Source organism: Nitrospira sp. (assembly GCA_016788885.1).
Taxonomy (GTDB): Bacteria; Nitrospirota; Nitrospiria; order Nitrospirales; family Nitrospiraceae; genus Nitrospira_A.
Window position 1 is genome coordinate 1 of the sequence record JAEURX010000067.1, and the last position, 48,867, is coordinate 48,867.

Annotated in this window: 47 protein-coding genes and 2 tRNA genes; 14 read left to right on the forward strand and 35 right to left on the reverse strand. The window is 59.3% G+C overall.

Annotated elements, in window-relative coordinates:
* Positions 1–718 (reverse strand): hypothetical protein (locus JNL86_16830; GenBank protein ID MBL8044576.1); only part of this gene is annotated, 718 nt, incomplete at its 3' end.
* 155 nt (positions 719–873) lie between these two features.
* Between JNL86_16830 and JNL86_16835 the strand changes: the two genes are divergently transcribed.
* Positions 874–2,736 carry a hypothetical protein gene (locus JNL86_16835; protein ID MBL8044577.1) on the forward strand — a complete coding sequence of 621 codons (1,863 nt, stop codon included), beginning with the start codon at positions 874–876 and terminating at the stop codon, positions 2,734–2,736.
* 194 nt (positions 2,737–2,930) lie between these two features.
* On the opposite strand, the gene JNL86_16840 is transcribed toward JNL86_16835, so the two are convergent.
* The 17 genes from JNL86_16840 to xerD all read right to left on the reverse strand — a co-directional run bounded on the left by JNL86_16840 (position 2,931) and on the right by xerD (position 18,800).
* Complete coding sequence (locus JNL86_16840; GenBank protein ID MBL8044578.1) at positions 2,931–3,383, reverse strand: cytochrome c; 453 nt, start codon at positions 3,381–3,383, stop codon at positions 2,931–2,933.
* Positions 3,384–3,831: 448 nt separating this feature from the next.
* A complete protein-coding gene (locus JNL86_16845; protein ID MBL8044579.1) occupies positions 3,832–4,782 on the reverse strand; it encodes a helix-turn-helix domain-containing protein in 951 nt (316 codons plus the stop codon).
* Between the two features lie 9 nt (positions 4,783–4,791).
* Positions 4,792–5,490 carry a tetratricopeptide repeat protein gene (locus JNL86_16850; GenBank protein MBL8044580.1) on the reverse strand — a complete coding sequence of 233 codons (699 nt, stop codon included), beginning with the start codon at positions 5,488–5,490 and terminating at the stop codon, positions 4,792–4,794.
* The gene (locus JNL86_16855) at positions 5,487–6,404 is read right to left on the reverse strand and encodes a sugar kinase (protein MBL8044581.1); all 918 of its coding nucleotides are present in this window, start codon (positions 6,402–6,404) and stop codon (positions 5,487–5,489) included. Before JNL86_16855 ends, JNL86_16850 begins: the two co-directional genes overlap by 4 nt.
* Positions 6,405–6,407: 3 nt before the next feature.
* Positions 6,408–7,307, reverse strand: a complete 900-nt coding sequence (gene mtnP / locus JNL86_16860; GenBank protein MBL8044582.1) for an S-methyl-5'-thioadenosine phosphorylase — start codon at positions 7,305–7,307, stop codon at positions 6,408–6,410.
* A complete protein-coding gene (gene miaA / locus JNL86_16865) occupies positions 7,304–8,329 on the reverse strand; it encodes a tRNA (adenosine(37)-N6)-dimethylallyltransferase MiaA (protein MBL8044583.1) in 1,026 nt (341 codons plus the stop codon). The genes mtnP and miaA overlap by 4 nt, the downstream gene beginning before the upstream one ends.
* A 17-nt stretch (positions 8,330–8,346) precedes the next feature.
* Positions 8,347–10,143 carry a DNA mismatch repair endonuclease MutL gene (gene mutL / locus JNL86_16870; protein ID MBL8044584.1) on the reverse strand — a complete coding sequence of 599 codons (1,797 nt, stop codon included), beginning with the start codon at positions 10,141–10,143 and terminating at the stop codon, positions 8,347–8,349.
* Between the two features lie 72 nt (positions 10,144–10,215).
* Positions 10,216–10,995 (reverse strand): tol-pal system protein YbgF, encoded by a 780-nt coding sequence (gene ybgF, locus JNL86_16875; protein ID MBL8044585.1) that lies wholly within the window; start codon positions 10,993–10,995, stop codon positions 10,216–10,218.
* Positions 10,996–10,997: 2 nt separating this feature from the next.
* Positions 10,998–12,638 carry a tol-pal system protein YbgF gene (gene ybgF, locus JNL86_16880; GenBank protein MBL8044586.1) on the reverse strand — a complete coding sequence of 547 codons (1,641 nt, stop codon included), beginning with the start codon at positions 12,636–12,638 and terminating at the stop codon, positions 10,998–11,000.
* A gap of 95 nt (positions 12,639–12,733) precedes the next feature.
* Complete coding sequence (gene pal / locus JNL86_16885; protein ID MBL8044587.1) at positions 12,734–13,483, reverse strand: peptidoglycan-associated lipoprotein Pal; 750 nt, start codon at positions 13,481–13,483, stop codon at positions 12,734–12,736.
* Between the two features lie 70 nt (positions 13,484–13,553).
* Positions 13,554–14,885, reverse strand: coding sequence for a Tol-Pal system beta propeller repeat protein TolB (tolB, locus tag JNL86_16890; GenBank protein MBL8044588.1), 1,332 nt, complete (start codon positions 14,883–14,885; stop codon positions 13,554–13,556).
* Positions 14,882–16,120 (reverse strand): TonB family protein, encoded by a 1,239-nt coding sequence (locus JNL86_16895; GenBank protein ID MBL8044589.1) that lies wholly within the window; start codon positions 16,118–16,120, stop codon positions 14,882–14,884. Before JNL86_16895 ends, tolB begins: the two co-directional genes overlap by 4 nt.
* A gap of 40 nt (positions 16,121–16,160) precedes the next feature.
* Positions 16,161–16,613, reverse strand: a complete 453-nt coding sequence (locus JNL86_16900) for a biopolymer transporter ExbD (protein ID MBL8044590.1) — start codon at positions 16,611–16,613, stop codon at positions 16,161–16,163.
* On the reverse strand, positions 16,613–17,080 hold the full coding sequence (locus JNL86_16905) for a MotA/TolQ/ExbB proton channel family protein (GenBank protein ID MBL8044591.1): 468 nt from the start codon (positions 17,078–17,080) through the stop codon (positions 16,613–16,615). The genes JNL86_16900 and JNL86_16905 overlap by 1 nt, the downstream gene beginning before the upstream one ends.
* 324 nt (positions 17,081–17,404) lie before the next feature.
* Positions 17,405–17,482, reverse strand: a tRNA-Asp gene (locus tag JNL86_16910).
* 134 nt (positions 17,483–17,616) lie between these two features.
* Positions 17,617–17,692: transfer RNA gene (locus tag JNL86_16915), tRNA-Val, on the reverse strand.
* Positions 17,693–17,795: 103 nt separating this feature from the next.
* The gene (xerD, locus tag JNL86_16920) at positions 17,796–18,800 is read right to left on the reverse strand and encodes a site-specific tyrosine recombinase XerD (protein MBL8044592.1); all 1,005 of its coding nucleotides are present in this window, start codon (positions 18,798–18,800) and stop codon (positions 17,796–17,798) included.
* Between the two features lie 163 nt (positions 18,801–18,963).
* Here xerD and JNL86_16925 point away from each other — a divergent pair, with 163 nt between their 5' ends.
* Positions 18,964–20,958: a penicillin-binding protein activator gene (locus JNL86_16925; GenBank protein MBL8044593.1), complete on the forward strand. Its 1,995-nt coding sequence runs from the start codon at positions 18,964–18,966 to the stop codon at positions 20,956–20,958.
* A gap of 79 nt (positions 20,959–21,037) precedes the next feature.
* Positions 21,038–22,027: a tryptophan--tRNA ligase gene (gene trpS / locus JNL86_16930; protein ID MBL8044594.1), complete on the forward strand. Its 990-nt coding sequence runs from the start codon at positions 21,038–21,040 to the stop codon at positions 22,025–22,027.
* 144 nt (positions 22,028–22,171) lie between these two features.
* Here the strand turns inward: trpS and JNL86_16935 are convergent, their stop codons facing one another.
* The 4 genes from JNL86_16935 to JNL86_16950 form a co-directional block, all read right to left on the reverse strand.
* On the reverse strand, positions 22,172–22,495 hold the full coding sequence (locus tag JNL86_16935) for a PilZ domain-containing protein (GenBank protein MBL8044595.1): 324 nt from the start codon (positions 22,493–22,495) through the stop codon (positions 22,172–22,174).
* A gap of 157 nt (positions 22,496–22,652) precedes the next feature.
* Positions 22,653–23,168 (reverse strand): bifunctional nuclease family protein, encoded by a 516-nt coding sequence (locus JNL86_16940; protein ID MBL8044596.1) that lies wholly within the window; start codon positions 23,166–23,168, stop codon positions 22,653–22,655.
* A 115-nt stretch (positions 23,169–23,283) separates the two neighbouring features.
* Positions 23,284–23,913, reverse strand: coding sequence for an MBL fold metallo-hydrolase (locus tag JNL86_16945; GenBank protein MBL8044597.1), 630 nt, complete (start codon positions 23,911–23,913; stop codon positions 23,284–23,286).
* 45 nt (positions 23,914–23,958) lie between these two features.
* Positions 23,959–24,615: a hypothetical protein gene (locus JNL86_16950; protein MBL8044598.1), complete on the reverse strand. Its 657-nt coding sequence runs from the start codon at positions 24,613–24,615 to the stop codon at positions 23,959–23,961.
* 109 nt (positions 24,616–24,724) lie between these two features.
* On the opposite strand from JNL86_16950, the gene JNL86_16955 reads away from it, so the two are divergent.
* Both JNL86_16955 and JNL86_16960 read left to right on the forward strand, forming a co-directional pair.
* Positions 24,725–25,483 carry a hypothetical protein gene (locus JNL86_16955; protein MBL8044599.1) on the forward strand — a complete coding sequence of 253 codons (759 nt, stop codon included), beginning with the start codon at positions 24,725–24,727 and terminating at the stop codon, positions 25,481–25,483.
* Positions 25,483–26,427, forward strand: a complete 945-nt coding sequence (locus JNL86_16960) for an SUMF1/EgtB/PvdO family nonheme iron enzyme (GenBank protein ID MBL8044600.1) — start codon at positions 25,483–25,485, stop codon at positions 26,425–26,427. Before JNL86_16955 ends, JNL86_16960 begins: the two co-directional genes overlap by 1 nt.
* Here the strand turns inward: JNL86_16960 and JNL86_16965 are convergent.
* Positions 26,364–27,527: a hypothetical protein gene (locus tag JNL86_16965; GenBank protein MBL8044601.1), complete on the reverse strand. Its 1,164-nt coding sequence runs from the start codon at positions 27,525–27,527 to the stop codon at positions 26,364–26,366. The genes JNL86_16960 and JNL86_16965 overlap by 64 nt on opposite strands.
* A gap of 163 nt (positions 27,528–27,690) precedes the next feature.
* Between JNL86_16965 and JNL86_16970 the strand changes: the two genes are divergently transcribed.
* The gene (locus JNL86_16970; protein MBL8044602.1) at positions 27,691–28,332 is read left to right on the forward strand and encodes a hypothetical protein; all 642 of its coding nucleotides are present in this window, start codon (positions 27,691–27,693) and stop codon (positions 28,330–28,332) included.
* Between the two features lie 27 nt (positions 28,333–28,359).
* On the opposite strand, the gene JNL86_16975 is transcribed toward JNL86_16970, so the two are convergent.
* The 6 genes from JNL86_16975 to JNL86_17000 form a co-directional block, all read right to left on the reverse strand.
* Entirely contained in the window at positions 28,360–28,791 is a 432-nt protein-coding gene (locus JNL86_16975) for a DUF5069 domain-containing protein (protein MBL8044603.1), read from the reverse strand.
* 153 nt (positions 28,792–28,944) lie between these two features.
* Positions 28,945–29,475: a peptidylprolyl isomerase gene (locus JNL86_16980; GenBank protein MBL8044604.1), complete on the reverse strand. Its 531-nt coding sequence runs from the start codon at positions 29,473–29,475 to the stop codon at positions 28,945–28,947.
* A gap of 56 nt (positions 29,476–29,531) precedes the next feature.
* On the reverse strand, positions 29,532–30,881 hold the full coding sequence (locus JNL86_16985; GenBank protein ID MBL8044605.1) for a DEAD/DEAH box helicase: 1,350 nt from the start codon (positions 30,879–30,881) through the stop codon (positions 29,532–29,534).
* 149 nt (positions 30,882–31,030) lie between these two features.
* Positions 31,031–31,327 (reverse strand): RNA-binding protein, encoded by a 297-nt coding sequence (locus JNL86_16990; protein MBL8044606.1) that lies wholly within the window; start codon positions 31,325–31,327, stop codon positions 31,031–31,033.
* 291 nt (positions 31,328–31,618) lie between these two features.
* Positions 31,619–32,386, reverse strand: a complete 768-nt coding sequence (locus JNL86_16995; protein MBL8044607.1) for a hypothetical protein — start codon at positions 32,384–32,386, stop codon at positions 31,619–31,621.
* 91 nt (positions 32,387–32,477) lie between these two features.
* A complete protein-coding gene (locus JNL86_17000) occupies positions 32,478–32,723 on the reverse strand; it encodes a hypothetical protein (protein MBL8044608.1) in 246 nt (81 codons plus the stop codon).
* A 190-nt stretch (positions 32,724–32,913) separates the two neighbouring features.
* Here JNL86_17000 and JNL86_17005 point away from each other — a divergent pair, with 190 nt between their 5' ends.
* Together JNL86_17005 and JNL86_17010 are read left to right on the forward strand one after the other, a co-directional pair.
* Positions 32,914–33,351, forward strand: coding sequence for a DUF5069 domain-containing protein (locus tag JNL86_17005; GenBank protein MBL8044609.1), 438 nt, complete (start codon positions 32,914–32,916; stop codon positions 33,349–33,351).
* Between the two features lie 191 nt (positions 33,352–33,542).
* A complete protein-coding gene (locus JNL86_17010; GenBank protein MBL8044610.1) occupies positions 33,543–34,934 on the forward strand; it encodes a M28 family peptidase in 1,392 nt (463 codons plus the stop codon).
* Between the two features lie 31 nt (positions 34,935–34,965).
* Here the strand turns inward: JNL86_17010 and JNL86_17015 are convergent, their stop codons facing one another.
* The 6 genes from JNL86_17015 to JNL86_17040 all read right to left on the reverse strand — a co-directional run bounded on the left by JNL86_17015 (position 34,966) and on the right by JNL86_17040 (position 43,175).
* The gene (locus JNL86_17015) at positions 34,966–37,131 is read right to left on the reverse strand and encodes an amylo-alpha-1,6-glucosidase (GenBank protein MBL8044611.1); all 2,166 of its coding nucleotides are present in this window, start codon (positions 37,129–37,131) and stop codon (positions 34,966–34,968) included.
* Between the two features lie 151 nt (positions 37,132–37,282).
* The gene (locus JNL86_17020; protein ID MBL8044612.1) at positions 37,283–38,623 is read right to left on the reverse strand and encodes an MFS transporter; all 1,341 of its coding nucleotides are present in this window, start codon (positions 38,621–38,623) and stop codon (positions 37,283–37,285) included.
* Positions 38,624–38,679: 56 nt separating this feature from the next.
* Positions 38,680–39,672, reverse strand: a complete 993-nt coding sequence (locus tag JNL86_17025; protein ID MBL8044613.1) for a BON domain-containing protein — start codon at positions 39,670–39,672, stop codon at positions 38,680–38,682.
* A gap of 228 nt (positions 39,673–39,900) precedes the next feature.
* Positions 39,901–41,181 carry an MFS transporter gene (locus tag JNL86_17030; GenBank protein ID MBL8044614.1) on the reverse strand — a complete coding sequence of 427 codons (1,281 nt, stop codon included), beginning with the start codon at positions 41,179–41,181 and terminating at the stop codon, positions 39,901–39,903.
* Positions 41,182–41,214: 33 nt separating this feature from the next.
* Complete coding sequence (locus JNL86_17035) at positions 41,215–42,288, reverse strand: glycosyltransferase family 4 protein (protein ID MBL8044615.1); 1,074 nt, start codon at positions 42,286–42,288, stop codon at positions 41,215–41,217.
* 527 nt (positions 42,289–42,815) lie between these two features.
* Positions 42,816–43,175 (reverse strand): hypothetical protein, encoded by a 360-nt coding sequence (locus JNL86_17040; protein ID MBL8044616.1) that lies wholly within the window; start codon positions 43,173–43,175, stop codon positions 42,816–42,818.
* 145 nt (positions 43,176–43,320) lie between these two features.
* Here JNL86_17040 and JNL86_17045 point away from each other — a divergent pair, with 145 nt between their 5' ends.
* The 6 genes from JNL86_17045 to JNL86_17070 form a co-directional block, all read left to right on the forward strand.
* Complete coding sequence (locus JNL86_17045; protein ID MBL8044617.1) at positions 43,321–44,871, forward strand: TolC family protein; 1,551 nt, start codon at positions 43,321–43,323, stop codon at positions 44,869–44,871.
* A 7-nt stretch (positions 44,872–44,878) separates the two neighbouring features.
* Positions 44,879–45,562, forward strand: a complete 684-nt coding sequence (locus tag JNL86_17050; GenBank protein ID MBL8044618.1) for a hypothetical protein — start codon at positions 44,879–44,881, stop codon at positions 45,560–45,562.
* A 19-nt stretch (positions 45,563–45,581) separates the two neighbouring features.
* Positions 45,582–46,601 (forward strand): hypothetical protein, encoded by a 1,020-nt coding sequence (locus tag JNL86_17055; GenBank protein MBL8044619.1) that lies wholly within the window; start codon positions 45,582–45,584, stop codon positions 46,599–46,601.
* Between the two features lie 12 nt (positions 46,602–46,613).
* A complete protein-coding gene (locus tag JNL86_17060; GenBank protein ID MBL8044620.1) occupies positions 46,614–46,952 on the forward strand; it encodes a DUF3147 domain-containing protein in 339 nt (112 codons plus the stop codon).
* A 56-nt stretch (positions 46,953–47,008) separates the two neighbouring features.
* Positions 47,009–47,266: a hypothetical protein gene (locus JNL86_17065; GenBank protein MBL8044621.1), complete on the forward strand. Its 258-nt coding sequence runs from the start codon at positions 47,009–47,011 to the stop codon at positions 47,264–47,266.
* Positions 47,267–47,999: 733 nt separating this feature from the next.
* Positions 48,000–48,867, forward strand: an 868-nt coding sequence (locus tag JNL86_17070; protein MBL8044622.1) for a tyrosinase family protein, incomplete at its 3' end; no start/stop codon positions are given.

Sequence of the window (48,867 nt, forward strand, 5' to 3'; positions counted from 1 at the left end):
GCAGGCGGGTATTCAATTCAAATCGTCCCTCGGGTAACACTCGCAAGATTTCACGACTGAGCACGGGGACGAATGTCGGCTCACCGGACGAGGCCAGGCCCATCACGATATACTCGTCCTGATCCGGGCGAAACCCCAAGAACGCCGTCATCGCCGCATAAAACTGTCCGAGCGAGTGCGGCAGTGGAGTGCGCTCCAGTAGGGTGATCTGAGTGCCTTCGCCGGTGGCCAGCAAGGCTGTGTCCGACTCTGATGCTCCGTCAACCACGAGGATTGCCGCCCGTTCAAACGGTGAGACGAGAAATGAACTGGCTGCATGACAGAGATGATGGTCGAGAAACACCGGCCGAGCGGCTCCCGGCGCAACCCTCCTGGTCAGCTCCTGGCGAAGGCGGAACAGTTCCTTCCACTCCTGACCGGCGCGCTCGAGCGACCGTGTTCCTTTCACACGGAACAGTTGCGTAGAGCGCATCATGGCCGTCAGCGCAAGCCGTAGACGCCGGCCGACTTGCCAATACTTCCACGGCACGACAATGGCCTCGACATCGCGCAGAGCCATTCCGGCTTCGCGCAAACAATACTGAATCGCATGGACCGGCAGAGCCGTCACGTGCTTCTGGCGAACGAATCGTTCCTCCTCCGCTGCGGCCACAATGCGGCCGTCAGCGACCAGCGCGGCCGCAGCATCGCGCATATTGGACAAACCCAACACCACCACGATAATTCAACGTCCCTTCGATCCACCGACGGGGGATGCGCGGTAGGATAAACGAGGCTGGTGAGGGTCGCAAGCCGGCACGGGAGTTGGTTGCAATGCCCCCTTCATTCCTGTACCGTTTCCCCTCCGAAATCTGCCCTAGAGGAGGCCTCGGCTTGAAGACGAACCGCGCGTTTATTGTTGGAATGATTCTCATCCCCCTGTTGGCCTCCGTCGGCTGCGAGACCATTAAATCACGATTCTCCCGACAGGCTCTGCCGGACCTCGGGCCACCGGTTCCGCTCACGGTTCAAATGGACATCGACCCGTCGCTCTCGAAAGCCAAGACGGAGTATATCGATAACTGCAGCCGCATCCATGTCTTCTCGATCGGCCCGACGGTTGAAGACACGTTGATACAGGCCGCGCATCAAACGTTTCGTTCCGTCAACATGCCGGGAAGTCATGCGGCCGGGGGAAAACCCGACGTGACGATACGCGTGCGGATGCTGGACCCGCGCTTCAAGCTGCAAACCGATGCGCTCTACGATCGCGCCCCCGCAGAACTCAGCCTGGATGCTCTGGCGGAATTTTTCGATGCCTCCGGCGCACCGCTTGGCGAGCGGCCGCTACAAGCCGCTCGCAAAGAACGCTTGCAACTCGAACTGACTCAGCAGCGCTGCGATTACGTCGTCGATCCTCTGCTGCAGGATACGTCCACCATGCTGGCCACGCAATTCATGCAAGAAGCCCGGGTGCTCCTCGCCCCCGCGACACAAACGGCGGCAACTGCCGCGACCGTCGCGCCGTCCGAGGCCGCCTCGAAACCCCCTGCCATGCCAGCTGCGCCTGCTGCAGCGCCGGTTCAGCCCCTTCCGTTCAAAGCCACACTGTTGGATGAAAACGGCAACCTGGTCCTTGAAAGTGGCGAACGAATCCGCGTCCGAGTCGACATCGTCAATACCGGGCAACAGGCAACCCCTGACATGGCCGTGCGGCTGACTGGTCCGCCGGTGCTGATCGCTCAGTTCCCCGCCACAACATTGCCCACGGGAGCCATCGCACCAGGCGGCTCCAAATCTCTTGAATTCGTCGCGACTCTGCCGCAATCGCCGTCCGCCCAGCAGGCCGAATTTCAGGTGGCGATCCTGAATGGAATGGGCCAGCAGGTGTCACCCGTCCAGACCTTAGTCGCGTCCATACAATCGTCCGCGGCCAACAGCGACGACGTGGATCACGTTCCTCCTGCGGCAATCGGACTTCAGAGGCCTGGAGACTATCTCCTCTCAATCGGGCTGAGCAGCTACCGCGAACAGGAGATTGGCGCGCGGAAGTATGCCACCCTCGACGCGGAAATGGTGGCGACCTACCTTCAGACGCTGGGAGGAGTGCCACGCAATAATGTCCGCCTCTTGAAGGACTGGAGCGCACTTCGCCCGGACATTGAAGAGGCCTTACTCGATTGGCTCCCTTCCAAAGTTACCAAAGACTCGGTAGTCACGGTGTATTTCGCCGGCCAGGCCTTCGTCACCCCATCGGGAGAGACATTCTTGATCCCTTACGACGGCTCGCTGGGATCACCCACTCGCCTCTATCCGCTCAAAGATCTGGAAACCGCCTTGGGAAGGTTAAAAGCGAAACAAGTCTTGTTCGTGTTTGACGGAACTGTGCTCAAGAATGGGGCGGAGGGCCGCACAAAAGTCGCGCCACCCAAATGGGCGGCAACGGCGGGATCGGTCGTTCACATCATTTCAACCACCGGATTCGGCAAAAGCCTGGAATCCGATACGTGGCATCACGGATTACTGACCTACTATCTTCTCCGAGGCCTGCGTGGGGAAGCCGATATGAATCGCAACGGCGAGGTCACGATCGGGGAGGTCACGGCCTATGTCGCTCGCAAAGTGCCAGCCGCCGCACGCAGTACCTTTAAGCAGGACCAGCAACCGCAGATCCTGCCGACGCCGCGTGTGCCGGAGAAGAGCCTCGACACCGTGCTCACAAAACCAGCGATGCCCCCTTCCGCTGACCAACCCTAAACAAACAGCCGACCTCTCCTTCAGCCATCACGGTAGTGGGCCGCGATGGTTCGGGATGGGCCTTCCTTTCTCAGGTTGCTCCTGTATCACGATATGAGCCTGTCGAGACCAGGGACCTGACCACAAAAGAAAAGGGGCGGCGAGGATATCCTCGCCGCCCCTTTCCGATTCAGCCTATCGGCCGATACTCGCGACTATTCTTCGCCACCCTTGCAGAAGCTGCGCTCATAATTGATGATCGTCCACGCTTCTTCTTCGGTGATTGCCGCAGGGACCAACGAAACCATGCCGGTGCCCGGGCTGCCGTTCTTGATCACCCAGAACAGCTCGCCATCTTTCCGCTTCTTGTGGAACTTGCAGTTGGTGAAGTTGCGCGGGCTCGGATTGAGGATCGCGCCGGCAGGGCCATCGCCCTTCCCCTCTTTCCCGTGACAATTGAAGCAGGTGCCCTTGCCCTCATACAATGCCTTGCCCTTGGCAATGCTTTCCGGGGTCGAAGCAACCGGGTTCTTCATTGCCTTCGCGTCCGCCATCTGATCCGGCGCAACACGGGGCTTCAGCGGATCCTTTTCTTCAGCGCCCACCACCGCCACCGACAACAGGGTGACGGCCGCACACACTCCAACGAACTTAGAAAAATACCCCATCAGAACTCCTCCTTTGTGTTGAACCCACCGCGTGAACAACGACTCTCTAATTCCGAAGCAGCATGGACAAAAACGCATGACAAGGCCGATAAAGCAGGCGAACTATAGCAACGGGTTTTCTGTCTTGTCAAGACGAAGACTGCCTCCCCCAGCCGTTTTGCCCATGCCCACACCGGTGGGACTCAAACAGCGTGCCAGTGTGCGTCGAGCATAGCGATGCATGAATTCCTGCAGTTTCCACAACTCTACGCGCAAACACGTGTCGGGCCTCATCGGGCCGTGACACCTTTGCGCCCCAGGCGCTCCGACTCGCCCCATACAAGGGGGGCGGCATCACATGTGGGAATTTGGCTTGGAGAGATCGACGCGACGGAAACGGAGGGGAAGAGGCGCCACGCTCACTGGCAGGAAACGATAGCTGGAAGAACTCATGGCCCTGCCCGGCGGATCACCGCTTGATCACGACATCCCGGACAACCTTCCCGCTCGGGCCAAACGGCTTTTGCGGCTTCCCGTTCAATTCGGCACGCACGCCACCGGCATTCCCAAGAGTAACGGTGAACTGATCTTGCGCCTTCCATTGGGCCTTTTGACCGGGGCGCAACAATGCTTCCTGGGGACTGCCTGAGTCGACTTGGACAACCACCCAACTCAGCTCCGTCGCATCGAGATCAAGCACGAGGGGCCCATCAGACCCGACTGGACCATCGACCGACAAGCCAGCCAGAGGGCCATCGGCGCCCATCGTCGCGGTTGGTGGCGCAGCAACGGGTTCCACTTGCACCGGCGCTCTGGCCACGGCAGCAGGAGCTGCGGTCTGCGGAACCACCACTTTATCCTGCGCAGGTTTGGCAGACGGGAGTACTGGCGCCGGTTCCAGCGGCTTCGAGGCCGGCACGATCGGAGGAGGCAACTCCATGGCCGGGCGGGCAGCAGATTCGCGCGCATCCTTGGCAAAAGGCGCGCTCTTCTTGCTTGGCGGCGGCACATCGGATGCGGGTCTCCGCATCAACGTGGAAGACTGTTCGCGGCTCAATAAAAAAACCAGCGTGGCAATCGCCACGGTGATCGCAATACCGACTGCTTTGCGGTTGGCCTTGCGACGGCGCTCCTCTTCAACCTGGCGTTGCCGCAACCGTTCACGCTCACCCTGCTTGTCATAAAACGCACCGGCAGACTGAACAAATCGGTGAATGGCATCTTCTTCATCCAACCCCAGCGATCGCGCGTAGGATCGAACAAAGCCTCGGGCAAACACCTGATCGGGCAACTTGGCGAAATTTCCCTCTTCGAGCGCTTTGACGAAATCCGTGCGGATGCGGGTCTTCGAGGCGACTTCGTCGACCGTTAGCCCCTTCGTCTCGCGTACCTGCCGAAAAAATTCACCCACTGATTCCATGATGTCCGCCTATGGTTTAAGCTTACCGAGGAGTTCCTGCGCGGCCGCCGCCTGCTCGCCGCCCTTATCCAATGTCGACACCTTCGAGAGAGCTTCCCGCGCTCGCTGGTCAAAACCCAGCTTGTGGTAGACACGCGCCAATTCCAAATGCAGCATGGCAGGCGGAACATTGGGAGGCGTCACCGTGGTCGCGTCTTCCAACACTTCCATGGCTCCCTGCAGATCACCCTCATGCATCAAGGCCTTCCCCAGGTGAAACCGAGCCAAGTCTGGCGTGGGATAGAGGGGGTTGCTGAGCGCCTGGCGGTAGGCCGCGATAGCGTCCTTCCACCGATCCTGGCTGGCCAAAACTTGCCCGAGATAGGTGTTGGCTTCCGCGTAGTCCCCATCGATGCGAATAGCCTCCCGGAAAGATTCCTCAGCCAATTTAAGCCGGCCTTGTGACGCGTAAATATGTCCCAAGCCGTAATGGGCGTCCTTGTTCTCGGGGTTCAGCTTCACGGCCTTTTGAAAAGACACGTACGCCTGCTGCTGATCGGAACTCAGCCGCGCGACCCCTTCCTGATAAAACCCTTTCGACTTCCGCACATTTTCTTCGTTGGCGCATCCACCTAAGACAGACAGTGCGAACACACTCAGCATGCAGGAAAACCCCAGCATGCGGCAGGCCCCGTCTGTCCGGCTTCGTTGTCGACCAACAACCATCATGCGCCGATATCCTCAAAATGCGTGAGTCGCTTGAACTCTTTGAAACGTGCTTCAATCTCTTTGTAATCTAGGATCCTCAATCGGTCAAGGCTAAAGGCTTCTACTGTAAACGAGGCCATGACGCTTCCGAAAATGATGGCCTGTCGCATCGCCTCCGTGGAACGATTTCCCGTGGCGGCCAGATAGCCCAGGAATCCACCGGCAAAGGTGTCGCCGGCGCCGGTCGGATCACGCACGTCATCCAGCGGAAACGCCGGCGCGCCGAACACCTGCTTCTCGTTGAACATCAACACGCCATATTCACCGCGCTTGACGATCAGATGCTTCGGCCCGCGCGCGAGAATTTTCTTCGCGACCTTCACGAGATTGGAGTCTTCCCCCAACGCCCGCGCCTCGCCGTCATTGATGATCAGCACGTCGATATGCTGCAGCACGTTCCACAACGCATCCCGCTTGCCGTTGATCCAGAAGTTCATCGTGTCGCAGGCCACGAGTGCCGGACGTTTCACCTGTTGCAGCACATCGAGTTGCAGATTCGGATCAATGTTCCCCAGAAACAACACATCCGGGGAGCTATACTGCGCAGGAATTTTCGGCCGGAAGGTCTCGAACACATTCAATCGGGTATCGAGGGTTTGGGCTTCATTCAGCTGGTGCGAATAGGCCCCCTTCCAACGGAAGGTCGCTCCGGGTCGCCGTTCCAACCCCGTTAAATCAATCTTGCGGCTTTTGAGAAACGCGACATGCTGTTCGGGGAAGTCTTCTCCCACCACTGCAATGAGGTCGACCGACGTGAAATAACTGGCCGCGGTCGAAAAGTAGGTGGCCGAACCACCGAGCACCTCAGTGACCTCACCAAAGGGGGTCTTCACCGTATCCAGAGCCACTGATCCCACTACGAGCAATTTTCCCATGCTTCACCGTTTTCCTTTCCGCATCCGTACATAGGGAGCAATCAAGAGATTCAACCGGCGCTTGGCCGCAGCCGACATGTGATCCGGAGCGGTTACGATGGCGTTTCCAAGCGCCTGATGGCAGAGGCAGGCACGATCGGGGTCCAGCTTGGGCACCGCCGTTTTCAACACCTGCTTGGCCAACGCCACATTCTTGTGGAGTGTGGCAAGGATGGCGTCCACGGTGACCGCCTCTTCCGTCTCATGCCAACAGTCATAGTCGGTCGGCAACGCCACCGTGGCGTAACAGAGTTCGGCTTCGCGAGCGAGCTTCGCCTCGGGCATGTTCGTCATTCCAATGACGTCCACTCCCCACTGCCGATACAGCCGGGACTCGGCCTTGGTCGAAAATTGAGGCCCCTCCATACACACATAGGTGCCTCCCCGATGAAGGCGCGCCCCGGCAGCCCGTCCCGCTTCCTCCAAGGTATCGGCCACCGAGGCACAGACCGGTTCGCCGAAACCAACGTGGGCCACAATGCCGTCATCGAAAAAGGTGGATATGCGCCGTTTGGTAAGATCGATGAATTGATCCGGCAACACGACATCGCCAGGCCGAATGGCCTCTTTCATGCTCCCGACCGCGCTGACTGAAATCACTTGCTTCACACCCAGTGATTTCAGCGCGTAAATGTTGGCGCGGTAATTGATGCTTCCGGGATTGATCCGGTGCCCCCGGCCATGCCGCGAGAGAAACGCCACTCGCACACCACCCAACACCCCCGTAACCACGGCATCCGAAGGAACCCCAAACGGGGTGCGCACTCGCACCTCGCGGACTCGTTCCAATCCTTCGATATTGTACAACCCACTCCCGCCGATGATGCCGATGGCCGCCTGAACGGTTTTCTTCGATGTCGTCATGTTGATTCCGTTTCCATAGTGAGCGACGCAGGCACGTCCGCCGGACGTCGATGTTCTAAATCCAGCAGGAACGATTGAGCCCGCTCCAGCAAGCGGCCTGCAACGTCTTCCGGACTGTCCTGTTCGCTGAGAGTCCACCACTGCAGTCCCGGTTCCTTTCGAAACCAGGTGAGTTGGCGCTTCGCGAAATGCCTGGTGTCGCGTTGAAGCAGACGGAGCGCCTCGGCCCGATCATACTCACCGGACAGATATCCCCCGACCTGCTGATATCCCAACCCTTTCATCGCACCAGAATCGCGCCGATAGCCCCGCGCCAGCAAGCTCGCGGTTTCCTCGACAACGCCGCGCGCAAACATTGATTCCACCCGTGCGTCGATCCGACTGTACAGTTGCGCACGATCACGATTGAGCCCGATCATCAACACCGAGAACGGTTGCTCGGCAAACCCATGGCGCTGCTGCACATCGGACAAGCGCCGTCCGGACAGATGGTGCACCTCAAGCGCCCGCACGATCTTCACCTCATCATGAGGATGCAGGCGTGCAGCCGACTCCGGATCGATGCGCATCAATTCCTGGTGGAGAAAATACCGCCCACGTGTTTCCACCTGTCGGAGAAGGGAGGCGCGAAACGCCTCATCCGCACGGGGCGCATCACACAATCCATGAATCAACGTTCGCACGTAGAGGCCCGTTCCCCCGACGACCAACGGCACGCGACGTTCATGATACAGGCGCTCGATTTCCTGAACGGCCAGCTCGCGATACTGCCCGGCGTTAAACCGTTCGTCGGGATCGACCAGGTCGAGAAGGCGATGCGGCACGCCTTGTCGTTGTTCCATCGAAGGCTTATCGGTGGCAATATCCATCCCGCGATAGACCTGGCGCGAATCGGCCGTCAACAGATCCGTTTCCAGGCTGCGGGCCAACCGGAGCCCGATCTCGCTTTTTCCCACGGCAGTCGGCCCGACCAGCACGATCAGCGGCCGCTGTGCGATCACCGATTCCGTGAGCCGGACCATGCGCCTGCGCTCCCTCCCTACGCGCGATCGAACAGGCGGCCCAGTTCGTCGTTCGACAGACGGAACGCGACGCGGCGGCCATGCGGACAGGTCATGATCAGGCCCTCCGCGACCCAGTCCTGTACCAACTGTTTGATTTCCGGCAACGCCATGGAACGCCCCGCGCGAACCGCTCCATGGCAAGCCAGCGATGCCAAAATCGGCTTCACCTTGATCTCAAGGGATGACAGGGACGCCCACTGCTCGAGGTCCTCGACCAGGTCTTGCACGAGCGCCGCTAAATCGGGATGACCTAACATGACCGGCAGACTACGGATGAGAAACGAGGTGGGCCCGAACGGCTCGATATGCAGGCCCAGCCGCTCCAATTCTGTAAGATGCCGCTGCAGAATGAGGGCTTGTTCCATTGGGAGTTCCAGCGGCTCCGGGAGCAACAACGGCTGGGACGGCAGGGTACGATCGTGCCACGCGCGCAGCAGACGCTCGAACAACACTCGCTCATGAGCCGTATGTTGATCGACCACCTGCAGTTCATCGCCGACTTGCGCAATGAGATAGGTGCGACTCATTTGACCGAGCGGCACAACGTCCAGGGCTTCATTCACGGCGTAGGATGCGGCCCTCTCCCCGACGAACGATGTTTGACTGGGGGAGGAGATTGGCGTCTCCGCTACAACGTGCGGCCGCAGATTTATTTCAACCGGTTCTCGCCCAGGCTCCACGACGCCGCCCGACACATCAGAAGAAGTCCTGCCCGCATCGTCACTCGGTCGAGCATGGACGGCTCCCGCCAACGACACCTGCACCTGAGCCCTTCCCAATGTCTGGCGAACCGCGGACCGTACCAATTGGTGAACCTGTTCCGTGTCCGCAAACCGGACTTCTCGCTTGGTAGGATGTACGTTCACGTCAACCCGCTGTGGCTCGACATCTAAGAACAAGACGAAGAGCGGCGCATGGCCTTTGGCAAGAAACGAACTGTACCCGTCGATGACGGCGTGCTGCACCGTGCTGTTCTTGATCGGCCGGCGGTTGACGAATAACTCTTGCGGCGTTCTGCCGGCGCGAGCTCGCACAGGATCGACGATAAAGCCACGCAGAGACAGGCCGTCACGTTCCACATCGACGGCCAAGGCCCGATCCCCGAACGCTGCGCGATACACTTGGAGCACCCGATCCCGGGCCGACGACGCCGCAGGAAGCACGAACACTTCGTAACCATTGTGCACCAGGCGGAGATGCACCTGAGGCCAGGCGAGTCCTGCCTGCTGGACCACATGGCTGATGTGAGAAAACTCCGTCGTCGTGGATTTGAGAAATTTCCGACGGGCCGGCGTATTGAAGAACAGGTCCGACACCTCGATCGACGTGCCGGGAATTGCGGCTGCATCTTCTACCCGCGTGACCGTGCCAGCGGCTAACCACAGCTGCGTCCCAACCGGCTCATCCCTGGCCACCGTTCGCAAACGGACGTTCGAGACGGCGGCAATGCTGGGCAAGGCTTCCCCACGGAACCCCATCGTGCGAATGGTGCCGAGTTGCGCATCCGACTGCAATTTGCTGGTGGCATGCCGTTCAAAGGCCAGCGACGCATCACGACGGGACATCCCCTCTCCGTCGTCACTGACTCGAATCAACCCGAGGCCCCCGTCCTTGATCTCGACGGTGATCGTGGAACTGCCCGCATCCAGACTGTTTTCAATGAGCTCCTTCACCACGGCAGCCGGGCGTTCCACCACCTCGCCCGCCGCAATGCGGCCGATGACATCGCCGGGCAGAACCTGAATCTTCCCCGCACGACTCGCTATATCCATGGGAAGACAGGCCCCCTGAAGGTTAGATGGAGGATCACGTCGTGGAGAGGAGACCGCGTCGCAGGCCCAAGGTCATCGAATTTCGGCCATCTTCGTCTTCGCAAGCTTGGCTTCGTCCGACGTCGAGTATTCCTCGATCACCCGCTTGAGGTACTTTCTGGATTTGGCGGTATCGCCGGTTTCAGCCGCCGACAGGCCGAGCTTGAACAGCGCCGAAGGCACTTTCTCATTTCCGGCGTACTCATTCACCACGTGCTCGAAGGACTGCATGGCCCGAATGTAATCCTTTTGTCCGTAATACGACTCGCCCAACCAATAATGCGCGTTGGGCGTCAGCGACGTGGAGGGAAAATCCTTGATGAAATGCTGGAAGCCGCTGACCGCCAAATCGAACTTTCCATTGAGATAGTCGTTATACGCCAGGTTGAAGGCCGAGGTCGGCGTAATCGACGGAACACCGGGCATAATGGCGGGAGCTTCAAGGGGACCTGACGGCTTTGACGCACGGGCCTGACGGTTGGCTTCCGCAAGTGCGAGATCCGAGCGGAGGGAGGCAGCCTGAGCGATTTGCGTCTCTTCAATTTTGGCCAGACGCCCCTCGAGTTTTTGAAGCCGTGCCAAGGCATCATCGAGCCGCAGTTTCCCGCCCTCCGGCTCACGCACCCGTTCCAGGGATTCCAGTCGACGTTGCATCGCCTCGAATCGCTTTTGTTCCTGATCCTGCGTCCGGGTGATGAGGGACATCTGATCTCGAATCTCCAAGAAATCGGCATGCTTGGCACAACCCGCGACCACCAGCCCACAGGCCAGTCCGGCCCCCATCTGGAGCGCCCTTGTCAATCGGAGCTTCATCGTCAGTGCGACTCCTTTAGCTGATTCAGTTTGTCCATGGCCTTGTTGGCTTCCGGAGACCTCGGATACAAGTCAATCACTTGTTTGAGAGCCGACGCCGCCTTCTTTCGATCCTTCAGGGCCAGATAGGCATACCCCTTTTTCAAGAGCGCCGCCGGAACTTTTTCACTAGCCGGATGATTCAGTTGGACTTGATCATAGGCATCGATGGCCCGCGAATAATCCTTCTTGCCGTAGTAGGATTCACCAAGCCAGAAGCGGGCGTTCGGCGCCAGATCCGAATGAGGATGTTGGGTCAGAAACTCCGCGAATCCCTGTCGAGCTCCCTCCAAATCGCCATCCTTAAAACGAGTCAACGTCCGTTCATACGACTCCCGATCCGCCATCAACGCGGCGCTACGATTCTCAGCCCGGGGAGTGACTGCAGCAGTCGATGACGGAACCGTTTCCACCGCCGGTGCCGGCACTGGAGCCGGAACCGCTTGTGGAAGGGGCGTCGCCTCGGCCACGACCGGGGCCTGTTCAATCCGCTGCGCCGCACTCGTGCGCAATGCCGTCAAATGCTGCTCAACCTGCTTGAGAAACGCATGCTGATTCTCGAGATTTTTGTCGATCGTCTGAATCTGCGCCTGCACATGCGTCAATTCACGCGTCGTCTCTTCCAGGCGACGCTCGTGGTCATCCTCGCGGGAGACGAACTTGCCGCCGGCATTTTCCAAGGCTTTGGCCACGGACCCGACGCTCCGATTCACCTCATTAAAATGCTCCGCCGTCACCTTGTTGTCTGCGTCGATCTTCCCGGCCAGTGCATCGGTTCGTTTTCCCAACGCCGTCATATCCTGTTCAATCGTCGCCGCGAGATGCTTGACCGCCTGGTCCTGCTGTACGACCCGCTCGCCCAACCCGCTCAAGGCTTGTTTGAAATCCACGAGCGCCTGACTGAACTTCGTCACCTGATCCGCCAACACCTTGTTCTGGGCATCGAGCTGTGTGATGTTCTGTGAACGCGTCTCGAGCCCATGCAGCAGTTTCTGCTGGTCATCCAACCGTGAATCCACCTTCTGTGCCAACACAGTCGTGGTCTTTTGCATGGCATCCAGGACGTTCTTCTGGATGGCATCGATGTGACTGGTCACTTGATCCAGACGGGACGTAACGGCCGCAAGTTCGGCACGGCTTCGGTCGCGCTCTCCTTTGAGCAGCGCATCTTGATCCACCAGTTGCTTCTCCACCCACCCCAACCGTTTATTGTCCTCGATAGAGCGCTTCTCGCTGTCGCCGATACGGCGCTCGAACTTGGATTCCTGCGAAGCCAGCTTGGAAAGGAGATCATCCTGCCTCGACTCCAGCACCTGCGAGCGATGCATCGACTTATCAAGATCGCCGCGCAAAGACGGAATGTCCTGCTCGCGCAACGAGATGATTTCCTGATTTTGACGGGCTCTGGTCTGCGCCTGTTCCTCCGTCTGTTGCTTGATGCGGCGCTGGAGTTCCCGCTCGGTTTGTTTGAGATCAGCCTGCTGTGCCACACATCCCGACATCAGAGCGAACCCCGTCGCGGTCAGCACGAACAGTCCGAGTCGTGACGGCACGGCCGGCCGGCCGGTCGTCACGAGGCTCCTGATGAATGCGATCTTCGCCATCTCACTCCGATGAGGCCATCCACTGTGCATGACAGGTCTCCCTTACCCGGCGTCTGTTCCGGAGAATCATGTCACATCATCCATGATTGGAACAGTTATTTCGAACGGACCACCACATGCCCGCGACGATTCTGCTGGTAGCAGCTTTCGCTACGCTCGTTGCAGAACGGCCGCTCCTTGCCGTAGGACACCACCGACAACCGATTAGCGCCGACCCCGAGTTCCACCAAATAATTCCGCACGGCTTTGGCGCGCTTTTCACCTAACACCAGGTTGTAGGCCAGCGTGCCACGCTCGTCACAATGCCCTTCGATCTTGACCAACGCGCCGGCATTGGCCTTGATCCACTGGGCATCCTGCGTCAACGACTGCCGGCCTTCTTCCGTGATCGTCCAGCTGTCATAGCCAAAGAACACATCGCGCAACCCTGCTTCCGCCGACGCCGCCTGCTCCTTGGCCTGTTCGCGACGAATCTCCTCGATCTGGCGCGCCGTGCTTTCCGAGGGCTCGACCTTGGCCAACATGGTGCCGCCTCCCCCGAGCCGCTCCTCAGACGGGGCCTTGCCGCCGGACACGGAATCGAATCCGCGCAAGCCGCCGGTCTCAGGATCTTCCGGTTTGCTCGACAGGGACAGGTCCGGGAACGTGGCGCTGGGCGCATCCAACCCCGAAGGTGGGGGGAGCTGCGCTTGAGACTGCGCAGGCGCGCCTGACTTGGCCATGCCACGCTCCGACGACTGTGCATCACCACCCGACTGAATCGACTTCTTGGAACAACCCGCCTGCATGACCAACAGCATCCCGACAACCATTGTCAGGCCCATTGTCGCTACCCGTATCCTCATATCGTGACTCCTCATCGCTGGTGAATGGTTAATATGCCGATAGACTCTGTCAATCACGTCATGACCACATCTAGAGAGCCGGAGACCAAGACGGCGAACTATTGTGCGTACCGCCGAACGTGATTCGCTCCAGATTTTTTCCGTCAGTGTCGACCATATAAATATGGCTCTTCCCATCGACCGTCGAACTGAAGGTCAAGTGCCGGCCATCGGGTGACCAGGACGGAGAATCATCGATACCGGGCCCCGTCGTCACTTGCACTCGCTTCTGCCCGTCAGGCGAAACGATGCACACCTTATACAGCCGCTGGGCGGTTCGACAGACGTAGGCAATCCAGTTGCCGCGCGGCGACCAGGCCGGGGCGGCGTTGTAATCCCCCTCATAGGTCAAACGGCGCACATTGGACCCGTCGGCACTCATAATGAACACCTGGGGGGCCCCTCCGCGATCGGAGGTGAACGCTATTTCTCGCCCGGTCGGAGACCAGGTTGGCGACAGATCGCCGCCCTGATTGACGGTCAGCCGCTGCGACGCTTTGGTGCGTGTATCAAGCTTGTAGATCTCGGAATTGCCGTCCTGGCTACTGGCGAAAGCAAGGAAATTTCCATCGGGAGACAAGGCCGGGGTAATGTTCAACCCCGCCATAGAGACCAGCGTCCAACGTTTGCCGGTCGCAAGCTCCAAAATGTCGATGTCCTGAGTGTTCCGGCTCCGATACGCGGTGAAGACGATGAAGCGGCGATCGGGCGACCATCGAGGCATTAGATTCAGAAACCCGTCCGCCGTGATTTGCTTCGGCTCATAGCCATCATAGTCCATCACGAACAATTCGCGCGCATTGCCATGCTCCGCAACGTACACGATCTTGGTTCTGGCAATACCCGGCTCTCCGGTATAACGGAAGACCAGCTCGTCGGCAAATCGATGGGCCATCAACCGCACGACGGACGTCGAACCGACATAACGCTTTCCACCGACAACCTCATCGCTGCCGCTGTCATAGACGAACCCGTCCATCAACAATTCGCTGTCTTTGCTGCCGTTTTTCTGTCCGGATTTTCCCCAAACGAGCACCGACACACCGTTTTCAGCCGCCTGTTTGAAGATCGCCTTGTCCGCCGTGGTCACCTCGCGGGCCTTCACGCCGATCCCCGGCAAGTCGACGAGCGAAAACACCAGCGATCGTTGAAGGTCGGCCTTGAGGACCTCTTCGAGCCGCCCCCCAAGCCATTCCGGGCCGCCGCCGTTTTGAAACCCGAACACCCCGATGGGAATCTTTTGAAAGTCCGGCCTCGTGGCTTCTAGAAAGACGTCGGTCGCGCGGGAATCCAGAATCCCGAGGACTCCGGCTCCGACCACGACACAGAGGACAATCATAAGCCCGATGATCACACGATTCATCCTGCAGCCTCGCCTACGGCAAAAGTGAAGTGGGCATCAAAATAAGAATCCGTCAGATCCGGCGGGAAGGGCGGTAACGGAATGGCACTTTGGATGGCCCGTTGTGCCGCCATGTCGTAATAGTCATTCCCCGACGATTGCTCGATGATGACCGATCCGACCCGGCCATCCCGCTCCAACCGGAACCGCACTGTCACCGTCAACGCCTTGCCCGTGATATCGACCGGCGGCGCCGTCCAGAACCCGCTGATCCGTGCCTGTACACGAGCCAGGTAAGGATTCGACCCCGACACCCCCGGCACCCGCAACGTCGGGATGGGTTTCGTGCGAGGGATGCTAGCCATCACCGGCGGCGCGGTCACCGTCGGCTGGGGCTCGCGGAACATTGGCTTCACCTCACGCACCGGTTCGGTGACCTTGACGGGCGGAGGGGCCTGAAGTTTTTTCAAGTCCTGCAGCTCGCGGTCCAGGTCACTCGTCATTTCCTCGGACAGCGACGCACGCTTTGCCGGCGTCACCGGCGGCTTCGGCGGCTCTTGCGGAGTCGACACCTGCGGCGCCGCCATATCCGGCACGTTCAGCTTCTTCAACATGGCGTCGACATCTGATCGCTCCGGCGCCCCCAACTTGGGCTGCGGAGACTTCTTGACCTCGGCCGGCTTCATGGGCGCGATGTCACCATACTTCGGCGCGTTTAACGGCAACTCCACGTCTTTCATAACATCCCGCAACACATCAGCTCGATTCGTCACCGGAGCTGAAGAGGGCGACTTGGCGGCATGGGGAACCGGCTGTGGCGCCGCCAACACGGGCGCCTCCAACTTGGGAACAGGAACCGGGGGCGGTGTGGGTGCCGGAGGTGCCGGCTTGGCAACCGGTGCCGCTTGGACGGGTGGCGGAGGGGTCGGCGTCGGGGCCTGTACCGGTTTGGGAGGCACGGGCATCGGAGCCGGCTGCACCGGCTTCGGCGCAGGCTTCGGCACCGCCTTTTCAACTTTTTCCACCTTCGGCTCGGGCTTCGCCTCCACGGGCGGCAAGGTTACCAGAGACACTTCGACCGCCGAGAGGGGCCGTTCGGTCTTCTTGAAAAATTTGGCCCCCATGATGACGGACAGAAGGCAGAGATGTAGCAATAGTGAAACCGCAAGCGTCTTGCGAAGACGGTCACTCCCGGGGCTCCCCATATCTCCGATCAACGATAACGTGGTATGTCTTGGCAGGGCTTGGAACGTCATGACTTGCGATACGATCGTATGGCACGGAAGAACCGTGCCGCTACTTCTTGCGTGACTGCGCGGGAGTTGCAACCGACTCGTTGACGTGCTCGGCCCCTGTGGGCTCCGTCACCATGCCGAGCTTCTCAATCCCGGCTTTCTTCACGCTATCCATCACCTGCACCACGATGCCGTAGGGCACATCCCGATCGGCACGCAGATACAGCGAGACATCCGGGCTTTGATCTTTCAATGCCCGGAGCCTGCGCTCCAACTGCACCACACTCACCGCGTCCTTATCCAAATACAAACGCTGATCCCGCTCAATGGACAAAACAGCTCTCGCTTCCGGCTTAATCGTATTGCTGGCAGATTTGGGAAGATTGATATCCATCCCGCGATACAGCATGGGCGCGGTCACCATGAAAATGACGAGCAACACCAGCACCACGTCCACGAGCGGGATCACATTGATCTCTGCCATGAAACGGCGGTGACGGGTCTCCGACGTCATTACTGAACCCCGGCCGGCGTTTGCTTCAAGCGGGTCTGCAATGAACGCATGGCCTCGACGGTAAATGACTCAATCCGAAACACGGTCTTGCGAATGCGCGTGAGAAAATAATTATAGAAAATGACTGCGGGAATGGCGGTAAACAATCCGGCCGCCGTCGCCACCAACGCCTCAGAGACGCCCGGCGCCACGGCTGCGATACTGGCTGTGCCCTGCATACCGATCTCACGGAAGGAATCGATGATACCCAGCACGGTTCCGAGCAAGCCGATGAACGGCGTGATGTTCCCCGTGGTCGCCAGGACCGGCAAGTAGGACTCCAGATGCGAGACTTGGTTTTGTACGAGGTACGACACCGTCTTGTCCATGTACTGGTGATCGAAAGCTGGCCCCGCCTCCTTCGATCCCCCGGCCACGTGAGAGGCGCTCACGGCACCATCCCCGGACACCGTGAGAACGCGATCCATAATGCCTTGAAACACGCGCGCGCTCGGACTGCCTTCCGCCCGTTTTGATTGGCGGTAAAGTTCATCGAGGTCGCGAATCTTGGAGAAGGCGTTAAAAAACCGCTGATCTTCCCGATCAGCGGCCTTAAAACTCCGCCATTTGTAAAGAATCACACCCCAGGAAAGAATCGAGGCGATGAAGAGAAGCAGGAGCACGATTTTCGACACCGCTCCCAGCGAGCCTACTAACCCCATTACGCCTGACTGGAACATGAGCCTAGACCTTTCCCTTCACATGGCGTCGCATGAAAACGGTAGCATGGAGTGTACCAAAAGTTGGGGGAATGGCGGGGCCGACGGGATTTGAACCCGCGACTTCCAGATTGACAATCTGGCGTCCTAACCAGGCTGAACGACGGCCCCACGCAACCCAAGATGGCGGAAGAAAAGAATTCAGAGCTTCAGAATCAATCTGTCTAAATACGGTAGCGCGTACTCTTGTACATCACTACTAATGGATAAGGCAATGCCTTCCCACTAATTCCCTGTATTTCTTTTGGTAGGCGGAACAGGGATCGAACCTGTGACCTCTGCCTTGTAAGGGCAGCGCTCTCCCAATTGAGCTATCCGCCCGATTTTTCTCAGTCTCGGCAGATTTTTTGGATGCTATCAACTCCACCAAGCAGTGTCAACCAAGAATCATGCATTATTCTTGCAGGATTTTCTCACTGCTTCATCATTCGGACTCCCCGACGCCCTTCGCAACCCCTCGCTCCTCGACCAGAACGTCTTTCCGTGCCGATCTGTTGCGCGGGAAACACGCCGTGTGGACTTTTTTCAACTGTGCTGAGTCGACGTGGGTATAAATTTGCGTCGTCGCGATGTCGGCATGCCCGAGCATCGCTTGCACCGATCGCAAGTCGGCGCCGCCTTGCAACAGATGTGTGGCAAACGAATGCCGGAGCATGTGGGGCGACGGCATGCGCGCAATCCCAGCCCGCTGTGCGCGCCCGCGCAGCAGTTTCCAAAATCCTTGGCGCGTCAACGGCGTGCCTCGGCGAGTGACAAACACGAAGCGAGACGATCGCTGCTTCAAGAGGACCGGTCGAACATGCCGCAGATACGCCTGCATCTCCGCCACGGCCGGCCGCCCGATCGGCACCACACGCTGCTTGTCCCCCTTGCCGGTGATGCCGAGATAGCCGACCTCCAGATTGCACTGATCGACCTTCAAGGCAATGAGTTCCGACACGCGCAGACCGGCTGCATACAACACCTCCACCATTGCGCGATCGCGTTGGCTTTCCGGCGAGGGATCAACCGGCAGCGCCAGAAGATGCGTCACCTCCTCATGGCTCAACGTTTTCGGCAATTGTCGCGCCCGGGACGTGCTGCGGAGACTCACCGTCGGATTCGCCGAGACGATCCCCTCTTGTTTAAGAAAGCGAAACAGGCTACGGATGGCGGCGAGCGAACGCGCGCGGGAAGAGGGCGCGAGGCCGGAGCGATGCAAGTGTTGGAGAAAGTCGGCGAGGAGCGGGGGAGACACCTCCTGCGCCTCATGCAGTCCTTGGTCTCGAAGATAGCGCTGGAAGGTCGTGACGTCCCGCTGATAGGCCAACAGCGTATTCTGTGACAAGCCACGGGCAATGCGCAGGTAGGTCCAATACCGTTCGATCACTGCATCCAGCGGCAGCGACTCCGACTCCTGCGGAACCTTGTCCGCGCGATCACCGTTCATCGGAAAGGCCCTCGCTGACGAGAACAGAACCCATACGTGTTCGACTATATCCAAGCCTTCCAATGAACACAACGCCATGCGCGCAAGTTACCTTGACACCCCCGCACCTGTTTCCTATAGTAGCCACCATTGCGGCGAGAGCGTTCGCCATGCACAGGAGTCAATGGTTCCTCGATCAGTATTCTGCGCCCCGCATCTCCGCGCGTGCAGCGTCGCCCTCGCGGTGGCGCTCCTCGTAAGCCCTGGCACGCTCACCACGGCTGCTGCCGCCTCCAAGGCTCCTGCACCTTCCCGTTCGGCTCCGGCGAAATCGCCGGCAGCCACGGCACAATCGGCCTTAGACCAGGCCAAACGGCTCATCGACGCGGAACAACCGGAAGCAGCCGCGGTCATGCTGCGACGATTCATCGAAAGCGGCCCCACTCCCGACCTTCTGGACGATGCGTACCTCCTGATGGCCGCCGCCATGTTCGGCATGAAGGAGCAGACCGAGACGATCCGCTACGTCAATCAACTGCTCGGCGAATTTCCCAGCTCCGACCTGGTCGATCGCGCCAAGCTCCTGCTGGCGAAGACCCACGCGCGAGCCGGCAATCTCGATCTTGCGCTCCCACTCCTCTCGGAAGTCCGCAGCCTGTCGACGGACCCGGCCGTGAAGCGGGATGCCTTGCGGCTCACCGGCGAATTCCAGGCACAGAAAAAGGATTTTCTACGCGCGATTCAAGCCTGGCTGGATGAACTCCCGCTGGATACCGGCGAGCAGGCGCACGACACGGAAAGTCAGATTCGGGAGTTGGTCAACGAGAAGCTCGATATCCCAACGCTTGTACGCGTACGGGATGCCTATCCAAAAACGTTTCCGGGAGACCTCGCATCTATCAAGCTGATCGAACTCCACACCGCGTCGGGGGAAGATCACCTGGTCGAGCGGGATCTGCGCCTGTTTCTCAGCCGGTTCCCCACGCATGCGTACGCCGCGAAAGCCGCCGATCTGCAGGCTGTGGTCCGAACCAAATTCAAATCGCATCCCTACTCCATTGCCGCTATTTTTCCCATGTCCGGCAAACTGGCGCCGTTCGGGACAGAAGTGTTGAACGGCATTCAACTCGCGCTGGAACGACCGAAAGACGGCGGGGACAGCCCGTCCATCGGCCTGATCGTCAAGGATACGGAATCCGACCGGGCGGCCTTTCTCGATGAACTCTCCAATGTGCTCTCCGACGATCGACCGCTGGCCGTGATCGGTCCCCTGCTGTCGAAAAATCTTCCCGTGATGGCGGAGATGGCCGAACGTACGCATATTCCGCTCATCACACCGAGCGCGACCGTCCCAAACCTGCGACGATTCGGCAACTACGTCTTCAGCACGGCGCTCACCTATGGGCAGCAGGCCAAACGCGTGGCGGAGTACGCGACCAAGGAACAACCATTCAAGCGCTTCGCCGTCCTCTACCCCGACACGCCCTACGGCCGCGACCTGGCCCGCCTATTCGCCCAAGAAATCCGGCAACAGGACGGAGAACTGATCGCGAGCGAACCCTACAAGGAAGGCGACAGCGACTTTCGTGCCGTGATCGGCAAACTCAAGGCCGAAGATCTCAAGAAATACGGTGTGGAAGTACAAGTCGACAACGACCCGGCCAAAACCGGCATCAGACAGGGTGGCAAGAAGGGTAAACGCCTGCTCTACTCACCAGGATTCGACGCGGTCTTCATTCCGGGACGTTCGCTGGATGTGGGACTGCTGGCAGCCCAATTGGCGTTTTTTGACATTGCAGTGCCGTTACTCGGGGGCAATGGATGGAACACGCCGGATTTCGCGCGGGTCGCCGACCGAACCGTCGAAGGCGGTGTGTTTGCCGACGGATTTTTCGCCGAGAGTGCCAACCCAGTCGTACAGGAGTTCGTGGAACGGTATCGCAAACGATTTCAGGCCACACCCTCGCTCTTCGCCGCGCAAGGCTATGACGCCGCGCGATTGGCCGTGGAAGCCATCCGGCGAGGCGCGACCAGCGGAGAGGCCATCCGCGACTATTTGATGATGCAACATGACCTGCCGACCCTGAGCGGCCCCAGCGGGTTCAGTCCCGACGGCACTCTCAATCGCCACGTCTTTCTCATCCAAGTGAAACAGGGCAAGTTCGTCCCCCTGGACTAACGAGACCCACGCAGAACACCATACTAGGGACACGACGCGCTTCCCCATGAGGCCGGCGCGCGCATACGGGAGTGAGGGTATGACGACGACTCGAAAGCGGGTACTCAGCGGAATGCAAGCCAGCGGGCTGCTCCACCTCGGTAATTGGTTGGGGGCGCTGGAGAATTGGAACGCGCTGCAGGAGCAATACGACTGTTTCTTCTTCGTGGCGGACTGGCATGCCCTGTCGTCCAACTACGCCGATACCAGCCGCATTCGCGAATACGTACGGGAAATGTTGATCGATTGGCTGGCTGCCGGTATCGATCCGCAGCGAGCCACCGTCTTCATTCAATCGCAGGTCCCGGACCACGCGGTGCTGCACCTGCTGTTTTCAATGATGATCCCCGTGTCTTGGCTGGAGCGGAATCCGACCTACAAGGAAAAACAGGAAGAAATCAAAGAGCGGGACCTCAGCACCTATGGGTTTCTCGGCTACCCGGTCCTGCAGGCCGCGGACATTCTTCTCTACAAGCCTGACTTCGTCCCGGTGGGGAAGGACCAGTTACCGCACCTCGAACTCACCCGCGAACTCGCACGCCGATTCAACGGCCTGTACCGGCCCGTATTTCCCGAGCCGCAGGAACACCTCACTAAGTTCCCGAAAGTGCTCGGCACCGACGGGCGTAAGATGAGCAAAAGCTATGGCAACGCCATCAATCTGTCCGATGCGGAACCGGTGGTCCGGCAGAAGATCAAAACAATGATCACCGACCCCGCTCGTGTACGCCGACACGACCCGGGCAACCCGGATGTCTGTCCGGTCTACGATTTTCACAAGATCTTTTCGCCGCTACCCGTCATCGAGCAAGTCAACCAAGATTGCCGCACGGCTGCCATCGGCTGCATTGACTGCAAGAAACTCGTTGCCGACCGTGTGGTGGAGCGGCTCGCACCCATGTGGGACGTGCGCGCAGCGCTGACGCAACAGCCGGAGCGTCTGGACGACATTGTTGAAGACGGACGCCGGCGGGCGACGGCGGTTTCTTCTCAGACCATGGCCGAAGTGCGCGATGCCATGAAGATCTGACCCCCTCCTCACGCCACGCAACCCAGATAAGCCGAGCGCATGCCGCCATACCGCGCCTCACGCCGCTCACCAAACGGGGAATCCCGGCGCTCTGCGGAGGTCGTGGGGAACAGGACCGAGTGATGGGAGCAGGCAGGACGGCGATTAGGCCGGCTTCGCTAGTTTACGCCAGACGTCCGTCAGGTGGCGCTGAACCGGCACACGGATTTTCGTGATGGACAGGCCGAACTCATTCGGCCTGCACCACCGGACGGTGGCTGCGTCGATGAGAATCGGGTTGGCGCTATCACCGGGGAAAATACACAGTTCCACTTCAGCCCCCACGGTGACCGGAACGGGACTGAGAATTCTGCACCCACCGGGCGACAAGTCCGTGAGATCCCCATCCCCGGCCAGCATTTTCCCCTTCATGGAAAAATGGCTGCGAAACTGCACGCGCACCCGTTCATGCTTGCGTTGATTTTTCATCGTGAGGCGGCCTCCACGCCGGGATGGTCCGGGCTCCTGCGTATGACCCGTACGATAGGACAGAACCTGCCAAAAGGCCAGCACTGCCTGTTTCTTCGCGAGACACACCCACGATCTACGGCCCACCTCTCGCCCGGCATCTACCGCAGGACGACGGCTACAGCGCCTGCGGCGTCGGTTCATGCGACGGTGTGCTGGCCCGCTCGAGCAAATCCCGCCCGACGACGATCGGCGCATGAAAGTGAATGGCCAGAGCGATGGAATCCGACGAACGGCTATCGAATACCTTTTCCTGCCCTTGAAAGGCTACGGTTAAACTTCCGTAGAAGGTGCCGGACTTCAACGTGATGACGGTCCGAACGACCCGTCCGCCCAATGACTCGAGTATGGTATGCATCAACTCATGCGAGAGGGGACGGGGCAACTTTTCGCCGGTGAGGGCCGCCTGAATAGAAGCGGCGACCGTATGATCCACAAAGACAGGGATGGTCTTTCCATCCGCAGAGAGCAGCACCACCGGGCCGTGATCGGACAAAGCAACCCGCACCTCGCTGATCGTCACTTGGGAAGAGGCTCCGCCATCATCCGCGCGGGCAAGGAAATCGCCGGAGGAGATGGCCAGCATCGGGAGAAACAGTGCACTCAGCAACCACCGCCGTGCGTTCGCGATCATGGTTTCCTCCTGTCATGACATGGAGGCCCGTTCACATGACACAATCGGCTTGACGAATCCCGCCGCTGCACACAAGCACCGACCGCTTCGTCCGACAAAAACAACCTCGCCGCGGTCAGGCCCGCACGAAGGAATTACACTCTCGCTCCAGACCGATTTCGGTCTCCGCCCCATGTCCGGTCACCACGGCGGTCCGTGCATCGAGCGTATAGAGCCGCTCACGGATCGATTGTTCGATGGCCTCGAAATCTCCGCCCCACAGATCGGTGCGACCGATGCTGCCGCGAAATAATGTGTCGCCCGCCACGAGAAGTTGTGCGGTCGGAAAATGAAAACACATGGAACCAGGCGTATGCCCGGGCGTATGTAACGCCACCCCTTCCAGCTGGCCGATCGTCACACGCTCCTCATCCGTCAGCCAATGATCCGGCGGCGGCGCCGGTACGTAGGGCACACCGAACATACGGCACTGTGTCTCCAGCATGTCCCAGAGCGGGCGGTCCTCCTGGTGCAGGCAGAGCACTGCCCCTGTGGCGTGCTTCATGGCTCCCGACGCAAGAAAGTGGTCGAAGTGCGCATGCGTGTGCAGAATGCTGACCACCGTCAGGCCCAGGGCTTGGACCTCCCGCAGAATACGTTCAGGCGCACCGCCAGGATCGACCACCACCGCCTGCTTGGTAACAGGGTCACCAATGATCGAACAATTGCACCCGAGCGGGGGGACCGAAAATGTTTTGCGAATCATGCCTCTCCTCACACCCTCCATCGCTGTCGACACACAGAACCGGCGTCACTCCCGCCTGCCCGACCGTCCCTGCTCAGGACGCGACACCCATACCACCTCCGTGCCGTACAACTCCCAAGTCTGGCGTTGTCGGACGAACCAGAGCAGGAACCCCGCCCCGGTTCCATCCTGGCGCGGATTGGCGACATAGAGCAACGCCTGATCTCCTCGCCTCGTGAAGCCCACACGTGAAAACGCGAGCCGATCGATGACGTCGGGAGCACCCCGTTCCTCATCCACCCGTTGCGCAACAGGCCACGTCAGCAGAGCCGTCTCCGCATCCGATCCACCCTCACCGGACACAAACCGATACCGCACGCCAAAACCGAACCGAGTGTCCAAACGTGACGGCCTCTGGGCCTTCGCCACGAAATCACGAATCAGGTCTTGCGGCAATTGATGATCAAACAGGTCCTGCTCGGCAAACCAGGCGACCGTGGGCACGCGCGGCTCGTCGGGATGTAGGTGCGTCGTCGTCATCCGTTCGATCACCACAAGCTTCGTCTGGGACGTGAGAAACTTGGTTTCAACCGCGAGATCGTACAACGCATAATCCTCGGCAGGCACCGACTCCGGCAACTCCGACAGAGTCGCGGCAGGAACACTTGCCGGTTGGACCAGCAGCAGACTCAGGAAAAAGATCGCCCCGTACCAGAACGCCATGACACAGAATAGCCGCTCCATTCGCGATGGGTCAAACCGGCGAGAATGTGAATGAAGATGGACAAGGGGGGACAAACTCTGGTAATGGTCAGATTGTTCCACCCAAACTATGATCAAGGCCCCTCAGCGATCACTCGCTCCCCTCTTCGGCCTCGCGGTACTATCGTGGTGCGCCGGTTGCGCGCCGGACGAGTCTCCCTTTCGACAGGAAAATGAAGCCCTGCGCAAGCAACTGGCCAAGCAGGAGTCGTTGCTGAATTCGCTGCAAGACGGCAATAAAGTCATGCAGCAACAGATCGATCTGCTGAATCAGGAGCTGCGCGACGCCAAGAAGCAAGCCGACCATGCCCAGGCGGAGGCAAAAACCCTGCAGACCGAAGCCAAGGCGCTCGGCACCAGGCTCGACGCGCAACTCGCCGAATCCAAGAAGCTCTCCGGCGAAATTCAACGCACCGCCGCCAAAGCCGCCCAGCTCACGGACAGCATCCGGGTGGAAGAGAAGGGTGCACAGGTGGAAGACCTCCCCCGCCCGTTAACGGCTGTCGGAAAAGCCGCTGAAGAAGCCTTGGCCCGTAACGGCTACCGGGTGAGAATCACCGTGAAGACCGATCAACGCGCCGTCTTTGTCACGGAACGGAAAGTCTCAACCCCGAGCTCTCTGGAGACAGCCGGCTCCCGCAACCAGTATGTCGTCTCGCTTCAGGCCCTCCCCTCCAATCTCACCCGCTTGAGCGTGAAGGCCGATTTTGAGCGAATCGTCCAGGGCGGACGTGTACTCGCGGTTGATGCGGAGGAGATCGCTGAGATCGAGCGTCGCCTCATTGCTGAAATCGGGAAGTCCGTCGCCACTCCGCCGAGTAAATCCTAATGTCTGTGACGGTCCGCCTATCGGGACTCACTGCGATTCTCCGCGCTCTGAGCCTTGTACTTCTCACCTCCTCCCTGGCTTGGCTTCATCCGGCCCTTTCCCTTGCCGCGCGCACCCCGACGCCTCCCCCCACACCGGAATTGGCCAAACATCTGACCTCGATCGCCAACATCACGATCGCGTCGCCGACGATTCGCATTCCTGAAGGGCCGTTTCTGTTGGGGAGCATCCGGGTGGATGACGATCCATACGGGATGGGAACGCAGTTTGATGATACGGAACTCCCGCAGCATCGCGTCTGGCTGGATACCTATGAGATCGACCGCGACGAAGTGAGCCTCAGCGAATATCTCGTCTATCTCCAAAATCGAAAACTGCATCCGTCGAAGGAACTCCAGCACTTGATCTGGCACGTCATCACCGTGCACTCGGTCAGCGATGAGACCCTGGCCCAATGGCCGGCTCTGTATGTGACCTGGAAAGAAGCCGACAGCCTGTGCCGTTCGATCGGAAAACGGTTACCGACCGAGGCCGAATGGGAAAAGGCCGCGCGCGGGCCGGACGGCAATCGGTTTCCATGGGGAGACACCCTCCCAGACAATTCGTTGGCTATGTTCGGACAACATCACGTGCATGAGATTCCGATCCTCGCGCCGGTGAGCAGCGGCGACGCAGGAAAAAGCTACTATGGCCTCCATCACATGGCGGGCAACGTCGCCGAGTGGGTCAACGACTGGTTTGGCTTTGACTACTATGCCTACATGCCGGAACGGAACCCGCCCGGCCCGACCAGTGGACGCTACAAAAGTCTACGCGGCGGATCGTGGAAAAGTCGTCCCATCATGCTCCGAACGGCTACACGCAGCGGTGCCCCCGCCGATCAACGGTCGGCGACGGTCGGTTTCCGCTGCGCAAAACCGCCATCTGCCCCCGGCAAGCCGTAATAGGCCACGCCTCCGGAAAACTTCTGAGCCAGGCACAAGTCCGCCACGGCTAAACATTCCAGCCCAAACGGCAGGTAACCGGCATACCCGAGCAACGGCATCTGAAACAGTGTAACTCCGTGTACGAACGGCACCGCATATTCCCAGCGGGCCAGGCTGTAAAAGTTCCACATCTCCCAGAAGCAGCCGCAGATCAACGCCGCAACTGCCGCTGCCCAGAGCATCCGCCAATCACCGTGCACTGTGCCGCTGAAGATCGTCGACTCATGATGAATCAATTGAAGCGACGTGATCAGCAGCAGCGGCGCCACCCACACCAAGGGAAACAGATAATCAGGCCATACGCCGAGACCGACAAGTCCGCCCGCCGCGCTGACGAGCATCACCCATCCCCACACCCTCTGATGGGAAAAGCGGAGACGCACAAACTGATCCAGTCCCGCCGAATAACGCGGATACGCCGTCAGCCACTCAGCCGTACCGAGCACGGCGGGTAGCACCGTCGAAAAGGGCAGCGTGGCACTTAATACGTAGGCTCCGGCACTCAGTTCACCTCCACCGAGGTAGTACCAGTTCTGAACAAAGCGATTCAGGTATTCGAAGCACCACCAAAAGCCGGCGCTGAGCGGAAAGAGGGACGCGAAATAGCGCGGACGATTCAGCACCATGCACCGGCCGGTGCGGCGGAACGTCAGCGCGTTCACCAGCACGATATACCCTACCCAGAGCGGGAAGAAGGTATGGGCCTGAAACGGCTGCATCCACTCAAACCTGGTCCAGGCCAACCCCCACAGCACCAGCGTCCAGATGGCGGCCCCCCAGCCCCACCAGGGGAAGGCGGCGACGGGAATCGGCCGCTCCCGGGGCGTGGCTTGCAGGATACGAAGAACGAACGGTGCGAGCGTTGCACAAATGAACAACATCACACCCACGAACACCGGCCAGGAGAACGGCGCGTGCACGACAGACCTAGTGGTCGGGGGCCACTCAAGATAGGGTGCGACGGGCTTGCCCGCCCACCACAGGCCCAGCAGCGGCAAACCTAGGCTGAGACTCAGCGCACTCAAGAGGATAACCGGCCGGCCACGTATCACACCCAAGTCCCCCTCCCCGAATCCTTGCGTACCTGCCCAAGATGGCGCTGCGATGAATCCTATCACCACTGTCCGCATCTGACACAACCAGGATCTCGGCTGAATTTTCGGCCTTCGCTTGTCCGCAGGGCTATGATAGGTTGGTTCGAAAGAGGAGTGAATCACTGTCATGCCTCGACTGCTGGTAGCCACGCTTACCACCATCACCCTGTCGGCCGCACACCTCCTACTCACACCGACATGGTCACTGAGTCAGGGCGGGGGCGGTCAAGTTACCGTAACGCCGACCACCGACAAAGTCATCGCCTGGTCGGCGGCGGGAGGCGGCGTCGAGGAATCCCTGCAGCCGGGGGAATCCATTGTGACGTCCGGTTCACGTGGACATACGGGATTCGTCCAGACCACACATCGACTACTGGGATTTTCGGCCGGCCTGCGGCAATGGCGGGAGGTACGTCTGGGAGTCGAAGAACGCGTGGGGCATCACCAGCTTCAACCGTTCCTGATCCTGGCCCACACTAATCAGCAGGTGTATGGCTTCCAAGAAACGCGCGGTCACTGGACGAGCGTCGCGCTCGGCCCGAACGAACTAGTCTCTCAATTGCGCGGACACGGACATGTGGCCGTGGCCGTTACCAACGAACGCGCGCTGGGATTTTCCACCTATACGGGCGGGTTTTTTGATATTGCCTGGACTCCGCAGGAACGCGTGCTGTCGATCGACGGAGGGCAGAACGCCATGGTGGTCCGCACGTCTTCACGCACGGTCATCTTCAAATCCCAATCCAACGGATGGACCGAAGTGCGATAGCACTCTCGTCCCACCGTCAGCCCGGACTTACATTCGGCCTTCGTCCAATTCGATCGCATCGACCCAAGTGGAGGCAGGCGGCAAGGATGCCACCGGCACGCCGCGTTTCGTGGCGATCTCCTGCAAGCGCCCCTGATAGCGCTGCCGGGTCATGTCGTCCTTCGGGTGGCTCGTCAGAATGCCCTGCGACCATTGCGCAATTTCTTCGTCGGAATGCTTGCAACCGTTGGCCGTCACCCAGGCCAGCAACTGTTCATCACTCTTGCCGGCCAACACCTGCGGCTCAAATGCTTTCGGATCGATCTGCAGAAAATCGATCAAGTACTTATCGAACCCAACGGTGATGTAATTGTAGTCTTGAATCTTCCCCGCATGGCGGAGCTTGATCTTATCGATAAATCGCCCCAGATGGGCAATGCCACCGAGAAGCACTTTCGGACTGCGTGGATACGTCATCATCTCAACGTCCTCCGGAACCTGATCGTGTGTGTGAAGTGGGAAGCAGTCTGCCGCCGTGACGTCACCCATCACGGCGGCTGAAAGCGACCCGATAAGGTGACACTCAGTCAGTTCGGGAACCGACTGTCCCGTTCATCGGGCGTCTCGCGCAGCTTAGGGAGCCTTCTTTTCGGTCGCGTCTGCCGCGTCGCCCTTTTCGACCTTCAAAATCGTCACATCGAACGTCAGCGTCTTTCCCGCGAGCGGATGATTGAGGTCGATGAGAACCTTCTTATCATTCACTTCCAGGACCTTCACCAGCCGGTTGTCCGATGCCTGCAAAATATCCCCGACTTTCACGTCCTTGGGAAGTTTGTCCTTGTCGACAGATTGCTTCAGCTTGTTGTTGTAAGGACCATAGGCATCTTGCGCCTGCACCTCGATGCGACGTTTCTGCCCGGCCTTCATGCCGTCAAGGGATTTTTCGAGGCCCGGCACGATTTCATGCGCCCCTTGCACGAAGGTGATCGGCTCCTGGCCGACGTTCGAATCGGCTACGCTCTTGTCCGGAAGCGTGAGGATATATTCCAGCGACACTTTCATTCCGTCGGCAATGGCGAGCTCGTTTTGAGCGAAGGCCCCTTCGCCGAACGCCGACACCCCGACGATCAGCGCGCCCATCAGCACACGTCGTATCCCTTTCATCAACGGCCCCTCCTCATTCAAGCAGGACCGGCCCCCCCTGCTCGACCATATGTTTTTCAACTGTTACCGTGGCGCGGAGCGGCCGGTCGGTTTGAACGCCAGCCTCTACGGCCCTGTGCGCCTCGCGACTCCTGCCCCACTGAGTTGGGACGATCCCCAGGACGCCGAGACCGCGCATCGCGCCCCCGGACATCACGCCTCACTTGACGGGGAGCCTCCGGCTCATGTGCTGGAGGGGGTAAGGCCGCCAATGCGGGCAGGGCCAAGCGCTTCGTTTGGATGCGTAAACGCCGCACCATCGCCAAATATTCATGCTCTTCCTGCGGCGAGAGAATCAAGAGGGTTGCGCCGGAACGTTCCGCGCGGCCGGTCCGTCCCGCACGATGCACGTAGGATGTGGGGTTCCCTGGCAACTCGTAATGAATGACCTGCGAGACCGACGGCACATCCAGGCCACGCGCCGCAACATCGGTCGCCACCAGGGAGCGCAAGCGTCCGGAGCGGAATGCCGTGAGCGTCCGTTCCCGCTGGGCCTGTGAGTGATTCCCGGTGATCGCACCGACGGAAGCCGGTTCGCCTCCGAGCCGTGCGGCCAACCGTTTCACCTTGTATTTCTGATCACAAAACACCATCGACTGATCGCCGGCTTCGGATGCTTGCAGCAACGTGTGAATCAGCTGCACCCGCGAGGCCTCGCTCGGCACCACATAGTAGGCATGGGTAATCTTGGTCGGGCTATTCACTCCGGGATCCACTGAGGTCCGTGCAGGATTCTTCAGCATCGATTCTGCAAGCGTGAGAATCTCCGGCGAAAAGGTCGCCGAAAACAACATCGTCTGCCGCTGCGCAGGAAGCAGTTGAAGGATGCGTTGAATATCACGTAAGAACCCGCGATCCAACATTTGATCGGCTTCGTCCATCACGACATATTCGACGCCGCGCAGATCCAAATGGCGCGTGCCGGCAACATCCAACAGGCGCCCCGGTGTGCCGATCACGATCATCGGCGCCTGACGGAGGGCGCGGTAATGCCGGTCGATCGGAACGCCGCCATAGACGGCCAGCGAGGTCACCGACGGCGGAGCATATTTGCGGAGCTCCATCTCAATCTGAAGGGCCAACTCGCGGGTCGGCGCCAACACCAATGCTCGCGGCGACCGGGACGATCCGGCCTGCGCGGACGGATGGCCGGCAGACTTCCAATTTTCTTTGACGGCCCGCTCGATTAACGGAATGAGGAACGCAAGCGTTTTTCCGCTTCCCGTCTTCGCCTGGGCTAAGAGATCGCGCCCTTCCAACGCCAGCGGAATCGCGGCAGCTTGAATGGGAGTGGGGGCGGTAAACCCGGCCTGTTGCAAACGGTCAGCGAGAAACGAAGTAAGAGACAATTCGGCAAACGACACCATGTAACGAAACTCCTAAATCTCTATCTTGGGAAAACAGGGGCAGACAACCTGGATGGCCCTGCAGACCAGAGAGAGGACAATACGGTGAGAAAAACGCAGGGGCCGCCGTGCCGGCAGCCCCTGAATAGGTATCTACAAACGAACGCAGGTTAGTGCCGGCCCCCGCCCATTCCACGTCCTCCGCCACCGGAGCGCGGCTCCTGTGGGCGAGCTTCGTTGACCGTCAAGGTGCGGCCACCGAACTGTGTCCCGTTCAATGCGTTGATTGCAGCCTGTGCCTCAGAATCTCCAGACATTTCGACGAAGCCGAAACCCCGTGACTGCCCCGTGAACTTGTCCGTAATGATGCGCGCCGACGTCACCGCCCCGTGCACCGCGAACAGGTCACTCAGCTGTTGCTCGGTGGTTGAATATGGCAAGCCGCCAACGTAGATCTTCGAACCCATGGGGTTCCTCCTTTGAGAATAAGATGGTGTTGTCTGGGACTCGAGAAAGAAACGAGGAAGGAATGGGCCGAAGATGCAAACACAGCGGCAATCTTAGCTCTGGCTTCCGAAATTCCCGGGAAGAACCCAAAACAACATCGAATCGAGCCCTGTAATTCTTCGACGACTTCATCGCCAAGGCTCTTCGCAATGAAGCACCTTCACTGTACGCCACAGAAATGGGAAAGGCAAGCGTGAATTTGCACGGCGCACGATCCTCCGCGCCTGAGCCTCACCATCTCCCTCCGAGGCTCAGTACGCAGCAGGAGCCGAGAGCGGACGGCTAGAGTACAGAGGGGCCGCGTTGAAATTGTCGAATCGGGCGGACGCCAGCCCGAGCACCAGCATGCCCACCTGCCCCACGCCAAGTGCCTGATCTTCAACGGATAATGCCAGGCTTCCATCAAAAAACGTCTCAATAAAATCTTTACTGATGATCGTGTTGCGCTGTATTCGAAGGGTATGCCAGTCAACGGGTTTGGCCTTGATCGGAGCCCGGCCAATGACCGATTCCTTCCCCTCGATCACGCGTACGACCTGGATAACTTTTTGCGCGACATCCACGATGGTGGCGTAATAATTCTGAGGATCCTTCATGCCGAATACCACACCGACCTGCCCCGACGCACCGTCCGTACCTTGCTGGATACGCACAACCAACTCGGGATATTCGTACTGAAACCCCTGAGCGATCAGGATCGCACGGCACCCCTCGCAACCGGCGGTTCCCACCAGCATGTTGGGAGCAGACGGTACAGCCGCCTGCGTAGCCACTTTCCATACGCCACTGGGCTGATCGCCGGCAGCCACCGCAGTGAATCCACCGGGTACCGAACCGAGTTGATCTTTGTCGAACGTCCAATGGTTGAAGAGCTGAGGATTCGCCTGCTGACGCAAATGCTCTGCCTTTTCCGTGGACGTTTCCTTCGGCACGGCCCACGCGCGCTCTCCCCCACCCATCGACAGGCCTGCAAGCACGACCAAGCCCACACAACCGACGCCTCTCAAAACCTGATTCATCGGAATCCATCGACTGCCGAATGCTCTATGGTGTTGCCCCACGGGCCCATCGTTTTTCTGGTGCACAGGAGTACCCTTCCTCGGGTGGATGTCACGACTTAGGACGAGCCGACTTCATCTGGATGATATCCTGCTGATATCGATCACGTTCAGCCAGAATCTTTTTCCGTCGCCACCCTCGTAGCGTCCACCACTTTATTGAATCCATGAATGAAACCACGGGGGGAGGCACACTCCCGGCAGGCCCGTGCTGAAATTCATAGCCCTGATGTGAGCCCTGATTGTCTCGAAACCGTGCATACTGATAGTCGTACAACCCCTTGCCCTGCTCTGCCATCGTGCCTACCCCTTACCCTGCCGAACAAACTGCTCGTCAGATTCATGGCCCCGCCTAAATGGGAGCGCATCATGAAAATTCGCACCCAAGGGTCGATAGTACCTTGAGCCCTTCGCTCTCTGCAACGGGCTCGTTGCCCTGTGTTATAGTGCCGTCATCACCCCAGGAGGAGCCTCACCAGGGAAGACACATGGATCTTCAACGACAGCCGCCTCGACGCTGGAGTGACCAGGTGGCAGGGATGATCTGGCTGCCCAGACTAATCGACAAAGTGCGGGCTTTTCAGGCTGGCACCCTCGGGGCCTATGCCTACCCGTCCGCGCTCGACCAGTCCTTCATGCGGCACCTCCGGCTCACGCCTGCCTGGATCGAATCCGTTGTTCGTGACATGACCTCCGATGAGGCCATCGGCGCGACCCTTCGTCAGCGCATTCCGCTCAGCGACGAGGAAATTCTGACCCGCTGCGCAGCATTTCAGAAGAAATATTGGTGGGCACTCGCTGTTCTGGATCGAGATGACGGGTATGTCCGCGGTTTGGGCTATCCGCTTCCACAATTCGTGCAACGACCGCTCTGGCGGTGGTATCAACGTTGGTCCGCTCAGAAAGCGAACGCCACCTCTGTCTGATGGTAATCGATCACAGAACGACAGAACGACAGAACGTCCCGTTCGTCTCGAGACGGACGGGGTTCCGCTTTGTCCTCGGAGTAATAGCGAGCTTCTACCTCGCACTCACACCCTTCTCAGTTTTCGCACAGAGTCTGACGGAGACCCCGGCGTCGCTCACCCAGGCCCTGGATCAAATTTCCAACCAACGCATGGTGCAGGACATCGACACGTTGAGCGGCGCAGCCTTCAACGGACGTCAAACCGGCACTCCTGACGACTTGGCTTCCGCCGAGTTCGTCCGACACCGTTTCCTCGATTTGCAGAAGCAACGACTCGCTGCCCAAGCCCCTTCCACTGGAAGTGGAGACCATCCCGACCACACTCGCATGCAATCCGCCCCAGTCTCCACCACGATCATCGGAACGGATGCCACGCTGGAGATTGCCCTCTCTCCCGACACCGTACCGGACCAGATCGGCACCGACTACCTCCCAATCCTCGATTCGCCATCGGCGGACCTACAGGCCCCCGTCGTATTTGTCGGCTATGGGATTGTCGACCAGGCTGGTGGGTGGAATGACTATGCGGATGTCGATGTCCGAGGAAAAATCGTCTTGTTTCTTCGAGGCAAACCAGAGCGCTACCCTCGTCAGGTTTCACATGCGGACAAGGTCCGTGCGGCGCACGCCCATGGCGCGCTCGGCTACTTGACCGCAACCGGCCCGATTCTCAACGCCTATGAGGCGCGTCGGGGTGTCACCGGAAGACCCAGTGCGTTCTATGGGCTGGCGGATCCGGGGCACGCACTTCCGGGAGCATGGATCAGCACTGCACGCGCGGTGGCAATACTTCGTGCCATCCGACCCACCGACGACGATCGCCTGCGCATGCTGCAGCAACACATGCATGAAGGTCACGCCCCGCAATCGACGTTGACGGATACGGTCGTGACGATGCGTTGGCGCAGCGCAACGTACGCCGGCTTGCTCCACAATGTGATCACCATCTTGCCCGGAAACGACAGGGCGCATTCAGAGGAAGCGATCGTCATCGGCGCGCATCGCGATCATTTTGGACGACAAGGCGGCCTGCTGTTCGCCGGAGCCGACGACAATGCGTCCGGCACCGCAGTGCTCCTGGAAGTCGGGCGCGTCCTCAGCGGACTATCGACCACACTCACACGAACGATCGTGCTGGTCTCATTCAGCGGGGAGGAACAGGGACTGCTGGGATCAACGTTCTATGTCAACCAGCCGATCGTGCCGTTGCGCACGACCACGGCGATGGTCAACATCGACCACGCAGCAGTAGGAAACGGACGCCTCACCATCGGACTCACCGGCGTGGAGAAACCGCTCGCACAGCAGGTTGGGCAGCAGGCAGGACTGGCAGATCGAATCGATCTCTTCGGCTTTTTTCCTGGTGGCGATCACGTTCCGTTCAAGGAGGCCGGCATCCCGACCGTCACCGTGGTCAGCGGCGGGCCCCACCCGCACTTCCACCAGCCCACCGATACCGCAGGCACGGTCAATCCGCAAATCCTCACCGCAGTCGCACGATACGTCCTCAACATGGTCTGGCAACTCGCCGAGGCTCCGTAACCGTCAGCCGCGTGTTCCCAACGAGACGCGGCTATTTCACCGACACCACTTCGACCTTCCCGACACGGCGAGTGACGGTGATACCGACATCAAGGTCATGGCGCCGCAGGAGAAGATCCACGGACGCACTGCCGACCTTCAGATTCTTGATCTGCATCTTATCGATAAATTCCGGCAGGATGGGATGGCTGAACACAATCTTATGCTCCGAGGCGATAATCGAGAGCCCCAGACAGGCCTGCAGCACCATGAAGGCCGACCCTGCCGCCCAGGCTTGCGGGTTACAGGCGACGGGATACCGCGTCAACCCTTGACCAGGCCTTCGCACAAATCCGCAGAAGAGCTCCGGCAACCGGTGGAAGTCGAGGACCAGACTGACCTCGAACATCCCGGTCATGATTTTTTCCACACCCGACTTGAGTCCATACCGCGCAAGCCCGACCGCGATCATCGCATTGTCATGCGGCCAGATCGATCCGTTGTGGTAGGACATGGGATTGTACCGTCGTTCTGAATCGGCCAGCGTCCGGACTCCCCACCCACTGAATACTTCATCCGACATGAGCGTCTCGGCCACACGTCTGGCATGCTCGTCCGTGGCAATTCCTGTATACAGACAATGGCCTGCATTGGACGTTTTGACCTGACATGGCCGCTTGTGACCGTCCAGTGCGAGAGCATAGGTCGACGATTCCTCACACCAGAAGGCTTCGTCGAATCGTTCTTTGAGCGATCGCGCCTGCCGCCTGAGCTGACTGGCCCGATCGACATACCCCAACGCCTCCGCGAGTTTGGAGGCCTGGACCTTGGCGTCGTACACATACCCTTGCACCTCGCACAGGGCGATCGGCCCCTCAGCCAGTGATCCATCCGCATGCGAAATCGAATCGTGGGAGTCTTTCCATCCCTGATTGTCCAACCCGGTGGGAGACTTCCGTACATACTCCACGAATCCGTCGCGGTCAGGATCGCCAAAGGTATCCATCCAGGTCAGCCCTGCTTCGAGATTCGGCCAGATGGTTTGAATGAAGGCCAGATCCGCGGTGCGTTCATAATAGGCGCCGGCCAGCATCACAAACAATGGAGTGGAATCGACGCTCCCGTAATAGAGCCCGAAAGGAATTTCGTGCAGCGCCGCCATCTCCCCCTTGCGTGTTTCGTGCAGGATCTTCCCTGGCTCGGCATCCTGAGCCGGGTTCACCTCCTTGGCTTGAGTCGACGCCAAATACGCCAGCACTCCGCGCGCTAACTCCGGCCTGATCCATAAGCACTCCAGCGCCGTGATGACGCCATCCCTCCCGAACGGCGTGCTGAACCAGGGAACACCAGCGTAGGGATAGGGACCTTCGTTCGTGTCTGTCACCATCATCCGGACATCCAGCACCGAGCGATTCCACCACTCGTTGAATTGCGCGTTCGATGTTTGAATGGCGCAATCCTCGGTCGGCTCCGCACCGAAAGCCAACCCGGCTTCAGCCATTGCCGCGTCATACGACAAGAGCGGCCGATGGCAGTCTGCAACGTCGCACGCCACCATCACGGCCACGGCGATTTCCCCCTTCGGCTCCAATTCAATCCCAAACGTCGCCTGCGAGGCCGTAACCTCCAACGGTTCCGGAGAAAACTGAATCCGCGCCTCCCGCGTGACTTCATCGAGCCCTTCATACCGCAACACCAGCAGATCCTTCCGCAGCACGTTCGGCAACATGCGGCCTTTGCGTTCCCGTTTTTTGCCGCGAACCTCAAAGATATCCGCGAAGTCGGCCTCAAATCGGATCGACAACGTCATTTTTACCGGTGCCAAGCTGTAGTTAGACAGGCGGAACCGCTCATAACTCACGCCGTTCCAGAGAAAACGAGAGCGAAAGACGTGCACGCTCCCGCGCGGAATGGCGATGCGGCCGTCGCGATAGAGGTCAGGATTCGTCAGATCCACGGCCAGCAGCGCGTTATCTTCCTTGACCGTGGAACTCAGCAGCATGGGCCGGTCATTGTTGAGAAACACTTCCTGACGCGAAAGAAACCGAGTGCCCTGGTGAAATACGCCCTGCGTGCCCCTACCCACCGGTTGGATATCGCCGTACCGGTCGAATACGCCGAACGTTTCCCCGTGTTTGAGCACACGGGTGCGGTCATCCGCCATCGATGAACTGGCCAGGATATAGAACTGATCATTGACACTGATGATTTCTTCCACGTCGTCCTCCTGTCCTCACACCATCACCGATGCATCACCGTACGACCGCGCGTTCAATGCCTGGCACCACCTGTCACAACAAACTCCGCTGAGTCTTCATCCAACGCGGGTTGAGAGGCCCCCCGCCGCGCGACTATCAAACGGGTGTGCGTCAGTGGCTGGTCGGCTGTGTGACCATCACCACCGCAGGGGTCTCACCCTCAGCGGGAACCGTCGCTTCCGCCCAATTGGTCTGCACCCAGCGTCCGACCCGCATGGAAACCCCGGCGGAAAGAAATAACCCGACGCCGATGCCGAATACGCTCGGACGCTCGCCGAACTCCTGCGTCACCCAGCCGAAGATCGTCATGCCCGCAATGGCCGACGTCATCGCGCCAAGATTGTAAATCGCCAAGACCCGCCCCAACAGGGAGGCCGGCGCAATTTCCTGCAACACTCCCCACGCCACCGGCGTGAGCGTCCCGGCACCCATTCCGATGATCACCATCAACGCCGCCGCTGCGAGTCGATTCGAGGTGACGATCAACCCGAGCAACGCCACGCCGCTGACAAGACTGGACATCCCCATCAGTTGAATACGCTTGGGCAACGACCAGGACGACAAGGACACGAGGCCCAGCGAAACCAGCAGCAGCCCGATGCCGAATGCCGACCACAGGTAGCCGACTTCGATCGGCCCAAGGTCCAGCAATTTTTTTCCGAATACCGGGAACAGAGTGCTGAAGGCGCTCGTGGCAAAGGTATACATCGAGGCAGCCCCGATCAACATCAGGATGACCCGCTGCCGACGGAGCACATAATGAAACCCTTCCAGGACCTCGTTCAACGTGCCGGAGAGGGAGCCGTCACGCCCCGGCTGCGTCACCGTCTGCGGGAAACGGATGAACAAAAAACACGCCGCCGAAATCACATAGCTCACCGCATTGACGCACAGCACCTCCTGCGAGCTCATGGTCGCAATGCCCACGCCACTCAAGGCCGGCCCGAGGATAATGCCGATGCTGGTCGTGGTCTGGAGCAAGGCATTGGCCGCCGTGAATTCATGACGGGACACCAAGGAGGGAATCGCTGCCGTCAGGGCCGGACCAAACACCGCCGACGCGACCGCATGGACGAACACCATAAGATACAGCCGCTCGATACTGAAGGAATCCACCGGCAAGAGGCAGGGCAACACACCCAGGACGATCGCACGGATCAGATCGCTACTGATCAGCAGGAGTTTTTTGGGAACCCGATCGACGATCACACCGATGAACGGGCCGAACAAAATGGGCGGGAGGGTCTGCAGCAGCCCGATCATCGTCGTTTTGAGGGGGGAGCCGGTAATGGAGTAGACAAACCAGAGCAGCGCGAGCTTCGACACGCCATCGCCGATCTGCGAGACCATTTGGCCCCACCAGACGAGCGTAAAGTCGCGCGTCAACAGATGCGGCGACCACTTCACGTTCGGGCGTCCCGGCCCGGTTCCGCTTTCGCGTGCTGTGGTTATGGCGTCAGCAGACTGCGTGTCGAACCTCCTGTCGTACCAGCCTCACGGCCCTTGCGTTACTCTCCGGCCACCAGTCGCACCGCATCCGTATTCACCGCGCGCACACCTGGAATCTGGCGGGCGGCTTGAGCCGCTTCAAGCACGATGATTTGGAAACGCGTCGCCCCGGTCAGGCTGACGATGCCGTCCTCTGTTTTCACATCGAATTTGACCGATTGCAAGGTTTTGCTTTTCTCAAACCGTTCCTTCACCAGCTGCGTGATGATCTTGTCGCGTTCCCCAAGCAAACTATGAGCCGCATCCGCCTCGATCTTGAGACGATTTTCCACGGCATGGACGCCTTCCAGACACCGCACGATATCTGTAGCCACGCGCTTGTCCGATTCTTGCCCCACCTTGCCTAGTAGCACGAGATCTTTATCCTTGGCGTCGACTTCAATGTCATACGGGAACAGACGAGGATCCGCCATGAGCGCAAGCTTGGCGGTGACCATCGACGAACGCACCGGCTTCTTGGCTTCCGGCTCGGCCGCCTTCTGACGATCGCCCGCAGCAGGGTCGCTTGCAGGAGCCTGGGCTTCAGCCGCTGGTTTGGCCTCCACCAAGTGCGGCACGGATGGACAAGGATGCTCCGCAACCGTTTCAGCATCTTTGGGTTTGGCTTCGGACTCTTTTGGTTTTTGCTCTGCCTCTTTGGCTTTATGCTCGGACTCCTTGGCCTTTGCTTTCGGCTCCGCGTCTTTGGGCTTACTCTCCACGTCCTTGCCTTTAGACTCCGTCTCCTTCACCTTGGCATCGGAATCCTTGGCTTTTTGCTCGGTTGGTTTGGGTTCCGGGTCTTTCGATTTGACATCTGCCTCCCGGGGCTTCGGGTCAGGGTCTTTCGCCTTCACTTCGGGATCTTTCGCCTTCGGCGCCGGAGGCGTCTCCTGTTTCCCCTCCGGGGCCTGCTCCGCCCACGCGACAGAGCCCATCCCCCATAAACCAGATGTCACGGCAAGCGTGAACACCCCTATCGCACAACCGGCCTGCATCATCCGCATAGGCATATGCCCCTCATGTGTGGAAATGAACCCAAACCCCGTGGTCGGTCACCAGCGCCCACGTTCCCGCTATCCTGAAACACGGCACCTCCCCCGGGTAGAAAAGACATACGCGAGGGAGAATCAGAAAGCAACACTGACAGGAGGTGGAACAGGCCCGCGGCGGCAGCGCGCTGATGCGCAGCTCGGGAGTGCTGCCGCGAATGTCCTATGGAGAAGATGTGAGGGAAAAGACTAGGCGACAGCCGGACTGACCATGAGGCCACGGCGGCTGACCTGCACCGTGACCATTGCGGTAACCAACAACAGCAGTCCGATTCCGATCAGGCTCACGGCCGGCCCCAAGGCATCGGCAGCCCATCCGAATCCGGCCATGCCGACCATCGCCGACGCCATGCTCCCGACGCTAAAGGTGGTGAACACGCGCCCGAGCAAGTGCTCTGGGGTGACTTCCTGAAGCATGGCCCAAACGACCGGGTAGAAGAGCGAGGTACTTCCACCGATGATCACGATCAGCAGGAACGTGCTGAACAATACCGGCGTCTGGATCAACCCAAGGGTGCACACCGCAACTCCACCGATGGTCAACGATCGCCCGACCTTACCGATCCGATCTTGGAACGTGCCCTGCGGGGTTCTGGCCAGCCAAATAGACGCGGCCAACATGCCGATTCCGAGAGCCGACCACAGCCAACCCAGCTCCATCGGTCCCACCTGCAGCAATTCCTTGGCAACCACCGGCAGCAGGAACACGAAAGCGCTGATCGCCAGGTTGTACAATACCGCGGTGATCATCAAGGCGAAGACGACCCGATGCTGCAAAAACACGAACCGGAACCCCACCATCATGTCCTGCATCACGGGAGTGGACAACACATCGATCGCCTTCCCGGTTCGAACCTCGCGGACCCGGATCGGGAAGAGGAACAACGCCGAGGCCAAAAAGGTCGCGGCATCCACGTAGAGGACGTTCTGTGCGCCAATCAGTGCGATGCCTAAACCGCTCATGGCCGGTCCCAACAACACCCCGATGTTGGTCGTGCTCTGGATGAACGCGTTCGCGGTCGTCAGTTGGGAACGTTGCACGATGAGCGGCACGGCTGAAGCCAGAGCCGGCCCGAAGATGGTCGACACGATCGAGATAAGGAACACCAGGACATATAACCGCTCGAGCGTGAGCATATCGAACGTATAAAAGAGCGGGATCAATAAGACCATCAATGTTCGTAAGAGATCGACGACGATCATGACGGTTTTCTTGGGGAGTTGATCGAGGTAGACGCCGATGAGCGGACCAAACACCAGCGGCGGGATGGTCTGCAGGAGCCCGATGGCGGTCATCTTGAGCGCCGATCCGGTCAGTTCATAGACGAACCACAACAGCGCGACCTTGTTCAGGCCGTCGCCGATCTGGGAGATAACCTGGCCTGCCCAAAGACACCCGAAATCCCGGGTTCCTAACAACCGCCATCCGGCGGCATTCGATTCAGAAGTGGGCTGCGACTCGTCTGCCATGCTGGTCCTTCCGCGAGGTTGCGATCGCGATGACTAGAGGTTCGAAGCATGCTGCGGCCTCGGTTTCCCCGGGAGCGCAGCGGCATCAGCGATGAGTTGTTGATAGATCTTGACGTAGTCGTTGGTCATGCGTTGAGCGGTAAATCGCTCATCGAACACTTTCCGGCATCGATGCCGGTCAATGGTCCTGAGCTTCTCCACCTGGCTCACCATTTCATCAAGATTCTCGCTGATAAAACCCGTCTCACCATGACCGATGATTTCCGGGATCGAACCCCGGCGGTAAGCGAGGACCGGTGTACCACAGGCCAAGCTCTCAATCAACACGAGGCCGAACGGTTCAGGCCAATCGTAGGGACAGATCAATCCGATGGCATTCCCGATAAAATCGCTTTTTTCCCGGTCTGTGATCTCGCCGACAAACTCGATCAAGGGATGGTCGAGGAGTGGCTCCACAACCCGCTCGAAGTAGGCGCGGTCCGCCGGGTCCACCTTCGCCGCCATCTTCATAGGGATCCCCACCCGCTTGGCCAGTTCGATCGCTTGATCCGGACACTTTTCCGGGGAAACCCGTCCCAGGAACGCAAGGTACTTTCCGGGCTCCGGGTGGAACTTATACAGGTCATGCGGCAACCCGTGATAAACCGTGTTCGCCCAATTGCACCATGGTAAAGGCTTGCGCTGAGAATCCGAAATCGACACGAGCGGCAATTCGGCAAAATCACGGAAGACCGGGACGAGTTCAGGCAAATCCAAGCGGCCATGGAGCGTCGTCACGACGGGCACACGGCAACGGCGGGAAAGGGAAAATGCCAGAAAATCGAGGTGAGAGTGAATCAGGTCGAACTGGTCGGCCGCGGCGAACACCTGCTCCATCATCTGAATGAGCGGCGCCTCGCGGTTGAAGATGCCGGTATTGAGTCGAAGGGCCTGCTGGCAGGGCGCTTCCAACTTTGCCCGCGTCACCGAATCGCCACTGGCGAACAGCGTCACTTCGTGCCCTTGCCGGACGAGTTCCTCCGTCAGGTAGGAGACGATACGTTCTGTTCCCCCGTACAACTTCGGCGGGACGCTCTCCCAAAGCGGCGATACCTGGGCAATCCTCATACGCGCAATCTCCTTCTAATCGTGACCGGTGAGCGACGAAGATGCACGCTCTGAAACGGGTACAATTCCGCGTCGACTACCGTACGGTCGGCATTCTTTCCGTTCTGCACATTCGATTCAATTGACATCTTTGACATGGCTACGATCTTTTTGTCGTCTGGTCTAGAGGAGCACCCGATCGACCGCACGCACGCTGGGCAAAGCAATCGCCATACCGACGCAGCTTGACCTGAAGGATCACTGAGCTACAAACCGATACCAAGCTGAAATATCAATACCTTAACGGTCACTTCTCCAAAGCTCACCGTCTCTAGGATGCCTGTGCAGGCTGTGGATTCTGTTGATAACTCACCGATCGAACGCAAGCGACTGTGACGGGCTTGCCTCGACACACCAAACCGCCACAGCACACCACCTGTTCTGATGTAGAGGTGAGGTGCCAGAGCAGCGCATGGAACCGGCAATGAACATTGCCGAGGGGGAAGCTCGGCGGACGCAGGGGCGATGCTTTCGGTCGAGATAGGCGGCTAGGGAATGTCGTCGAGAAGACCGGACTGAATCAGCGGGAGCGCCCCGACATCACGCGGTACGGGAGGGAACACCACGGGGGAACCGGCCTGGTTCGCCCCCTGAATAAGCCCCACAGAGAGCTGCGGTCCCAGCGTCATGATGGCTCCGCTCCACGCCTGCCCTGTTGTGGGGTTTCTGAAATTATACGATTCGAAGTTATTCCCGAAATTGTAGATAAATCCCTGCGTCCCCTGGTTGTCCACATACAAATTTCCGGGGCCCGCGAGATTAAATAACGGAGCGACTCCCCCGTTGAAGCCTCGCACGCCGGAGACAGATTGCGCCCCCGCCGGCGAGCTCCACAACAGCATCGCCACGGCCGCAATCCCTATGAGTTGAGTGCAGCGACTCACATCCCTCCACACGTCCGAGCATGGACACTGGTCTCCGTTTGTGGTACCACGCCAGCATCGGTATGCAGTCAGTATGGCTCAACCCAGACCACGCAGCAAGGAGTTTGTTATGGCCAATCCAATCCTCCGGGGATGCCTGTGCATCGGCAGCGCAACGGCGCTCCTGCTGTGGACGGCAAGCGCATCATTCAGCCTGGACGTGACCAAACCGGTCCCCACCGAACGTCGCGAAGCCATGTCGCTGGCAGATGCCGTGTTGAAGGCGCTGCAGAATAACCTCGATATCCATATCGGTCGACAGACCAAGGAGAGCCGACTGGCCGATATCATTATCGAGCAAGCGAAGTTTGACCCAACCGTGAGCCTCAACGGCCAATACAACCGGCAGGTGTCGCCCCTCAACCGTCCGATTCTGGGTTTCACCGGTGCGAACCTGCAGGACATCACCAAGTTTGACCAGAACACGTCCACCGTGACCGCCGACATCACGCAAAATCTTTCGACCGGCGCCAATTATGATCTCAACTACAGCCCACAACGCAGCTATGTGAGCGGGCCCAACACGTTTCTCTTCAACCCGGCTTGGACGGGGGGACTCGCTCTCACGGTCACGCAGCCGCTCCTGAAAAACTTCGGCACCGACATCAACAGGACCTTCATCACGATCGCCCAAAACAACGCCACGGTCGAGCAGCACGTGTTCCTCGATCGCGTCCTAACAGTCATCGCTTCCGTCGAGCAAACGTTTTGGGAAATGGTGTTTGCCAATGAGAACCTCAAGGTGGCCCAGGCGGCGCTCAAAGCCGCGGAAGAACTCCTGGCCAGCAACCGCGCAAAGGCTAAAGCCGGCGTCATGTCGATCGTCGACGTCCTGCAGGCAGAAGCAGCCGTGGCCTCACGCGTCGAACAGATTCTCGTCGCCGAAAAATCCATCCGCGACCAGGAAGACCAACTGCGCCGGCTCTTGAATCCGGCGGAAGAAGAACTGCGGCAGGACCTGCGCCTCATGCCGACCGATCCCCCGACCACCTCGCTGGAAGCGATTAGCCTTCAGGAAGCCATCGATATCGCCATGGACCGCCGTCCGGAGATCCTCCAAGCCGGGAAAAACGTGGAGACCAGCGAACTCAACGTGAAGTTCGCCAAGAATCAGCTCCTGCCCACGCTGTCGGTGCAAGGCACGATGGGGCTCTCGGGCCTCGGCGCCGACTATGGCGACGCGACGAGACGAAATTTCGGCGGAGATTTCTACAACTACGGCGCCGGACTCGTCCTCAGCTATCCCCTCGGCAACCGCTCCGCCTACAGCACCTATAACAAGCGTCAGCTGGAATCACGCAATGCGCAGTCGTCGCTCCAAAGCGTCCGTCAACAGGTGATCGTCGGAGTCCGCGAAGCCGTTCGCCGCGTACACACCGACTTCAAACGGATCGAAACGACGCGCTCGGCCCGTATCATGGCCGAAAAGCAGTTGCAGGCCGAACAGGAGCGGCTGAAGGTCGGACTCAGCACCACGCGCTTCGTGCTCGACTTCCAGAGGGACCTGGCCACCGCACAGGGCAATGAACTGCGGGCCACCGTGGACTACAACAAGTCGCTGTCGAACCTGGCCCGGAATAAAGCCACGACGCTCGAGCGCTATAACCTGCGCGTCGAATAGCAAGCCGATGACCGGGTCTGGGGTTGCGTCCGCGAGCCGTACCACACAGACCGAGGAACGGGGGGCAGCCCTGGCGCTGCTCCCCCTCACCGCCACGTTCCTGTATTACGCCTCTCCGCTCGAACTTCGGCAACTGCCCCTCTATCAGTTCCTTCCTCAATTCTGTGCCTATGCCGCCCTCCTCACCTGGAGCCGCATCAACCATTCCTCCGCCCGGCGGCTTGGACTCACCGGCAGTCTCGTTCCGCAAGGCCTCCGCTGGGGCATACCTACCGGGCTGGTACTCGGCACGCTCAATCTCCTCGTGATCCTCTACCTGGTTCCTCTGCTTGGAGGAGATTATCGATTTCTCGCCCACACGCCCCATGCTCAAATTCCCCTCTTCGTCATGGTGCCGTGGTTCATCCTCTTCATCGCGACCTTCGTCGAGTTGAACTTTCGTGGATTTTTCTTGGGCCGGCTGCTGGCCCTGGGGCTTCCTGCCTCCATCGCTGTGCCGGTGAGCGCCCTACTGTTTGCGTTCGATCCGTTCCTGGTGGCAACCTTCCAACATCTTCATTGGATCGCCGTGTGGGACGGTCTCGTGTGGGGAACCTTATGGGTTGCCTTCAGGAACGTGTCTGTCACCATCGTCGCGCATGCCGTGGAGGTCATCGTGTTGTACGGCGTCATGCGCATAGTGCTGGGGTAACGGTCGAACCGGTGCACCCATGAATCCTTCCTTCTCCAGCATCCTCGTGAATGATGTCTTCGGCGACCCCGGTCTGTTTGTCGAAGTGCGCTGGTCGAAGCGCGCGTTCCTGTTCGATCTTGGTGACAATCACGCATTGGGCCCCACGCGTCTTCTTCGGGCCAACGACATCTTCATCTCCCATACGCACATGGATCACTTCATCGGATTCGATGCCCTGCTGCGCGTCGCCCTCGGCCGCGGCAAAACCTTGCGACTGTATGGGCCACCGGGCCTGATTGCCAATGTTGAAGGCAAATTGCACGGCTACACCTGGAACCTCGTGGATGGATACCCCCTCTCCATCACCGTGCAAGAATTCCGCTCGGACGAAATCCGGGCAGCAACCTTTCACGCCACGAATGGATTTCAACGCCAGGATGAACCGGATACAGCCTTGGCTCCGGGCCTGACCGACGGGTCCTTCATCGTACTCCGTGATCCCATGTTCACCGTGCAGGCGACCGCGCTCAATCACCGCATCCCTTCATTCGCCTATGCGCTGCAGGAGCAGTTTCATGTCAACGTCAACAAGGAGCGATTGCATGCAGCGGGGCTTCCGGTAGGCTATTGGCTGAAGGACGTGAAACAGTATTTGTGGCAAGGCCGGCCCGACGACTTTCGATTCATCGCCACGCTCTACCATGAGCACCACCGGGAAGAACGTGAGTTTGTTCTGGGTGAGATCCGCGAACGCTTCGTCACCATCACGCGTGGCCAGAAAATCGTTTATGTCGTGGATGCTCGCTACGACGAAGACAACGAACGGAAGATTGTGGAGCTTGCGCGAGGGGCCGACATCTTTTACTGTGAGGCCCCCTATCTGGATCGGGATGCGGACAAAGCCCGGGACCGGTACCACCTCACGGCCAGGCAGGCCGGCATCATGGCGAAGAAAGCGGGCGTGCGCGAATTAGTCGTGTTCCATTTTTCGCCACGCTATACCGGGCTGGGGCATGAGATCGAGGCGGAGGCGCGAAACACGTTCCGCGAAGAGTGAAGGAGGCGGCGGATGGGTGAATGGGCGAAGTACGCACTGTACTTCCTGTTGGGCGGCACAATCGTCAGCATCTCGACATACCTCGGGTCGCAAGGCCGGTCATTTCTCGCCGCCTTCGCCAGCACCTTCCCGGCAATGACCGGCGCAACATTCGTGCTGATTTACCTGAACAGCGGCAACGACCATCTCGTCACCTACGCCAAAAATCTCCTGTGGTTTGTGCCCCCCTGGCTGGTGTATGTCGGCTGCATGATCTATGGGGTCGAACGGATCGGTTTTTGGCTCTCCATGGCCGGCTCACTCGCCCTCTACATGGTTTGCGTCGCGCTGGTGAAATTCCTGGCGCGGTAGACGTCGCCCCACAATGCGACCTTTTCGACAGGTCATCCCGGCTGGCGCGCACACCGATGTCGGCTGAGCGGCTCTTTCATCTGGCACAGGAACTCGCCATACGACTGGGCCGTAATGTGGACCTCCTGGATCTGAGGAGTACAACGACGGTCATGCGCGCGCAGATTATTAGTACCGGTCGATGCCTGAAAAGTCATGACGACCAGGCCCGTACTGAGTTCGAGATGTATGCCTACTCCGACTATGCCAGGCTCAACGAAGAGCGGCGGGATCTCCTGCAAGACATCAAAGAACGCGGGCTCATCTATGGCTAACAATGCCTCATCCTTCTTGCCACAGCTGGCCGGCCGGCTCCAACGCATGGTGAAATTCCGTATCACCACTCACCTCGACGACTTCCGCCGCGTCTCATCGACCATCGTCAAAGCCGGGGCATAAAGGGCTATAATGAACACGCTACAAAGCCAACTCCGTCGATGTAACTCCCCAATTTCAGTGAACGATTCCTTTGTCAGCGGACTTTACCCGTTCGAATGTGGAACCCAAGCAAGCGGTCAATCCAGCCCGAATTAAGATTCAGCCTTCCCCTTTTTCCGCTGAGAGAGAATCCGACATGAGTCGGAATTAACCTACCTCAAGATTCAGAACCTGCCGGGCCATCGCCAAAGAGCTGAAATGCAGACGGCAGTCCGTCCTCGCCACTTAAGACCACATAATGGTTTCCGACTAGACCAGATCCATAAACTCGAGAGACTCTGGCAAAGAGAACGAACACCGCTCTGCGATTCGTTCGCGACGATCAGTTGTGTTGGTTGAAAACATTTCACCACGGCCTGTATCCATCCAGCTGCCACCGTATCGCATCGGATACGAACCCTACGGGATCGACAGGGAGGCATTTCACGCAACACCCAACGATCTGAGTATCAGATGCATCATTCTGTTATGGCATGGTTATTGATGAATCAGCATCCCATCCAACCATGGCGTCGCAATCGAGATGGCGCGGAGCCTTCCTAGACGACGCCATATACAAGGAGGTAGGTCATGTCGAATCTGGACGACCGCATGTGGGCGACCATGCCGTCGCGGAGGTCATTCCTTCAACGGATGGGATTAGGTGTCGGGGCGCTGAGCACTGGCCTGTTCGGCGGCCTCGCGTTGCCGGAATCGGTGCTGGCCGTGTGCGAGCCCCCGGGAAATCCCGGGACACCGAAATCCTGGCGTAAGGACTGTCGAATGATCCTCCCGCGCCGCCCCGCCAGCACCTTGAGTGCAGCAGAGATCACACAACTCAAGGATGCCTACAAGGCCATGCGCGCTCTCGACAGCAGCGACCCGAATGATCCACGCGGATTCCTGCGCCAGGCCAACGTCCATTGCTGGTACTGCGGCGTCGGCACTCAGGTCCATTTCAGCTGGCAATTTTTCGCCTGGCACCGCGCCTATCTGTACTTCCATGAGCGCATTCTCGGGAAGCTGATCGGCGACATGAATTTCCGCCTCCCCTACTGGGACTGGGACACCCCAAGTCACCGCAAGCTCCCTGGCGCCTACACCGATCCGAACGACAATAGCAATCCACTTTGGAACGGCACCAGAAGCATGGACCCGACGGAAGAAGTCCCGGAAGAAGATGTCGGGGAAGACGTGATGGAGGCCGCCCTCACGGCGGACACCTTTACGGAGTTCGGCGGCACGGCGAGCGGTAGCGGCATCCCGGAGGGAACACCCCACGGCGCGGTCCACGTGGATGTCGGCGGCGACATGGGATTCTTCGATTCAGCCGGGAAAGATCCCGTCTTCTACGCGCATCATGCCAACGTGGACAAGATGTGGTCGGACTGGAACAAGGCCTCGTCCATCCACACGAACCCGACGGCAACGGCCTTCTTGAACCTGACATGGAATTTCT

What these genes read in the sequence shown, in the direction of transcription:
- tolB (MBL8044588.1), bottom strand. Translation starts at nt 14,885, where the DNA reads ATGAATCGTGTGATCATCGGGCTTATGATTGTCCTCTGTGTCGTGGTC.
- JNL86_17065 (MBL8044621.1), top strand. Translation starts at nt 47,009, where the DNA reads ATGTCGGCTGAGCGGCTCTTTCATCTGGCACAGGAACTCGCCATACGA.
- JNL86_17060 (MBL8044620.1), top strand. Translation starts at nt 46,614, where the DNA reads ATGGGTGAATGGGCGAAGTACGCACTGTACTTCCTGTTGGGCGGCACA.
- JNL86_16895 (MBL8044589.1), bottom strand. Translation starts at nt 16,120, where the DNA reads ATGACGTTCCAAGCCCTGCCAAGACATACCACGTTATCGTTGATCGGA.
- JNL86_16935 (MBL8044595.1), bottom strand. Translation starts at nt 22,495, where the DNA reads ATGAAAAATCAACGCAAGCATGAACGGGTGCGCGTGCAGTTTCGCAGC.
- JNL86_16850 (MBL8044580.1), bottom strand. Translation starts at nt 5,490, where the DNA reads ATGATGGTTGTTGGTCGACAACGAAGCCGGACAGACGGGGCCTGCCGC.
- JNL86_16955 (MBL8044599.1), top strand. Translation starts at nt 24,725, where the DNA reads ATGATCAAGGCCCCTCAGCGATCACTCGCTCCCCTCTTCGGCCTCGCG.
- miaA (MBL8044583.1), bottom strand. Translation starts at nt 8,329, where the DNA reads ATGGTCCGGCTCACGGAATCGGTGATCGCACAGCGGCCGCTGATCGTG.
- JNL86_16995 (MBL8044607.1), bottom strand. Translation starts at nt 32,386, where the DNA reads ATGAATCAGGTTTTGAGAGGCGTCGGTTGTGTGGGCTTGGTCGTGCTT.
- JNL86_17010 (MBL8044610.1), top strand. Translation starts at nt 33,543, where the DNA reads ATGGTGCAGGACATCGACACGTTGAGCGGCGCAGCCTTCAACGGACGT.
- JNL86_17050 (MBL8044618.1), top strand. Translation starts at nt 44,879, where the DNA reads ATGACCGGGTCTGGGGTTGCGTCCGCGAGCCGTACCACACAGACCGAG.
- JNL86_16985 (MBL8044605.1), bottom strand. Translation starts at nt 30,881, where the DNA reads ATGGTGTCGTTTGCCGAATTGTCTCTTACTTCGTTTCTCGCTGACCGT.
- xerD (MBL8044592.1), bottom strand. Translation starts at nt 18,800, where the DNA reads ATGAACGGTGATCGCGCGGACAAGGTTCCGCAGGAGTCGGAGTCGCTG.
- JNL86_17005 (MBL8044609.1), top strand. Translation starts at nt 32,914, where the DNA reads ATGGATCTTCAACGACAGCCGCCTCGACGCTGGAGTGACCAGGTGGCA.
- JNL86_16840 (MBL8044578.1), bottom strand. Translation starts at nt 3,383, where the DNA reads ATGGGGTATTTTTCTAAGTTCGTTGGAGTGTGTGCGGCCGTCACCCTG.
- ybgF (MBL8044586.1), bottom strand. Translation starts at nt 12,638, where the DNA reads ATGGCGAAGATCGCATTCATCAGGAGCCTCGTGACGACCGGCCGGCCG.
- JNL86_16990 (MBL8044606.1), bottom strand. Translation starts at nt 31,327, where the DNA reads ATGGGTTCGAAGATCTACGTTGGCGGCTTGCCATATTCAACCACCGAG.
- mtnP (MBL8044582.1), bottom strand. Translation starts at nt 7,307, where the DNA reads ATGACGACATCGAAGAAAACCGTTCAGGCGGCCATCGGCATCATCGGC.
- JNL86_16845 (MBL8044579.1), bottom strand. Translation starts at nt 4,782, where the DNA reads ATGGAATCAGTGGGTGAATTTTTTCGGCAGGTACGCGAGACGAAGGGG.
- JNL86_17045 (MBL8044617.1), top strand. Translation starts at nt 43,321, where the DNA reads ATGGCCAATCCAATCCTCCGGGGATGCCTGTGCATCGGCAGCGCAACG.
- JNL86_16980 (MBL8044604.1), bottom strand. Translation starts at nt 29,475, where the DNA reads ATGAAAGGGATACGACGTGTGCTGATGGGCGCGCTGATCGTCGGGGTG.
- JNL86_16905 (MBL8044591.1), bottom strand. Translation starts at nt 17,080, where the DNA reads ATGGATCGCGTTCTCACGGTGTCCGGGGATGGTGCCGTGAGCGCCTCT.
- JNL86_16970 (MBL8044602.1), top strand. Translation starts at nt 27,691, where the DNA reads ATGCCTCGACTGCTGGTAGCCACGCTTACCACCATCACCCTGTCGGCC.
- pal (MBL8044587.1), bottom strand. Translation starts at nt 13,483, where the DNA reads ATGAGGATACGGGTAGCGACAATGGGCCTGACAATGGTTGTCGGGATG.
- JNL86_17035 (MBL8044615.1), bottom strand. Translation starts at nt 42,288, where the DNA reads ATGAGGATTGCCCAGGTATCGCCGCTTTGGGAGAGCGTCCCGCCGAAG.
- JNL86_16975 (MBL8044603.1), bottom strand. Translation starts at nt 28,791, where the DNA reads ATGATGACGTATCCACGCAGTCCGAAAGTGCTTCTCGGTGGCATTGCC.
- JNL86_17030 (MBL8044614.1), bottom strand. Translation starts at nt 41,181, where the DNA reads ATGGCAGACGAGTCGCAGCCCACTTCTGAATCGAATGCCGCCGGATGG.
- JNL86_16940 (MBL8044596.1), bottom strand. Translation starts at nt 23,168, where the DNA reads ATGATCGCGAACGCACGGCGGTGGTTGCTGAGTGCACTGTTTCTCCCG.
- JNL86_16950 (MBL8044598.1), bottom strand. Translation starts at nt 24,615, where the DNA reads ATGGCGTTCTGGTACGGGGCGATCTTTTTCCTGAGTCTGCTGCTGGTC.
- JNL86_16855 (MBL8044581.1), bottom strand. Translation starts at nt 6,404, where the DNA reads ATGGGAAAATTGCTCGTAGTGGGATCAGTGGCTCTGGATACGGTGAAG.
- JNL86_16900 (MBL8044590.1), bottom strand. Translation starts at nt 16,613, where the DNA reads ATGACGTCGGAGACCCGTCACCGCCGTTTCATGGCAGAGATCAATGTG.
- trpS (MBL8044594.1), top strand. Translation starts at nt 21,038, where the DNA reads ATGACGACGACTCGAAAGCGGGTACTCAGCGGAATGCAAGCCAGCGGG.
- JNL86_17055 (MBL8044619.1), top strand. Translation starts at nt 45,582, where the DNA reads ATGAATCCTTCCTTCTCCAGCATCCTCGTGAATGATGTCTTCGGCGAC.
- JNL86_17000 (MBL8044608.1), bottom strand. Translation starts at nt 32,723, where the DNA reads ATGGCAGAGCAGGGCAAGGGGTTGTACGACTATCAGTATGCACGGTTT.
- mutL (MBL8044584.1), bottom strand. Translation starts at nt 10,143, where the DNA reads ATGGATATAGCGAGTCGTGCGGGGAAGATTCAGGTTCTGCCCGGCGAT.
- JNL86_16925 (MBL8044593.1), top strand. Translation starts at nt 18,964, where the DNA reads ATGGTTCCTCGATCAGTATTCTGCGCCCCGCATCTCCGCGCGTGCAGC.
- JNL86_17025 (MBL8044613.1), bottom strand. Translation starts at nt 39,672, where the DNA reads ATGCCTATGCGGATGATGCAGGCCGGTTGTGCGATAGGGGTGTTCACG.
- JNL86_16945 (MBL8044597.1), bottom strand. Translation starts at nt 23,913, where the DNA reads ATGATTCGCAAAACATTTTCGGTCCCCCCGCTCGGGTGCAATTGTTCG.
- JNL86_16960 (MBL8044600.1), top strand. Translation starts at nt 25,483, where the DNA reads ATGTCTGTGACGGTCCGCCTATCGGGACTCACTGCGATTCTCCGCGCT.
- ybgF (MBL8044585.1), bottom strand. Translation starts at nt 10,995, where the DNA reads ATGAAGCTCCGATTGACAAGGGCGCTCCAGATGGGGGCCGGACTGGCC.